Source organism: Rhodoferax sp. (genome assembly GCF_018063565.1).
Lineage (GTDB): Bacteria > Pseudomonadota > Gammaproteobacteria > Burkholderiales > Burkholderiaceae_C > Rhodoferax.
Genome location: NZ_JAGPBB010000020.1, coordinates 1 through 49,818, shown reverse-complemented (window position 1 = coordinate 49,818; position 49,818 = coordinate 1). Strand labels below are relative to the sequence as shown.

39 protein-coding genes and 1 pseudogene are annotated in these 49,818 nt (G+C 58.8%); 22 read left to right on the top strand and 18 right to left on the bottom strand.

Features of this window, described 5'->3' with window-relative positions; translation table 11 throughout:
- Nucleotides 1-61 precede the first annotated feature (61 nt).
- The 5 genes from KBF66_RS06930 (at nt 62) to KBF66_RS06910 (ending at nt 6,582) form a co-directional block, all read left to right on the top strand.
- Nucleotides 62-1,042 carry a M23 family metallopeptidase gene (locus KBF66_RS06930; RefSeq protein WP_296654447.1) on the top strand — a complete coding sequence of 327 codons (981 nt, stop codon included), beginning with the start codon at nt 62-64 and terminating at the stop codon, nt 1,040-1,042.
- A gap of 172 nt (nt 1,043-1,214) precedes the next feature.
- The gene (gene secA, locus KBF66_RS06925) at nt 1,215-3,959 is read left to right on the top strand and encodes a preprotein translocase subunit SecA (protein ID WP_296654445.1); all 2,745 of its coding nucleotides are present in this window, start codon (nt 1,215-1,217) and stop codon (nt 3,957-3,959) included.
- An 11-nt stretch (nt 3,960-3,970) separates the two neighbouring features.
- Nucleotides 3,971-5,203 carry a bifunctional glutamate N-acetyltransferase/amino-acid acetyltransferase ArgJ gene (gene argJ, locus KBF66_RS06920; protein ID WP_296654443.1) on the top strand — a complete coding sequence of 411 codons (1,233 nt, stop codon included), beginning with the start codon at nt 3,971-3,973 and terminating at the stop codon, nt 5,201-5,203.
- On the top strand, nt 5,200-6,090 hold the full coding sequence (locus tag KBF66_RS06915; protein WP_296654440.1) for an ATP-binding protein: 891 nt from the start codon (nt 5,200-5,202) through the stop codon (nt 6,088-6,090). The genes argJ and KBF66_RS06915 overlap by 4 nt, the downstream gene beginning before the upstream one ends.
- Nucleotides 6,091-6,108: 18 nt before the next feature.
- Nucleotides 6,109-6,582: an NUDIX domain-containing protein gene (locus KBF66_RS06910; RefSeq protein WP_296654437.1), complete on the top strand. Its 474-nt coding sequence runs from the start codon at nt 6,109-6,111 to the stop codon at nt 6,580-6,582.
- 74 nt (nt 6,583-6,656) lie between these two features.
- Here KBF66_RS06910 and KBF66_RS06905 read toward each other — a convergent pair whose 3' ends face one another.
- From KBF66_RS06905 to ftsY, 7 genes are read right to left on the bottom strand one after another with little or no spacing between them, the layout of a single operon-like run.
- Nucleotides 6,657-6,857, bottom strand: coding sequence for a DNA gyrase inhibitor YacG (locus KBF66_RS06905; protein ID WP_296654436.1), 201 nt, complete (start codon nt 6,855-6,857; stop codon nt 6,657-6,659).
- Nucleotides 6,854-7,609, bottom strand: a complete 756-nt coding sequence (gene zapD / locus KBF66_RS06900; protein WP_296654433.1) for a cell division protein ZapD — start codon at nt 7,607-7,609, stop codon at nt 6,854-6,856. The genes KBF66_RS06905 and zapD overlap by 4 nt, the downstream gene beginning before the upstream one ends.
- Nucleotides 7,606-8,250, bottom strand: a complete 645-nt coding sequence (gene coaE, locus KBF66_RS06895; protein ID WP_296654431.1) for a dephospho-CoA kinase — start codon at nt 8,248-8,250, stop codon at nt 7,606-7,608. The genes zapD and coaE overlap by 4 nt, the downstream gene beginning before the upstream one ends.
- A 3-nt stretch (nt 8,251-8,253) precedes the next feature.
- Nucleotides 8,254-9,096, bottom strand: coding sequence for an A24 family peptidase (locus KBF66_RS06890; protein WP_296654428.1), 843 nt, complete (start codon nt 9,094-9,096; stop codon nt 8,254-8,256).
- On the bottom strand, nt 9,096-10,313 hold the full coding sequence (locus KBF66_RS06885; RefSeq protein ID WP_296654426.1) for a type II secretion system F family protein: 1,218 nt from the start codon (nt 10,311-10,313) through the stop codon (nt 9,096-9,098). The genes KBF66_RS06890 and KBF66_RS06885 overlap by 1 nt, the downstream gene beginning before the upstream one ends.
- 40 nt (nt 10,314-10,353) lie before the next feature.
- Complete coding sequence (gene pilB / locus KBF66_RS06880; RefSeq protein WP_296654424.1) at nt 10,354-12,084, bottom strand: type IV-A pilus assembly ATPase PilB; 1,731 nt, start codon at nt 12,082-12,084, stop codon at nt 10,354-10,356.
- 57 nt (nt 12,085-12,141) lie between these two features.
- Nucleotides 12,142-13,227, bottom strand: coding sequence for a signal recognition particle-docking protein FtsY (ftsY, locus tag KBF66_RS06875; RefSeq protein ID WP_296654422.1), 1,086 nt, complete (start codon nt 13,225-13,227; stop codon nt 12,142-12,144).
- Between the two features lie 310 nt (nt 13,228-13,537).
- Here ftsY and rsmD point away from each other — a divergent pair, with 310 nt between their 5' ends.
- The 5 genes from rsmD (at nt 13,538) to KBF66_RS06850 (ending at nt 17,438) form a co-directional block, all read left to right on the top strand.
- Nucleotides 13,538-14,149 carry a 16S rRNA (guanine(966)-N(2))-methyltransferase RsmD gene (rsmD, locus tag KBF66_RS06870; protein ID WP_296654419.1) on the top strand — a complete coding sequence of 204 codons (612 nt, stop codon included), beginning with the start codon at nt 13,538-13,540 and terminating at the stop codon, nt 14,147-14,149.
- 65 nt (nt 14,150-14,214) lie between these two features.
- Nucleotides 14,215-15,243, top strand: a complete 1,029-nt coding sequence (locus KBF66_RS06865) for an ABC transporter substrate-binding protein (RefSeq protein WP_296654418.1) — start codon at nt 14,215-14,217, stop codon at nt 15,241-15,243.
- An 88-nt stretch (nt 15,244-15,331) separates the two neighbouring features.
- Nucleotides 15,332-16,156, top strand: a complete 825-nt coding sequence (locus tag KBF66_RS06860) for an ABC transporter ATP-binding protein (protein ID WP_296654415.1) — start codon at nt 15,332-15,334, stop codon at nt 16,154-16,156.
- An 11-nt stretch (nt 16,157-16,167) separates the two neighbouring features.
- Nucleotides 16,168-16,938: an ABC transporter permease gene (locus tag KBF66_RS06855; RefSeq protein ID WP_296654412.1), complete on the top strand. Its 771-nt coding sequence runs from the start codon at nt 16,168-16,170 to the stop codon at nt 16,936-16,938.
- 26 nt (nt 16,939-16,964) lie between these two features.
- Nucleotides 16,965-17,438, top strand: coding sequence for a nucleoside deaminase (locus tag KBF66_RS06850; protein ID WP_296654409.1), 474 nt, complete (start codon nt 16,965-16,967; stop codon nt 17,436-17,438).
- A gap of 36 nt (nt 17,439-17,474) precedes the next feature.
- Here KBF66_RS06850 and KBF66_RS06845 read toward each other — a convergent pair whose 3' ends face one another.
- Nucleotides 17,475-19,802 (bottom strand): ATP-binding protein, encoded by a 2,328-nt coding sequence (locus KBF66_RS06845; protein ID WP_296654407.1) that lies wholly within the window; start codon nt 19,800-19,802, stop codon nt 17,475-17,477.
- Nucleotides 19,803-19,805: 3 nt separating this feature from the next.
- Entirely contained in the window at nt 19,806-20,786 is a 981-nt protein-coding gene (locus tag KBF66_RS06840) for a substrate-binding domain-containing protein (protein WP_296654405.1), read from the bottom strand.
- Nucleotides 20,787-20,858: 72 nt separating this feature from the next.
- Between KBF66_RS06840 and KBF66_RS06835 the strand changes: the two genes are divergently transcribed.
- Nucleotides 20,859-21,158: a VF530 family protein gene (locus KBF66_RS06835; RefSeq protein WP_296654402.1), complete on the top strand. Its 300-nt coding sequence runs from the start codon at nt 20,859-20,861 to the stop codon at nt 21,156-21,158.
- A gap of 11 nt (nt 21,159-21,169) precedes the next feature.
- On the opposite strand, the gene KBF66_RS06830 is transcribed toward KBF66_RS06835, so the two are convergent.
- Together KBF66_RS06830 and KBF66_RS06825 are read right to left on the bottom strand one after the other, a co-directional pair.
- Nucleotides 21,170-22,150, bottom strand: a complete 981-nt coding sequence (locus KBF66_RS06830) for a hypothetical protein (RefSeq protein WP_296654399.1) — start codon at nt 22,148-22,150, stop codon at nt 21,170-21,172.
- Between the two features lie 24 nt (nt 22,151-22,174).
- Nucleotides 22,175-22,645 (bottom strand): L,D-transpeptidase, encoded by a 471-nt coding sequence (locus tag KBF66_RS06825; protein WP_296654397.1) that lies wholly within the window; start codon nt 22,643-22,645, stop codon nt 22,175-22,177.
- A 382-nt stretch (nt 22,646-23,027) separates the two neighbouring features.
- Here KBF66_RS06825 and KBF66_RS06820 point away from each other — a divergent pair, with 382 nt between their 5' ends.
- The 4 genes from KBF66_RS06820 to KBF66_RS06805 all read left to right on the top strand — a co-directional run bounded on the left by KBF66_RS06820 (nt 23,028) and on the right by KBF66_RS06805 (nt 28,145).
- Nucleotides 23,028-23,855, top strand: coding sequence for a GGDEF domain-containing protein (locus tag KBF66_RS06820; protein WP_296654395.1), 828 nt, complete (start codon nt 23,028-23,030; stop codon nt 23,853-23,855).
- Between the two features lie 562 nt (nt 23,856-24,417).
- Nucleotides 24,418-25,758, top strand: coding sequence for an anaerobic C4-dicarboxylate transporter (locus tag KBF66_RS06815; RefSeq protein WP_296654393.1), 1,341 nt, complete (start codon nt 24,418-24,420; stop codon nt 25,756-25,758).
- Between the two features lie 249 nt (nt 25,759-26,007).
- Nucleotides 26,008-26,655, top strand: a complete 648-nt coding sequence (gene msrA, locus KBF66_RS06810) for a peptide-methionine (S)-S-oxide reductase MsrA (protein ID WP_296654390.1) — start codon at nt 26,008-26,010, stop codon at nt 26,653-26,655.
- Nucleotides 26,656-26,723: 68 nt separating this feature from the next.
- Nucleotides 26,724-28,145 carry a coniferyl aldehyde dehydrogenase gene (locus KBF66_RS06805; protein ID WP_296654387.1) on the top strand — a complete coding sequence of 474 codons (1,422 nt, stop codon included), beginning with the start codon at nt 26,724-26,726 and terminating at the stop codon, nt 28,143-28,145.
- A gap of 25 nt (nt 28,146-28,170) precedes the next feature.
- Here KBF66_RS06805 and KBF66_RS06800 read toward each other — a convergent pair whose 3' ends face one another.
- The 4 genes from KBF66_RS06800 to KBF66_RS06785 all read right to left on the bottom strand — a co-directional run bounded on the left by KBF66_RS06800 (nt 28,171) and on the right by KBF66_RS06785 (nt 39,430).
- Nucleotides 28,171-32,082, bottom strand: a complete 3,912-nt coding sequence (locus KBF66_RS06800; protein WP_296654385.1) for an EAL domain-containing protein — start codon at nt 32,080-32,082, stop codon at nt 28,171-28,173.
- Nucleotides 32,079-35,444 (bottom strand): diguanylate cyclase, encoded by a 3,366-nt coding sequence (locus KBF66_RS06795; RefSeq protein ID WP_296654383.1) that lies wholly within the window; start codon nt 35,442-35,444, stop codon nt 32,079-32,081. The genes KBF66_RS06800 and KBF66_RS06795 overlap by 4 nt, the downstream gene beginning before the upstream one ends.
- Before the next feature lie 45 nt (nt 35,445-35,489).
- Nucleotides 35,490-37,379 (bottom strand): ATP-binding protein, encoded by a 1,890-nt coding sequence (locus tag KBF66_RS06790; RefSeq protein ID WP_296654381.1) that lies wholly within the window; start codon nt 37,377-37,379, stop codon nt 35,490-35,492.
- Nucleotides 37,380-37,447: 68 nt separating this feature from the next.
- Nucleotides 37,448-39,430: a PAS domain-containing hybrid sensor histidine kinase/response regulator gene (locus KBF66_RS06785; protein WP_296654379.1), complete on the bottom strand. Its 1,983-nt coding sequence runs from the start codon at nt 39,428-39,430 to the stop codon at nt 37,448-37,450.
- A 176-nt stretch (nt 39,431-39,606) separates the two neighbouring features.
- Here KBF66_RS06785 and urtA point away from each other — a divergent pair, with 176 nt between their 5' ends.
- From urtA to urtE, 5 genes are all read left to right on the top strand, one after another.
- Complete coding sequence (gene urtA / locus KBF66_RS06780) at nt 39,607-40,881, top strand: urea ABC transporter substrate-binding protein (RefSeq protein WP_296654376.1); 1,275 nt, start codon at nt 39,607-39,609, stop codon at nt 40,879-40,881.
- Nucleotides 40,882-41,033: 152 nt separating this feature from the next.
- A complete protein-coding gene (urtB, locus tag KBF66_RS06775; protein WP_296654373.1) occupies nt 41,034-42,605 on the top strand; it encodes an urea ABC transporter permease subunit UrtB in 1,572 nt (523 codons plus the stop codon).
- A 2-nt stretch (nt 42,606-42,607) separates the two neighbouring features.
- Nucleotides 42,608-43,723: an urea ABC transporter permease subunit UrtC gene (gene urtC / locus KBF66_RS06770; protein ID WP_296654371.1), complete on the top strand. Its 1,116-nt coding sequence runs from the start codon at nt 42,608-42,610 to the stop codon at nt 43,721-43,723.
- Nucleotides 43,720-44,601 (top strand): urea ABC transporter ATP-binding protein UrtD, encoded by an 882-nt coding sequence (gene urtD, locus KBF66_RS06765; protein WP_296654370.1) that lies wholly within the window; start codon nt 43,720-43,722, stop codon nt 44,599-44,601. The genes urtC and urtD overlap by 4 nt, the downstream gene beginning before the upstream one ends.
- Nucleotides 44,602-44,603: 2 nt before the next feature.
- On the top strand, nt 44,604-45,296 hold the full coding sequence (gene urtE, locus KBF66_RS06760; protein ID WP_296654367.1) for an urea ABC transporter ATP-binding subunit UrtE: 693 nt from the start codon (nt 44,604-44,606) through the stop codon (nt 45,294-45,296).
- Nucleotides 45,297-45,393: 97 nt separating this feature from the next.
- Here urtE and KBF66_RS06755 read toward each other — a convergent pair whose 3' ends face one another.
- Together KBF66_RS06755 and KBF66_RS06750 are read right to left on the bottom strand one after the other, a co-directional pair.
- On the bottom strand, nt 45,394-47,355 hold the full coding sequence (locus KBF66_RS06755) for a sensor histidine kinase (protein ID WP_296654365.1): 1,962 nt from the start codon (nt 47,353-47,355) through the stop codon (nt 45,394-45,396).
- Complete coding sequence (locus KBF66_RS06750; protein WP_296654363.1) at nt 47,348-48,037, bottom strand: response regulator transcription factor; 690 nt, start codon at nt 48,035-48,037, stop codon at nt 47,348-47,350. Before KBF66_RS06750 ends, KBF66_RS06755 begins: the two co-directional genes overlap by 8 nt.
- A gap of 215 nt (nt 48,038-48,252) precedes the next feature.
- On the opposite strand from KBF66_RS06750, the gene KBF66_RS06745 reads away from it, so the two are divergent.
- Nucleotides 48,253-48,621 carry a hypothetical protein gene (locus KBF66_RS06745; protein WP_296654361.1) on the top strand — a complete coding sequence of 123 codons (369 nt, stop codon included), beginning with the start codon at nt 48,253-48,255 and terminating at the stop codon, nt 48,619-48,621.
- 316 nt (nt 48,622-48,937) lie between these two features.
- Nucleotides 48,938-49,255, top strand: a complete 318-nt coding sequence (locus tag KBF66_RS06740; protein WP_296654359.1) for a hypothetical protein — start codon at nt 48,938-48,940, stop codon at nt 49,253-49,255.
- 237 nt (nt 49,256-49,492) lie between these two features.
- Here KBF66_RS06740 and KBF66_RS06735 read toward each other — a convergent pair.
- Nucleotides 49,493-49,690, bottom strand: a pseudogene (locus tag KBF66_RS06735) (tripartite tricarboxylate transporter substrate binding protein); the annotation flags it as partial.
- Between the last annotated feature and the right edge of the window lie 128 nt (nt 49,691-49,818).

Genomic DNA, 49,818 nt, shown 5'->3' with positions numbered 1-49,818 from the left:
CTCGCTTGCAACAGGGTGAATGAACTGCGGTGGGGATTCATGTGACAGGAGACGACAACAAATGCAATTGATCATCACGGATACATGGCTGGCCAAAACCCGGGCCGTTCATCTGAGTGGCGTCCAGATGGTGCTGGCGTTCCTGTTGGCGGCGCTGGTACTGATGCTGACGGCACTCGGTTTGTATCACTGGGTTTTCCTGAAGGGTGCTCGCGAGGGCTGGCCGATTATCGGGTCGGTCATCAAGCTTGTGACCAAAGACGAATTTGACCAACGCGATCGTTACCTGCGCGAGAACCTTGACCTGATGGCTCGCCAGTTGGGCGAAATGCAGGCCAAACTGACGCAGCTCGAGTCGCTGGGCGAAAGGGTTTCGGGCTTGGCAGGTGTGAGCGTGGCACCGCTCAGATCCACGCCAGGTCAAGGGGGCATACAGATTGGTGCACATAGCTTGTCACTGGACCAGGTCAAAGCCGCGATGGACGATTTGGAAAGCCTGACCCATCAACGGACTGACTTGCTGACGGTGCTGGAATCCCGTTTGTTTGAGCGTCGGATGAAAAGCATGATGGTTCCAACCTCGCGCCCGGTGGCCCAGGGCGAGGTCGGCTCGCCGTTTGGCTGGCGTCTTGACCCCATGACCGGTCAGTCTGCGCTTCACACCGGACTGGACTTCCCGGGCCCGGTCGGCACCCCCATATTGGCGGCTGCGGGCGGCGTTGTTGTGGCTGAGGAATACCATCCCAGCTACGGCAAAATGGTCGAGGTTGATCATGGCAATGAACTGGTCACCCGTTATGCCCATGTGTCTCGGGTGCTGGTCAAGAAGGGCGACCTGGTCAAACGCGGGCAAGCCATTGCTGAATTGGGAAACACCGGGCGCTCGACCGGTGCTCACCTGCATTTTGAGGTGCTGGTTCAAGGCATACCGCAGGACCCGCACAAATTCCTGTCCGCCGGTGAACAGTTGGCTGGCCAGCTGACGGCATCTGTGAATGCCGGAAAATCGCCGCTGAGGCCAGCAACCGGCACAGCCAGGTGAGGCCATTCGGATGGCCGGCAAGGCACAGCTAAAATCGTGCAGAAGCAGTTCACGCCGCGTCGGTGCGCCAGAGCTTGTGTTACCCCGGGTTATCCCCATATCAGTTAGATCGTAAAAAAAGGACTGCGTTGCAGTTTGGCCCGTTGTGGTCAGAACCAATCGCCCCGTATTCATGGCAACCAACTTTCTCACCAAAATATTTGGCAGTCGCAATGACCGCCTGCTCAAAAAATATCGCCACGCCATTGTCAAGATCAATGCCCTGGAAAAGGAATTTGAGCAACTGTCGGATGACGCCTTGAGGGGCAAAACCGACGAGTTCAGGCAGCGTTCGACACAGGGTGCGAGCCTCGATGACCTGCTACCTGAAGCGTTCGCTGTGGTGCGCGAGGGCTCCAAGCGTGTCATGAAGATGCGCCACTTTGATGTGCAGTTGCTCGGCGGCATGTCGCTGCACTATGGCAAGATCTCTGAAATGGGCACCGGCGAAGGCAAGACCCTGACGGCGACGCTGCCGGTCTACCTCAATGCACTGACGGGCAAAGGGGTGCATGTGGTGACCGTGAACGACTACCTTGCAGGTCGCGATGCCCAGTGGATGGGCAAGCTGTATAACTTTCTGGGTTTGTCGGTGGGTATCAACCTGCCGCAGATGTCGCGCGAGGACAAGCAGGCGGCCTATCGGGCCGACATCACCTACGGTACCAACAACGAATACGGCTTTGATTACCTGCGTGACAACATGGTCTACGAGGCGGCTGACCGGGTGCAGCGTGGCCTGAACTTCGCCATCGTCGACGAAGTGGATTCAATTTTGATCGACGAGGCTCGCACGCCACTCATCATCAGCGGCCAGGCTGAAGACCAGACAGACTTGTACCTGTCGATCAAACGGGTCGTGCCCAAGCTGGAAAAGCAGGAGGGGGAAGCGGACCCGCATACGGGGGAGGGCATCACCAAGCCGGGTGACTTCACCATCGATGAGAAGAGTCACCAGGTATTCCTGACCGAGCGTGGTCACGAGAATTCCGAGCGCATCCTGTTTGAGCTGGGGCTGTTGCCCGAAGGGGCCAGCCTGTACGACCCGTCCAACATCACGTTGATGCACCATTTGTATGCGGCGTTGCGGGCACAGCACCTGTATCACCGCGACCAGCACTATGTGGTGCAAGCCGGTGAGATTGTGATTGTGGACGAGTTCACCGGACGCCTGATGACAGGACGGCGCTGGAGTGACGGGTTGCACCAGGCGGTCGAGGCCAAGGAGGGTGTCGCCATCCAGCCGGAAAACCAGACCATGGCGTCGATCACCTTCCAAAACTACTTCCGTCTTTACGGCAAGCTGGCAGGCATGACTGGCACGGCCGACACCGAAGCCTACGAATTTCAGGAGATCTATGGCCTGGAGACGGTGGTGATTCCGCCGAATCAGCCGAGTCGTCGTGACGACCAGTTCGATCGGGTCTACAAAACCACTGCCGAAAAATACAAGGCCGCGATTCAGGATATCCGCGAGTGTTATGAGCGCGGACAGCCCGTGCTGGTGGGAACCACGTCGATTGAAAACTCGGAAATCATTGCGCAATTGCTGGAAAAGGAAAAATTGCCGCACCAGGTGCTCAATGCCAAGCAACATGCGCGCGAAGCCGACATCGTGGCCCAGGCCGGGCGTACCAAGATGATCACCATTGCCACCAATATGGCGGGGCGCGGCACCGACATTGTTCTGGGTGGCAACATCAGCAAATCCATCGAAGCCGTGGAGCTTGACACTTCTCTGGATGCCACGCAGCAGCAGCAGCAGATCGACGCGCTGCGTGCGCAGTGGACCAAAGACCATGAATTGGTGACCAGTCTGGGAGGGTTGCGCATTATTGCCACCGAGCGGCACGAGTCGCGCCGTATCGACAACCAGCTGCGCGGACGCTCCGGGCGCCAGGGTGACCCGGGTTCGTCGCGTTTCTACCTGAGTCTGGACGACTCCCTGATGCGCATCTTTGCCGGTGACCGGGTCAAGGCCATCATGGACCGCCTGAAAATGCCCGAAGGGGAAGCCATCGAAGCCGGAATTGTGACCCGCTCGATCGAAAGCGCCCAGCGCAAAGTGGAAGCGCGCAACTTTGACATGCGCAAACAGCTGCTCGAGTACGATGATGTGGCCAACGATCAGCGTAAGGTGATCTATCAGCAGCGCAACGAAATTCTGGATGCATCAGACTTGTCGGCGCAAATTCAGGGTTTGCGTGAAGGCTGTTTCGAAGACATCGTGCGCCAGCACGTTCCGGTGGAGTCGGTTGAGGAGCAATGGAACCTGCCAGCCCTTGAGAAGGTATTGCAGGACGAGTGGCAAATCACCCTGGCGCTGCAGCATCAGGTGAATGCCGCCACTGCCATTGTGGACCAGGACCTGCTGGACACTGTTTTGCAGCACGCCAACCAGGTATTTGAAGCCAAGGTGGCGCTGGTGGGCAATGAGAACTTCACCCAGTTTGAGCGCATGGTGTTGCTGCAAAGTATCGACACTAATTGGCGTGACCACCTCAGTGCGCTGGACTATTTGCGCCAGGGTATTCACTTGCGGGGTTACGCGCAAAAGCAACCCAAGCAGGAGTACAAGCGCGAGGCGTTCGAGCTGTTTGGCCAGATGCTTGATGCTGTGAAGAACGAAGTCACCAAGGTGCTGATGACGGTGCGCATCCAGTCCAACGACGAAGTCAGCCAGGCCGCGGCAGACATGGAAAGCCGTGCTGAGCGCATCTCCAACGTGACCTATTCAGCCCCCACGGAAACGGGCGAAGTCGAAACCGTGGTTGACGCCAGCACCGTGGCCCAGGCGGTGCCGCGCGTTGGCCGCAACGACGCATGCCCTTGTGGCAGCGGCAAGAAATACAAGCACTGCCACGGCAAACTGGCCTGAAAGAAATCACCATGCCCGTCAATCTCGCTGCACCCAATCCCAACGAGTTGTACCCTATCGCCGGCGTGCGCATCGGCGTCACCGAGGCGGGTATCCGCAAAGTCAACCGCAAGGACCTTACCGTGGTCCTGATCGACGAGGGGGCCACTGTGGCGGGGGTCTTCACGCAGAACCGTTTTTGCGCCGCACCGGTGCAAATTTGCAGCGAGCATCTGGGTGCGCCGGGGTCATCCATTCGGGCAATGGTCATCAATACCGGCAATGCCAATGCCGGCACGGGAGCCGATGGCTTGGCGCGTGCCCGTCAAACCTGTGCGGCGTTGGCGGCGCGTGCGGGTGTCAGTGCGCAGCAGGTATTGCCGTTTTCGACCGGTGTCATCATGGAGACCTTGCCAATTGAGCGCATTGAAGCCGGCCTGGATGCGGCCATTGCCGACGCTCGGGCCGACCACTGGCTACGCGCGGCCGAGGCCATCATGACCACCGATACCGCACCCAAGGCGTTTGGCGCACAGGTGATGCTGGACGGCAAACCCGTGAGCATCACTGGCATCAGCAAGGGCGCGGGCATGATCCGCCCCAACATGGCCACCATGCTGGGCTTCATGGCCACCGATGCCTGCGTGGCGCCGGCGTTGATGAAACAGCTTGCCACAGAACTGGCTGAAGGTTCATTCAACCGTGTGACCGTCGACGGTGACACCTCAACCAATGACTCCTTTGTGGTCATTGCCACCCACCGCGCGGGTCACCCCGCCATCGACTCACTGGACAGCCCAGCCGGTCAGGCATTGCGCATGGCCATGCTCGGTGTTGCACAAAAACTGGCTCAAGCCATTGTCAGAGACGGGGAGGGTGCTACCAAGTTTATTGCTATTCGGGTCGAAGGTGGGCAAAACCAGGCTGAGTGCCGTCAGGTGGCGTACGCGATTGCCCATTCACCTTTGGTCAAGACGGCGTTCTTTGCCAGCGACCCCAACCTCGGGCGCATTCTTGCGGCGGTCGGCTATGCCGGTATTGCGGACCTGGATCAAACACAGATCGACTTGTATCTCGACGAGGTCCTGGTCGCCAAACAGGGTGGCCGCAACCCCGAGTACCTTGAAGCCGAGGGCCAACGTGTCATGAAACAAAGCGAAATCACCGTGCGTGTGGTGCTGGGGCGCGGTACCGCCGCCGACACCGTGTGGACTTGCGACCTGAGCCACGACTACGTCTCGATCAACGCCGACTATCGCTCATGAGCGAGCGGTTTGACCAGTTGCTGGCACGTGCCGAGCAACTGATGGGCAGGATTGAGGCGGTGCTGCCGCAGCCTTTACCTGCCCCCGATTGGGTGGCATCCACCGCGTTTCGCTATCGGCAACGCAGCGCCGGGCGCAGTAGCCTGGAGCCGGTGCGCCACATTGGTGCCATGAAGTTGAGCGACCTCAAGGAGATCGACGCCCAAAAAGAAAAAATCCAGCGCAACACGTTGCAGTTTGTTCGCGGCGACCTGGCCAACAACGTCCTGCTGACCGGGGCGCGGGGCACCGGCAAGTCTTCGCTGGTGCGCGCCTGCCTGAACGAGTACGCACACCTGGGCCTGCGCCTGATCGAGGTCGACAAGCTGGATCTGGTGGATTTACCCGATATTGTCGATCTGGTCTGTGACCGGCCTGAAAAGTTTATCGTCTTCTGTGACGATCTGAGTTTTGAAGACGGCGAGCCTGGTTACAAGGCGCTCAAGTCGATTTTGGATGGTTCGGTGGCGGCGACCACAGCCAATGTGCTGATTTACGCCACCAGCAACCGCCGCCACCTGCTGCCTGAGCACATGAAGGACAACCTCAGCTACACCCACACCCCCGACGGTGAGGTGCATCCGGGTGAGGTGATCGAAGAAAAGATATCGCTGTCGGAGCGATTTGGCCTGTGGGTGAGCTTTTATTCATTCAGCCAGGATGAGTATCTGGCCATCGTGGCGCAGTGGCTGGATTCTTTTGGCGTGGATGCCAAAAGCATTGATGACGCCCGCGCACAAGCCCTGGTGTGGGCGCTGGAGCGTGGTGCCCGAAGCGGCCGTGTCGCCTACCAGTTTGCGCGCGACTTTGCCGGGCAGCAAGCGCCGGTCGGGCCGGCGCTGGCCTGACGGTTTCAACGCCTTCTCATGAACGCGCCTGCAACACCCCTGGTGGCGGATGCCCATGAAGCACGCCAGGGTGGACCGGACCGCCAGGTGGTTGATGTTGCCGTGGGCGTGCTGATTCAGCCCGATGGCGATTTCCTGCTCACCTCGCGCCCGGCGGGCAAGGTCTATGCGGGTTACTGGGAGTTTCCAGGAGGCAAACTGGAGCCAGGCGAAACTGTCGCCATGGCGCTGACGCGTGAACTGCACGAAGAACTGGGCATCGACATCGGCGCGGTGACACCCTGGCGTGAAGAGTTGGTGGATTACCCGCACGCGCTGGTCCGTTTGCATTTTTGCAAGGTCTTGGATTGGCGCGGTGAACTGCAAATGCGCGAGTCGCAAACTTTTTCCTGGCAACGTCTGCCGGTGTCAGTGCGTCCGGTACTGCCAGGCACGGTGCCGGTGTTGCAGTGGCTGGCGCAGGAGCGAGGGTTTTATTTGGCTACACATTAGGTAGCTATAAAAGCAATTACCCATTGGGCTGGAGGCATTTTTACTTACTTTACCCAGGTGCGTTGCCGGTGTTTTCAGTGGGTCGGCGGTTCTTCCGGTGTGTCTGCGGCAGCCAGCGCAAACCGTTCGCTTGCCCAGGCACCCAGATCCATCAGCTTGCATTTCTCACAGCAGAAGGGTCGAAACGGGTTGCTGCTGTAGGCGCTGTCTCCGCCACAGGTAGGGCATTCCACCCAGCGTGTTGCGATGTTTGTGGCGTCCAGCTGACCGGTCATGAGCAAAGCGCCAGTTCAAATGCCACATCGTCATTTACGGGCTGCGCCCGGTAGTCTTCGCCTTGGCGCATCAAGCGCACCGACACCATCAACCGGTTGCCGCTGATTTCAGGAATCAGCTGTTGCGACACCTCCAGCGCCAGACGCACCAGCAGGAAGGTACGACCCTGCGGCAGGTTTTGCTGGAATTGGCCACCGACGGCCATGACCTTTTGCGGCGTGCCTGAATCGCGCAACAACTTCAATAGCAAGTGCACGGCATCCCCTAACGGGCTCAGCGTGCCAATCCACAGGTTCAGGTCTGCCTGGCGGCTCACCCCGGTTTGGTGTTGCCAGGCGTAATACGATGGCAGGTCAAATTCACAGGTGCCGCCCGGAATACAGATACGGCTACGGATACTCATCAGCCACTCGTTTTCCGTCAGCGCCTGCCCGGCTTTGCCAGGGTGGTGGTTCAGGGCTTCAAAACACGCATCCAGTTCGCCAATCACCTGGTCCAGCACCGATTCGGCAATGGCCGGATTGCCGCGATAAGCGTCCAGCAGGTGCCGCTGTTTGTCCAGATCCTTCAGCAGGTCAGACTTCAGGTCGGCACGCGCAGCCACGTCCATGATTTCGAACAATGTGGCCAGGGCAAAGTGGTGGTCAAGGTCATCCATGCGCGCTGCCAGTTGATGCAGGCGCACAAACAGGTGTTCAAGCCGTAAATAGGTACGGATGCGTTCGTGCAGGGGGTATTCGTAAAGGATCACGCTGATGTGCCGGGTGCAGTTGGGTGTGGCAATGATAGCCCGAAGGCGGGTGCCAGCTGCCGCACCTGTTCATCCAGTATCTCCAGCGAGATACCGTCATTCAAAATCACATGGTCGGCGACGGCTAGGCGCTGTGCCCGGCTGGCCTGGGTTGCCATGATGGCCTCAACGGCAACACGGCTCAGCCCGCTGCGTGCCTGTACCCGACTGATTTGCGTCTCGGGGCTGCAGTCAATGACCAGAATTTTGTCAACCCGCTGTTGCCAGCTTTTTGACTCCACCAGCAAGGGCACATCAAACACCAGACACGGTGCACCAGCGGCTTCGGCCGTCCCGGCCTGACGCCAGATGTCTTGTTGCACCAGAGGGTGGATGATGGCTTCCAGGCGTTGTCTGGCAGCCGGTTCGGCGTAGACCCTGGTGCGCATCAGGTCGCGATCAAGCGCACCGCTCGGGCTGATGAACGCATCGCCAAAGCTGTGCCGAATCGGGTCGATGGCAGCACCGCCCGGTGCCGTGAGTGCGCGCGAGATGGCATCTGCATCCAGCACCACGGCACCCAGTTGTGCCAGTAGGGCCGCAACCGTGCTTTTGCCACTGCCAATACCGCCGGTCAACCCGAGCTTGAAGGCCCGCCCCATGACCTATAGCCCCATCGCTTGCAACAGTGCCTGTGGGCCCGTCACCATCACCGTCAAACCTGCGCCGGCGAGAAAGGGGCCAAAAGGCACATAGGAACCTTCGCGCAAACCGCTCGAGAACTTCATGCCGATACCCACCACCGCACCAATCACCGAGGCCATCAGAATGATCGGCACCAGCGCCGGCCAGCCAAACCAGGCACCCAGGGCGGCATACAGCTTGAAGTCGCCAAATCCCATCCCTTCCTTCCCGGTGACCAGTTTGAAACCCCAATAAACCAGCCACAACGACAGGTAACCACCGACGGCACCCCATACCGCATCGGCCAGTGACACACCACTCCAATGTGTCGCTGCAGCGATAAGACCCGCCCACAACAAAGGCAGTGTGATGTCATCAGGCAACAGGGTGGTGTCCCAGTCGATCAGCGCCAGCGTCAGCAGGGTGGCGGCAAAACCGCTCCATAACAAGGCCAGTGGCGTAGCGCCGAAGCGCCAACCACAGTAAAAAAACAGTGCCGCAGTGGCCAGTTCCACTGCCGCATAGCGCGGGCTGATTGGTGCCCGGCAGTAGCGGCACTTGCCACGCAGCAGCAAATAGCTGAGCACAGGAATATTGTCGAACCAGCTGAGCTGGTGCTGGCAGTGCTGGCAGCGCGAGCGGGGTGTCATCAGGTTAAAAACGGGTGAATCTGGCGCGGGCGTACCAGACAAATCTGCACATTCGGCACGCCACTGCGCCTGCATCATCACCGGCAAGCGGTAAATCACCACGTTCAGAAAGCTGCCAATCAACAGACCCAGCAAGCCCAGCAGGCTGGCATTCCACGGTGCAGCAAACTCCATCAGACCACCTGACCCAATTTGAAGATCGGCAGGTACATGGCCACCACGATGCCACCAATGACGCCACCGAGCACCACGATGATGATGGGCTCCATCAGGCTGGAAATACCCGCCACCATGTCGTCCACTTCCGACTCATAAAAGTCTGCCGACTTGCCCAGCATGTGGTCAATCGATCCCGACTCCTCGCCGATGGCACACATCTGCAGCACCATCGACGGAAACAGGTTCGCGTTGGTCATGGCCACGGTCAACGCGGTGCCGGTCGAAACCTCTTGCTGGATCTTGATCGTCGCAGACTCAAACACCCAGTTGCCGGCAGCGCCACCCACCGAGTCCAGTGCCTCGACCAGTGGTACACCGGCTGCAAACATGGTGGAAAGGGTACGCGTCCAGCGTGCGATGCTGGATTTTTCGACCAGTACGCCAAAGATGGGCATCTTGAGCATCAACTTGTCCATGAAAATCTGCACCTTCTGGTTGCGTCGCCAGGCCTGCATGAAAAAATAGAATCCACCGCCCAGGCCACCAAAAATCAGCCACCAGTAAGAGACAAAAAACTCGCTGACAGCAATCACCAGCAAAGTGGGTGCTGGCAGATCGGCACCGAAGCTGGTGAACACCTGTTTGAAGGACGGGACCACAAAAATCATGATCACCGCCGTGACCACAAAAGCCACAATCAGCACCGAGATCGGGTACATCAGGGCGGACTTGATTTTTGACTTCATGGCCTCGGTCTTTTCCATGTAGACCGCCAGCCGGTCCAGCAACTGGTCCAGAATACCGGCCGCCTCGCCAGCCTCCACCAGATTGCAATACAGGTTGTCAAAGTACAGAGGGTACTTGCGGAATGCGGCGCTCAGCGAGGTGCCGGTTTCCACATCGGTGCGGATGTCGTTGAGCAGTCGCGTCACACTTGGATTCGGGTTGCCGCGGCCAACGATGTCAAACGCCTGCAGCAAGGGCACACCGGCTTTCATCATGGTGGCCAGCTGGCGCGTGAAAATGGCCATGTCCTTGGGCTTGATCGCTTTGCCCGAACTCATGCGCCGTTTCTTGACCTTGGACGGTATGACGCCCTGGCGCCGCAACGCGGCCTGCACCTGGTTCTCACCCCCAGCGCGCATTTCACCGCGTACCTGTTTGCCGTTGCGGTCCTTGCCCTCCCACTCGAAAACAAACTCAGTGGGGTTTTTGGTTTTTTCAGTGGCCATAGTGAGTGACTGCTTTGGTTTGAATTGCTCGCCGTACCGATTATTCGTTGGTGACTGCCAGAACTTCTTCAATGGAGGTCAGCCCCATTTTCGCCTTTTGCAGCCCGGCCTCGCGCAGGGTTTTCACCCCTTCACGCCGGGCCTGATCGGCGATCTCCAGGGCGTTCCCGTCACGCAGGATGATGCGCTGAATTTCCTCGGTGATCGGCATCACCTGGTACAGACCGATCCGGCCCTTGTAGCCATTGTTGCACGCACTGCAACCGACCGGACGATACGGCTTCCAGCTGCCGTCCAGATCCTGCTGGCGAAATCCGGCCTCCAGCAGTGCCGGACGTTCGACGTCCGCCTCGCGCTTGCACAGCGGGCAGAGCCGTCGCGCCAGTCGTTGCGCCGTGATCAGTATCACGCTGGCGGCAATATTGAAGGGCGCAATGCCCATGTGGCGCAGACGGGTCAGGGTGGACGGCGCGTCATTGGTATGCAAGGTTGACAGCACCAGGTGGCCGGTTTGTGCCGCCTTGATGGCGATATCGGCCGTTTCCAGGTCCCGGATCTCGCCGACCATGATGATGTCTGGATCCTGGCGCAAAAAAGAGCGCAGGGCGGCGGCAAAGGTCAGACCGGCTTTCTCGTTGACATTGACCTGGTTGACGCCGGGCAGGTTGATCTCCGACGGATCCTCGGCGGTGGCAATGTTCACACCAGGCTGATTGAGCAGGTTCAGGCAGGTATAGAGCGACACCGTCTTGCCTGAACCTGTCGGCCCGGTCACCAGAATCATGCCGTAAGGGCGGCCGATGGCTTTGAGCAAATGCCCTTTCTCGACAGGATCGTAACCCAGCGCATCGATCCCCAGTCTGGCGCTGCTGGGGTCCAGTATGCGAATCACGATCTTCTCGCCAAACAGCGTTGGCAGGGTGCTGACCCGGAAATCAATCACCCGCTCGGGGCCGATTTTCAGCTTCATGCGGCCATCCTGCGGGATGCGCTTCTCGGAGATGTCCATCTTCGAGATCACCTTGATACGTGACGCCAGCTTGTCCTTGATGGCCACCGGTGGTGAGGCAATCTCACGCAGCTCGCCGTCGATGCGAAAACGTACCCGGTAAGTGTGTTCGTAGGGCTCAAAATGCAAATCGGACGCGCGCATACCGACCGCATCCACCAGCATCTTCTGCAGGAACCTGACCACCGGCGCATCGTCGACTTCAGACGCCGCCGCCACGTTTTCGGTGATCGGTTCGGTGCTCAGATCGTCGAATGCGAAGCCGTCACCCACGATACTTTCGATGGTTTCGGTTGCCGTCACCGTATTTTTGGATACCAGCTTTAGCAGTTTGTCGTACTCGGCAACCACCCAGTCCACACTCAGGCCGGTGGCAAACTTGATCTTCTCTGCTGCCTGCTGGTCAGACGGGTCAGCCGTGCCGACAATGATCCGGTTTTGCCGCTTGCCGAGCGCCAGCACGCGGTAGTCCTGACAGATTTTTTTGTCCAGCAGGTCCTTGGGCAGACGATCGGCATCGACCGCATCCAGGTCCAGCAGCGGCAAGGCAAATGCCCGTGCCAGCGTATGGGCCAGATCGCTGGCCGACACCGCGCCCGAGCCGGTCAACTCGGCCACAAAACTGGCGCGATTGGCCAGGGCCTTGCGGTAAATCCCCTGGGCAAAGTGCAGGTCCAGCTGGCCTGCCGCCACCAGTGCCCGCCCGACGCCGGGTAAAGCGTCAGTCGGTTCGTTCACAACAGGCGTGTCGTGGGTGGGCATAAGGTGCGAATGTACTACCTGAGTCGTGCCGTGCTGGATGCCGCCCGCATACCCTCTTCAGTTGAGCAGCGCCTGGGCAAACTCGCGCGCATTGAAGGTTTCCAGGTCTTCGAGCTTTTCGCCAACCCCGATGAAATATACCGGTATGGGCCGTTCGCGCGCGATCGCGGCCAGCACGCCACCCTTGGCGGTGCCGTCCAGTTTGGTCACAATCAGCCCCGTCAGACCCAGCGCATCGTCAAAGGCCTTGACCTGGGTGAGCGCGTTTTGCCCGGTGTTGCCGTCAATCACCAGCAGGATCTCGTGCGGGGGGGTGCCGCTGCCAGCATCGGCCAGCGGCCCGGTCTTCTGGATCACCCGCTTGATCTTCTTCAGCTCCTCCATCAGGTGTAACTGCGTGGGCAGACGCCCTGCGGTGTCCACCAGCACCACATCACGCCCGCGTGCTTTGCCCGCGCTGACCGCGTCAAACGCAACGGCCGCCGGGTCACCACCGTCCTGGCTGATGATGTCGACCGTGTTGCGGTCGGCCCAGACACCGAGCTGTTCGCGTGCAGCCGCCCGAAAGGTGTCCGCCGCCGCCAGCAGTACGCTGGCCCCCGAATCCGCCAGGTGACGGGTGAGTTTGCCAATCGAGGTGGTTTTGCCCGCGCCGTTGACACCCGCCACCATCACCACCGTGGGCGAAAACTGCCCCACTACCAGTGATTTTTGCAGGGGGGTGAGCATGTGGGTCAGGGCATCAATCAGCAAGCCCTTGACGGCGGTCGGCTTGGTGGCGCCACTGTCCTTGACGCGAAACTTCAGGTCAACCAATAGCGCAGTGGTGGCTTTGACGCCCGTATCGGCCTGCAGCAACGCCGCTTCCAGATCTTCGTACAGTGCATCGTCAATTTGTGCGCCGGTGAAGACTGTGGCAATGCTGGTTCCGGTTTTTTTCAATCCGGTCTTGAGCTTGTCCATCCAGGACCCTCGGACCGCTGGCACCACCTCCTGCCCTGACACCTTGTGGCCAGAGAGCGCTGCATGGGCTGGCATCACCGGGACTGGCGCAGACAAAGCGCCAGCCGCGGTATCAGGAACGACGGCCGGATCGGTGGGGGGTACCTCGGAGAGGAACTTTTTCTTGAAGAAACTGAACATTTTGCGTTTCGTGGTGGAGCTGCATTCTATGAAACAGCGCATCGCGCCAGAGCAAACCGGTCTTGCCAGTCAATGGTGGCCTGGTCCAGCGCTGCCGGGCTGGTGTGGGTGACGGGTGCGTGAGCGCCAGGGCAGCGCCACGCCGGCGTGTTAAAACCTGGTGGTGACCGTGCCAAGGCTGGCAAATGTATGCCAAAAATGATATGAAAAATATAGCTAATAACATAATTGGAATATGCGCTAATGGCATATTTATTGGGAATTTTGCAAATCAGACTGTCGCGGTCGAGTCCTACCTTCCATCCGGCACATGACAACTTCCAAGCATCGCTCACCGCTGCCGGTCCAGGCACACAAACCACAAAGCCACGCCGTGCGCATCATTGGCGGTCAGTTCAAGCGCAGCAAGTTGCCCGTGGCAAATAAGCCGGGTTTGCGGCCAACGCCGGACCGCGTGCGTGAAACCCTGTTCAACTGGCTGGGCCAGGACCTGAGCGGCTGGCGTTGTCTGGACGCGTTTGCCGGTACCGGAGCACTGGGTTTTGAAGCCGCTTCGCGGGGGGCTCGCGAGGTGTGTCTGGTAGAACTGGATCGCACTCTGGTTGCCCAGTTGCAGCGCAATCAGGCCCAGCTCAAGGCGCAGGCGGTGAGCATTCAGCATACCGATGGACTTGGCGCACTGCGCCAGCAGGCGCCCCACAGTCTGGACCTGGTGTTGCTGGACCCGCCCTTTGACTCTGACTTGTTTGCACCGGCGCTTGAGGCCGCAGTGCCCGCACTGCAGTCTGCCGGCCTGATCTACCTGGAGGCGCCGTTGCGCTGGAGTGATGAACGGCTGGCAACCCTGGGGCTGCGTTTGCACCGGTATCTGAAGGCGGGTGCGGTCCACGCCCATTTGTTGTGTCGGGAGCCCGCGAAATAGTTTCAGGCATTGTTTTTGCTTTGGGGTAACTTGTGTCCAATTTCCTCATTTGCAAAGCCATTACCATGAACAAACGTCATCTGCTCAAGACATCGGTCGCTGCCATCGCCCTTACGCTGATGGGAGCCGTCCAGGCACAAACCACACCCATCAAGTTCCAGCTTGACTGGCGTTTTGAGGGACCCAGTGCGCTGTTCTTGACCCCTGTGGCCAAAGGCTATTTCAAGGATGCCAAACTCGATGTGACGGTGGACGCCGGCAATGGTTCGGGTGGCACGGTGACGCGCGTGGCCTCGGGGGCTTACGACATGGGTTTTGCCGATCTGGCCGCGCTGATGGAGTTTCACGCCAATAACCCCGATGCACCCAACAAGCCGGTGGCGGTGATGATGGTCTACAACGACACACCGGCCTCGGTGATGGCGCTGAAGAAGTCCGGCATCAAGACGCCGGCCGATCTGAATGGCAAGAAACTCGGTGCGCCGGTGTTTGATGCTGGTCGTCGGGCGTTTCCGATCTTCTCCAAAGCCAACAACATCAGCGGTGTGAACTGGACCGCGATGGACCCGCCGCTGCGCGAGACCATGCTGGTGCGCGGTGATGTCGACGCGATCACCGGCTTTACCTTCACCTCACTGCTCAATCTCGAGGCGCGGGGTATCAAAGCGGCCGATGTGGTGGTGTTGCCGTACCCCAGTTATGGCGTCAAGCTCTACGGCAATGTGATCATCGCCAGCCCGAAGATGATCAAGGACAACCCGGCGGCCGTGAAGGCCTTTCTGGCGGCTTTCGCCAAAGGCGCCAAACTGGTGATTGCCGATCCGGCAGCGGCCATTGCGGATGTCAAAGCACGCGACGGCATTGTCAATGTTGAGCTTGAAACCCGTCGCCTGAAACTGGCCATCGACACCGTCATCAACAGTGCCAATGCCCGCAGCGAGGGTTTTGGTCAGGTGAATGGTCCACGCCTGTCGCTGATGGCCAGCCAGGTGTCTGACGCTTTCAACACCAAGAACCGGGTCGACGCCGACGCCGTGTGGAATGGCGCTTTCCTGCCCTCCAAGGCCGAGCTGGACGTATTGCCCAAGAAATGAGCGCAACAGGAAGTCGGCAAAAGCTCAATCTTTGATAGCTGATAAAGCTCTATTCATATGCGCTGGAGCCTGTTTTTATGGACAAATGATGCACGACGACACGCCCTGGTTTGTTGATTTTCGCGACGTATGGCTGGCCTATAACGAAGAGTTGCTGGTTGCCAATCAGTTTGCCGTGGAGGCCATCGACCTGAAGGTGCGCCAGGGCGAGTTCATTGCCATCGTCGGGCCGTCGGGCTGCGGCAAGTCCACCTTCATGAAGCTCACCACCGGGCTGAAGATGCCCTCCATGGGCAAGATTCTGATCGACCAGCAGCCGGTCACCGGTCCCCTCAAAATATCCGGCATGGCGTTTCAGGCACCGAGCCTGCTGCCGTGGCGCACCACCGTCGACAACGTGTTGTTACCGCTGGAAATTGTGGAGCCCTACCGCAGCAACTTCAAAACCCATCGCCGTCAGTACGAAGAGCGTGCCCGCAAGCTGCTGCAAAAGGTGGGGCTGGGTGGTTACGAGGACAAGTTCCCCTGGCAACTGTCGGGTGGCATGCAGCAGCGCGCGAGTATTTGCCGCGCCCTGATCCACGAACCCAAGATGCTGTTGTTGGACGAACCCTTTGGCGCACTCGACGCCTTCACCCGCGAAGAGCTGTGGTGCATTCTGCGTGACCTGTGGACCGAGCAGAAATTCAACGTCATTCTGGTCACACACGACCTGCGTGAAAGCGTTTTCCTGGCCGACACGGTGTACGTGATGAGCAAGAGCCCCGGTCGTTTTGTGGTGCGCCGTGAGATTGACCTGCCACGCCCGCGGGACCTGGAGATCACTTACACGCCCGCATTCACCAATATCGTGCACGAACTGCGCGGCCACATTGGCGCCATGCGCCAGGCCGGTGCAGTGATCAACCAGTAAGGGTTTGCGTCATGCTGAAACGAAATCAGGTCATCCTGTGGTCACCGTGGTTGCTGCTGATCGCCATCATTGCCATCTGGCAGATCCTGTGTTCGGCGTTTGAGGTGTCAGAGTTCATTTTCCCCAGCCCGTGGCGCATCTGGACGCAGTTCTGGGAGTTTCGTGACAACATTGCCGGCCACGCGTGGCGCACCTTCTGGGTGACGATGGTGGGTTTTGCGCTGGCGATTGTGGTCGGCGTGCTGCTGGGTTTTGTCATCGGCAGCTCGCGCCTGGCCTACGCGGCGGTGTACCCGGTGATGACGGCGTTTAACGCCTTGCCCAAGGCGGCGTTTGTGCCTATTCTGGTGGTGTGGTTTGGCATTGGCGTGGGTCCGGCCATTCTGACGGCGTTTCTCATCAGTTTTTTCCCAATCATGGTGAACATTGCCACGGGATTGGCAACCTTGGAGCCTGAGCTGGAAGACGTATTGCGGGTGCTGGGTGCCAAGCGCTGGGACGTTTTGGTCAAGGTGGGTCTGCCACGCTCCATGCCGTATTTTTACGGCTCGCTCAAAGTCGCCATCACGCTGGCGTTTGTCGGCACCACGGTCAGCGAAATGACAGCGGCCAACGAGGGCATCGGCTACCTGTTGATTTCCGCCGGCTCATCGATGCAAATGGGGTTGGCGTTTGCCGGCCTGGTGGTGGTGGGCGCGATGGCGATGGGTATGTATGAGCTGTTTTCTGCCATCGAGAAACACACCACGGCCTGGGCGCACCGTGGTTCGAACAACCATTGACCTCCCTGTCAAAGGACACTCATGCCATGAATACCGAGCAATGCCTGCGCCACCTGCGTCGTGCCAATGACGTTGCCCTGCGTGCAGCGAGCCTTGGAAGGCACCCGTTTGGTGCATTGTTGGTCGCCCCCGACGGTGAAACCGTACTGGCCGAGCAGGGCAACATTGATACCGTGCACCATGCCGAGGCCACTCTCGCACGCACGGTGTCGCTCAATTACAGCCGCGACTATCTCTGGGAATGCACCTTGGTGACCAGCTTCGAGCCCTGTGCCATGTGTGCGGGTACCCTGTATTGGGCCAACATCGGCCACCTGGTCTATGGCGCGGCAGAAGAGCAGTTGCTGGCCCTTACCGGAAATGCAGCCGATAACCCGACCCTCAATCTTCCGTGCCGGGAGCTGTTTGCCAGGGGTCAGAAAGCCATCAGGGTCAGCGGGCCGTTTGCCGAGTTGGGCGAAGAGCTGATGGCACCGCACCTGAACTTCTGGCAACGCTGAAGTTCGGCAAGGGCGTTGATCTGCCGTGGGGCTGGTTCAGGCCGGGGTGACCCACGGGCTCAACGCTGCGCGCAATGCTTCCATCGCCACCGGTTTGGTCAGAAAGGCGTCCATCCCAACGGCAAAACAATGTTGCCGGTCTTCCTCGAATGCATCCGCAGTGAGTGCAATGATGGGTGTACGTGGCCGGTCATGTCGCTCTTCCCATTGGCGGATATGCTCGGTCGCCGCGTAGCCATCCAACACCGGCATCTGGATGTCCATCAGGATGACATCCGGAATCTCCCCGCTGGTGAGCACATCAACGGCCTGTTGGCCGTCAGTCACCAGCTGCACATCGAGACCCAGCTGTTTCAGCAGTGCTTCGATCACCATACCATTGACCAGGTTGTCCTCGGCCACCAGCACCCGTCCACCAACGGGTCGGTCGACCGGCGACGCGGTCGCCACCCGATGGGCGGCAGGTGGTGTTTGCGCCAGGCACTCGGAAGAGCAGGTGACCCGGATGCGAAACCAGAAGCGCGAGCCTTGCCCTGAAGCGCTGCTGACACCCACGTCACCGTGCATCAGATGTGCAAGGCTTCGCACAATGGACAGGCCCAGGCCCGAGCCACCAAAGCGTCGCGTTGTGGAACTGTCGGCTTGGGAAAAGGGCTGAAACAGCAGCGCCTGCTGGTCGGGGGCAATGCCGAGCCCTGTGTCGGTCACGGAAAACTCAAGATCTGCCTGCTCGGCGTCGCGGCGTAGTTCTCGGCCCTCGATGCGTACCGAACCGGTCTCGGTGAACTTGATGCCATTCCCGGTCAGGTTGGAGAGCATCTGGCGCAGCCGGTGGGCATCGAGCAGGTAGTGTTGCCCCACCGGCCCGTGCCATTGTTGTTCCAGCCGCAACTGTTTGGCATTGGCTTGATTGGCGAACAGAGCCTGAACATCGCTCAACAGTTGCACCGGATCGGTCAGTACCGCCTCAAGATGGATTTTGTCCGCTTCGATCTTGGAGATGTCCAGGATGTCGTTCAACAGGGTCAACAGCGTCTGACCCGACGACAGGATGGTGTTGACATAGTGCTCCCGTTCTTTGGTCGTCAGGTTTGGCGCGAGCAGCATTTGCGCCATACCCAGAATGCCGTTCATCGGGGTGCGAATTTCGTGTGACATGGTGGCCAGAAAGCGGCTTTTTGCCACGTTGGCCGACTCTGCGGCGGTTTTGGCCAGGCGCAGTTCCTCGGCAGCGGCTGCCTGTGTTTGCAGCGCACTGAGGTGGTTGTTGTAGCCGTGAATCAGACGGGCGATCTCGTCGGGTGCCGCGCCAGTGGGCAATGGCAGATGTTGTGCCTGTGGGGCGAAGGCGATTTGCCGGAAGCCCTGTGATACGGCGCCGATCGGGCGTACGACTGTGCGGGCAAAGTACCATGCCAGCGCCAATGTGCATATCAGCGCCAGTGCCACCAGTCCGGTGGTGAGCAGCGCCAGCTGGTTGACCTTTTCAGTGAGTGTGCGTCTTGGAGACAGCACCACCAGCTGGCTTTGTCGCTGGTTGATGGAGGAGACCCGCATGAGCATGTCTTCGCCACCAAGCACCAACTGGCGAACCGGAGGCTGTGCGCCAATCAATTGCAGCATGGCAGGCAACATCGGCCGACCCACCCGTTGATCTTCCGAATGCAGCGCAATGCGACCATGGTGGTCGAGCTCGAGCAGCTGTGTGCCATCGGGCAGCGGTGCCGCATCCAGAAAACCGCGCATGATGTCGTTGTTGAGGCTGATGACCAGTACCCCCACGACATCAGATTGCCCGGTTTCAGGCGAAAAATGCAGGATGGTGCGCAGGACGTTGACGACTTTGGCGTGTTTGGAACGCGTATTGAGATTGTCACCCACCCCACGCCACAGCACCGGCGCGCGTGTCTGACTGGCTTCATGTAGTAACTGCGCGACCAGCGCCGGGTCAACATCGCTGACATCCAGCGATTCACCCACCTGAAAGCGGGCACCGCTGCGCGCAAAGACGTTGATCGACACCAGGCCCTTGACGCGCACATAGTTGTTCAGGGCATATCCCATCTGTGCCTTGGTTTCAAGAGAATCAAAGCTATTGGCGGTCTGCGTACTCGCATGATGCAAGGTCGCACCAATGCTGGTGTTGCCCGCGATGTTGGCCGCCAGGTCTTCGATCTGTTCCTGGTATAGCTTCAGGTACGACGCCAGACTTGCCAGCAAGCGGGCGTTTTCCAACTCGGCCTGCTCAATGATGACGCGCTTGGAATACTCAAAGGCCGAGACTCCCAACAGGATCAGGGGCAGTACCCCAGCCACCAGCAAGAATGCCAGCAGCTTTGCCGTGATGTCAGAACGCCACTTCACGACTCAGGGGGCATTGGCCGCCGTAATCAGTTGTGTCTCAATCGTTGTCACCGCAGGGACCGCCTCGCCCCGCGTCAAACGCAAGGCCAGAGCCACGCCCTGGTAACCTTGTTCTGCCGCTTGCTGGTCAACCGTGGCCGCCATACGACCGGCCTTGATCTCAGTGATCGCCTCGCTCAGCGCGTCATACCCGGCCACCTTGACATCGCGACGCCGGGCTTCAGCGAGGTACTTGATGGCACCAATGGCCATCACATCGTTTGACGCAAAAAGCAGTTTGACCTCAGGGTTCCTGGCAAAAATCTGCTTGGTGACCGTGTAGGCCTCGTCGATTTTCCAGTTGGCCGTTTCGGAGGCGACCACCTTGATGACCTTGTTCTCCTGCAAACCGCGCAGCGCACCCTGGGCACGCTGCCGGGCATTGTCAGCGCTGCGAATGCCCTCCAGTATGGCTGCCTGCGTGGGCTTGGTGATTTCTCTGGCCAAAAACTGCCCGGCTTTAAAGGCACCCGCATCATTGTCAACGCTGATAAAAGGCACCGGTGCCAAACCTGCCTGCGCGACCGTCTTGGCATCGAGTCGGTTGTCAATGTTGATGATCCTGATGCCGGCATCAGCCGCTTTCTTTAGCGCTGGGACCAGACGCTGCGAGTCACCCGGGGCGATCACAATGGCGTTGACCCGGGCCGAAATCAGGTCTTCAACCAGCTGGATTTGCTGCTCGATCGAGGTTTCCTGTGCTGCCGTCTTGACGGTCAGGGTGATGCCCAGCTCTTTTTCAGCACGGCGGGCACCCTTTTCCATTTCGACAAAGAACGGATTGGTGAGCGTTTTCATCACCAGACCGATCGCAGTCTGTGGCAATGGCGCGGATGCCGCCGCTGCAGGCACCGTCGCGGTCTTGACGCTGGGTCCGCTGGCTTCGCCACAAGCCATCAAACCCAAACCCATCAACAGGGTGGGAATCCAACGAAAGAGTCGCATGATGATGTCCTCTGCTACTTCTATGATCAACTATAGCCCAAACGTTGCCCATTCTGACTTGAGTCTGACCCAATGCCCGATTTGCCTTCTGCGTCGATGCCCTCCGCAACCCAAGCGCGCAACCCTCTGCACGGGGTGACCCTGGAGCGCCTTGTCACGTGTCTGTACGAACATTACGGCTGGCCAGGCTTGGCGCAGCGCATTCCAATACGCTGTTTTGCCTTGGACCCCAGCGTCAAGTCGAGTCTGAAGTTCTTGCGCAAGACACCCTGGGCGCGAGAAAAGGTGGAAAGTCTATACCTCTATATGCTGCGGGAGAAGCGTCGCAACCAAAATCCGGGTGAACCCACAAACGCTGTACCAGAGTCGTAACTGCCCTGCGACTATGGCAGTATCGGTGCTGCACAGGGTCCGTAGGCTTGGGTGGTGGATGTGCGACGACCGCGTTCGGAACAGACTTGCCGCTGTGCATTCGCGTGGCGTTTATCAATGGGCAAGTCGGCAGCCTGGCTGGCAATCGCAATGTCCACTTCTTCGCTGAAATTCTGATGCCCGTCGAAACATGCCAGGGACTGAGCGCCCGGCAACCAACGTGGGGGCGTGTCATCGTCAAAAAGGCAAAGCGTCAGCTGTGCGCGCTCCATGTCAGAACGCTTCACTGCATCCCGGCTTTGGCTGAAAAGAATGGCCATGTCGCCTCCAAGACCCAGACCAGAACGATGCCGTTGTTGTGCCCAAATGGTCGCTTTCGGCTGAAATTCAGGGGCTTTGATGTCTTGCCCTGTATAGACCATCCACTGTTCATCACCTCGCGCCAGACCCGGACGAACTGCACCCGGAAGAAACGCGTCTGCCGCTGGTGCCATTTGCCAGGCCAACACCAACACCCCCAACCCCGGGCAAAGCCACAACAGCCAGCGAACCGGGTCACGCCCCCCGGGCGCATCCACCGTACGCCCAACACTCATCAGCAATGCCAATCCCGCGTCGGTCAACACAAACAAGGCCAAGGGGTTTTCCTGCCACAGCGTGCCAGACCATGCACCACCACTGCGGACCGCAATTAATGCTTCATCAAGCCTGAGCAAGCCCAGACCGCTGGCGAGTGCCAGACCCCAGGCTGCCGCGCGCAGGCGCCCCGACGTTTTTGCAGACACGGTTGGCAGTTGCCAAAGGCCGATCGTGCAGAGCACAAACGAGGGCACATGCAACACACCGGCAGCAACCGGTATCGGCAACAGGTAGTCCAGTGCAACCGACCCACTGCCCCAGATCGCGTGCCAGCCCATTGCATGTGCCAGCACAGCCGGGATTGGCCAGCCCAGTAACATCCAGAGCAACAGGTGCCATGTCGGCAACTTCATGGTGGATACCGCGACGGCTGTTCTCTAATACGAGCGAATCTGCTGTCTGCCCGCCACAAACTCGATCCAGCTCACCAGCAACCACGCGTGATGCCCTTTGCCGAGTGCATTTGCCACAGCCGTTGTGACCCGCAGCAAATCCTGATTTTGAACGCGGATACATCCGAGTGTGCTCTCCCAACCCTGTCGTGGTGCGAGCGGTTGTGGCAAGTCGGACCCACCGCCGTGAATCCCGATGTCTTTGCGGCCAAACTTCACGCAATCGTGCGAGATAAACGGCTTGAGTGGTACGAACCACAGACCCAGTGCGGGGGCTTTTTCGTCGCGTGGCGAAATCGGCTGGGGTTGCTCAAGTTCGTAGAGCCCTGGCGGCGTGTTGCCGTTGACCCCGAAGTCCATGCGTGAGCCGATGCCCTTGGCAGTGACCCACCACTGCATCATGCCGTTACCGTGGAAACATTTGAGTTTCTGCTGGTCTGCATGAAAGTGGAACATCGTGTCTTCCGGCCTGATCGGATCTGTTCGTGCATCTTCTTTCCTGATCGCCATGCCTGCTCCTGGTTGGTGAATGGATCTCCACTGGCCGATGTCGCCCTGCGCCAGTCAACATTTCAGTGAGATGGTAGCCACTTTCGTTCACTGCTGTCCCACTCTGCGCCTGCCAGAAGGTGCCCCTGGTCACGTTGCGGGCCACCAACTCCCCCCAATTGTGTTTGGCACATGACTTGACTTGCCGCCTGACACTGGCCGAATCGATCTGCGTTGTCTGGCAGGCAAACGGTTCAATATTCCAGTCGTTTGGATGAAAAAGACCGCTGGCAAGGATTGACACGGCACGGTTACAGTTTGGCATTGCCACATATCCCTGTCCTGCGCCATGAATCTCCTGCTGCTGGTCACCATTGTCTGTTCGATCGCCGCGCAGTTGGCTGCTGCGGCCATCGCGCTTTCGCGGCTGCGCGAAACCGGGCGCTTCTGGCTGGCGTGGATCAGCGTGTCGCTGGCACTGCTGCTGATGATTCTGCGCCGCGCCACCGAGATCTGGCAATGGCTGCATCACGGCAACGTGAATGCCATCAACTCGCTGATGGGCTTGTTGATCTCGCTGCTGATGCTGTATGGCATGGTGGGATTGCGCCGCTTGTTCGACCACTTGCGCGCACAAGAGGCCGAGATGGCGCGTCAGGCTCACACCGACTTTCTGACCGGATTGCACAACCGGCGCGATTTCTTCGAGATCGGCGAGCGCGAGCTGGTGCGCACACGGCGTCACGGCAGCGAATTGGCGGTGTTGATGCTTGACATTGACTTTTTCAAGGCCGTGAACGACCGCCACGGGCATCAGGCCGGTGACCAGGTGCTGCAGGGCTTGTGCCGCATCTGCCAGCAAAACATTCGCTCGATCGACCTCGCCGGGCGTCTGGGCGGCGAGGAATTCGCCATTCTGCTGCCCGACACCGGTTCGGTGCGTGCCTTGGAGGTGGCGGAGCGGCTGCGTGCGGCAGTCGCCGTGCAGACCTTGCCAGTGGCCGCAGGCGTGCCCATTGCCATCACCGTCTCGATCGGGGTGGCGGCGCTGGGTGCGCACCACGATGACCTGACGTCGCTGTTGCACAGCGCTGACACCGCGCTATATGCAGCCAAGAGTGCCGGGCGCAACCGGGTCCACCTGGCTGACAATGCTGCGCCGCTACCAAAAAGCTAATTGTTTTGTAGCGCTTATCGCATACCGGATAAGCGCTATTGGCCAAAACTTCCTACAACCTGGCTGCCCGAAACGGCCTCTTTTCGTTGCTTCATCCCCAGCAGTAGTTGTGCAGTGCGCGCCATGGAGTGCTGGCGCGGGAGTCTGGGTGGATGCAATTGGGACTTGCAGTTGCACCTCGGTAAAGGCGCCTGACATGGACTGGGTGTGGCGCAGTTCCATCCAACCGTCGCGGCACGCGAATCTAGTGCCGTGCATCAGGGTGCTCAGTGCATGGTTGCTGACGTCGGCCAACCCGGCCACAGACCAGCCTTTTTCGCAGGCCATTGTGAATCAAGACGTACAGAGGGTTGAGTTTCATCGACGCTCAATGATGTGGGTCAGAGGCGCAGATTCGGCGACGCCGGGTCACCGCAACGCGGTGCACCACAGCCGCGAACTGCTTTGTATATCACCAAGGACCAATGTAAAGGGACATTGACTCAGATCAGATGTTGCTCGAATAGATTAGGGTTAACCCTAGGTATCAAAAATACAATGGCCGCCTCGAAAGGAACTCGGTATGGATATCTTCCTGCAGTTGGCAATTATTCTGGTCTGCCTGTTTTACGGCGCTCGCAAGGGCGGAGTCGCCCTAGGTTTACTGGGCGGTGCCGGTCTGGTGCTGATGGTGTTCACGTTTGGCCTCAAACCCGGCAAACCACCGGTTGACGTGATGTTGACCATCATCGCAGTGGTGGCAGCATCGGCCACCTTGCAGGCGTCTGGCGGCCTGGAAGTGATGCTCAAGGGGGCTGAAAAGTTGTTGCGGCGCAACCCGCGTTACGTGTCGATCCTGGCGCCGTTTGTCACTTGTACCCTGACCATCTTGTGTGGCACCGGGCATGTGGTGTACACCATGTTGCCCATCATCTACGATATCGCCATCAAGAACAACATCCGGCCAGAGCGACCCATGGCGGCTGCCTCGATTTCAGCGCAAATGGGCATTCTTGCCAGCCCGGTGTCGGTGGCCGTGGTCTCATTGGTGGCATTTTTGGCCAAGGTTCCTGAGGGCACACCGGTGATCGACTTCGTGCAGGTGCTGTCGGTCACGGTGCCATCCACCTTGGCCGGTGTGTTGATGATCGGAATTTTTAGCTGGTTCCGGGGCAAAGACCTGGATAAGGACCCCGAGTTCCAACGGCGTATTGCCGACCCCGAGCAGCGCAGGCTGATTTATGGTGACAGCACGTCGTTGATGGGCAAAACGCTCACGGCTGGTCAATGGACTGCCATGTGGATTTTCCTGGGCGCAATTGCACTGGTTTCCATGTTGGGTGCCTTCCCTGGAATGCGCCCGGTGTTTGATGGCAAGCCGATGTCGATGGTGCTGGCCATCCAGATGTTTATGCTGTTGGCGGGCACCTTGATCATTCTGTTTACCCCCACCGACGCTTCGCAGATTGGCAAGACCGAGGTGTTTCGCGCCGGCATGATTGCCGTGGTGGCGGTGTTTGGTGTGGCCTGGATGGCCGACACCGTATTCGAATCACATCTTCCAACCCTCAAGGCGGCATTGACGGACCTGGTCAAGTCGCAGCCGTGGACCTATGCACTGGTTTTGTTGCTGGTCTCCAAGCTGGTGAATTCACAGGCCGCCGCCATCAGCGCCATGGTGCCGGTGGGTTTGGCCATCGGCGTGCCACCGGGGTATGTGGTGGCGTATGCAGCAGCGGCATACGGTTATTACATTCTGCCCACTTACCCCAGTGACCTGGCCGCCATCCAGTTCGACCGCTCCGGCACCACCCGTATTGGCAAGTATGTGATCAACCACAGTTTCATCCTGCCGGGTTTGATCGGCGTTGGCACTTCGTGTGTGGCAGGTTACTTGCTGGCTGCAGCTTTCGGATTGATCTGACATCGGCGCACACCTCTGCCGGCGCGCGCGGCTTGTTTTGACTTGCGGCGTTGTGCCGGCAAGAATCCCGGCAGCGCTCGCCAAGCCAGCCCCGCCAGCATCAGCGGCGTGGTAGTGACAGAGTGTGTGAAACGACGGCTCAGCGGCCTCGGTCGCCAAAATGCCCCCGTGGGCAACGGTCTTTGCCGGTGCTTTTTATGATGCGGCATGACGCCAAAAAATCTTCCTGTCCGGACCAGAAAATCTCGCTTGACGCTTTGGCTCGCTTTGGCGTTTGTGCTGCTGCTCATTGGCTGGTGGGAACTGGCCGCGCAACGGGCACCGCATCCACTGCCGATACCCCAGGCCGAGGCGGCCGCCGCAGACGGCCATGAAATAGCAATTCTGGCAGGCGGTTGCTTTTGGTGTGTTGAGGCCGATTTCGACAAGTTGCCGGGCGTGATTTCGACCACTTCCGGTTACACCGGCGGCAAGACGGCCAACCCCACCTATGAAGAGGTGTCAAGCCACGTCACGGGCCATGCCGAAGCGGTCAAAATAGTGTTCGATCCGGCCAGGCTGAGTTACCGCCAACTGGTGGACCACTTTTGGCGCACCATCGACCCGACCATGCGTGATCGACAGTTTTGCGACCACGGCACACCGTACCGCACGGCCATCTTTGCCATCAACGCGACGCAGATGGCCCAAGCGCTGGCGTCACGCACCGCGGTTGAGCAATCGAAACCTTTCAAAGAGCCTATCCTCACCCCGGTCGAAACCGCCGGAGATTTTTACGCGGCTGAGGCTTATCACCAGGATTACCACCTGAAGAACCCGGTGCGTTACAGCTATTACCGTAGCAGTTGCGGCCGTGATGCCCGTCTGCTGCAGCTGTGGGGCGCGCAGCCCCGTTAGAGCGTCACGTTCAATCACCTGCGTACCGGTCGCAGCAAGGATGTTTCAGGTCTACACTGAAAAACGCCATGAATACCATCACGCTCTCCTCCAATCCTGCCCTGTCAGAGGCATTGACCTTGCAACGCCAGACCTATCTGGCCGATCCGGTGCCCGACTATGCCCAGCGGCGAGCCGACTTGTTGAAGCTCAAGCGGTTTATCCTTGACCACCAGGAGGCGCTGTGCGACGCCATCAGTGCCGACTACGGCCACCGCTCGCGCCACGAGACGCTGCTGGCCGAGGTGTACCCGGCCGTGAGCGGCATTGACCACATCCTGAGTCATTTGCGCCGCTGGATGCGTCCGCAGCGCCGCTCGGTTGACTGGCGCAGTTTTTTTGGCGCCAGCAACCGCGTCGTGGCGCAACCGCTGGGTGTGGTCGGCGTTATCGTGCCGTGGAACTTTCCGCTCAACCTGAGCCTGGTGCCCTTGAGCTACATCTTTGCCGCTGGTAACCGCGCCATGGTCAAGATGAGTGAGAACTCGCGGCATCTGGCAGCGTACCTGATAACCCACATGCCGGCTTACTTCCCACCCGAGAAGCTACGGTTTTTTGACGAGACCGGTGGTGTGGGGGTGGAGTTTTCAAAACTCAAATTTGACCACCTGTTGTTCACCGGATCGGGCCAGACGGGCAAAGCGGTTATGGCAGCCGCAGCGCAAAATCTGTGTCCGGTCACGCTGGAGTTGGGCGGCAAAGCGCCGGCCATCGTCTGCGACGACTTTCCGCTCAAGACGGCGGTGGAGCGAATTCTCTTCGTCAAACTGCTCAACGCCGGGCAGATTTGCACCACCGTTGACCATGCCTGGCTGCCCGTGGGCAAGGTGGACACCTTTGTTGACATGGCACGCAGCCTGGCGGTAACGCGCTACCCCAGCCTGAGCTCCCTGGACTACACCTCGATCATTGATCAGCGCTCTTTTGAACGCTTGCTGGCCGCCCTGGAAGATGCCCGCAGCCGCGGTGCACGCGTGTTGAGCCTGCTGGACGGCCCTGCCTTTGACGCCGCAACGCGCAAGATCGCCCCGCATATCGTGCTCGACGCACCACCCGACAGTGTGATGATGCAGCGCGAGATTTTTGGTCCGATCCTGCCGCTGCGCACCTACAGTGAACTGGATGAGGTCATTTCATGTATCAATTCAGGGCCACGCCCTTTGGCGGTGTACCCTTTCAGCTATCAAAACGATAAAGTTCAGTACATCATTGACCATGTGATGAGCGGTGGTGTGTCGGTCAATGATGCGCTGTTCCATGTCGGGCAGCACGACTTGCCATTTGGTGGGGTGGGCGACTCGGGCATGGGTCACTACCATGGGCATGAGGGTTTTGAGACCTTTTCCAAGATGCGTCCGGTGTTCTACCAGACGCGCCTGAGCTCCATGCGATTTTTATGGCCACCCTACGGCAAGTTTGCCGAGGGCGTCCTGAAGTTCCTGATTCGATAGTGTTGGCACGGGTTGTGGCAAGGCGTCAAGCAATCAACAGTTTCTCAAACTCGGCGAGCGGCACCGGGCGGCTGAACAAATAGCCCTGGAAGGTCTTGCAGCCGTGTTTCTGCAGAAAATCCAGCTGTACCTGGGTTTCCACACCCTCCGCAATCACGTTCAAGCCCAGCGTGTTGCCCATGGTGATGATGGTTTGCACGATGGCGGCGTCACTGGGGTCGTGACTGATGTCTCGTACAAACGACTGGTCGATCTTGAGCTGATCCAGCGGCAGACGTTTCAGGTAGGCCAGTGATGAGTAACCGGTGCCAAAGTCGTCCATCGAAAAAGTCAATCCCAGCACTTTGAGTTGATGCATCTTTTCGATCGTGTCCGCCACGTTGTTGATGACGATACTTTCCGTCAGCTCCAGTTTCAGGCGAGTGGGATCAATGCCGCTTTGATCAACGACATGTTTGGTTATCGATACAAAATCGTCTTGCCGGAATTGGCGCGCACTGACGTTAACCGCCAGCTTCAGATCACGGGCAAGTGGGTGGTTTTCCCATGCCTTGAGTTGTGCGCAGGCGGTTTCCAGTACCCAGGCCCCAATCGGCAAAATCAAGCCGGACTCTTCGGCCAACGGAATGAACTGTACGGGTGACACCAGCCCGCGTTGTGGATGTTGCCAGCGGATCAGGACCTCGGCGCTGAGCACCTTGCCGTCGCCATCGACTTGCGCCTGGTAATAGAGCTGGAGTTCATTGCCCGGTAGGGCGTGACGCAATTCAGTTTCAAGTTTGATGCGTTGCTGCAGCGCAGCCTGCATGGCCGGGTCAAAAAAACGCACGGTATTGCGACCTTCGGCTTTGGCGCGGTACATGGCCGTATCGGCGCGTTTGAGTATTTCTTCGGCGTTGTCGGTCGGATCCTGGAAGGTGGCCACACCGATGCTGGCCTGACTGTGGTGTTCAAGCAAGCCAAGTTGGTAACTCTCGCGCAGCGACTGCATGATCTTTTCAGCCACCAGTTCAGCGCGACTCGCCGCCTCGTGGAGTTCGTGCCCCAGGTCGTCCAGGATGATGATGAATTCATCTCCACCCTGGTGCGCCAGACTATCCTGCTCGCGCACACAGCTCTTAAGGCGGCGTGCCACCTCCACCAGCAACATGTCGCCGACTTCATGGCCTTCGGTGTCGTTGATCAGCTTGAAATTATCCAAATCAATCAGAAGCACAGCGCCACAACTCTTGCGTCTGGCGCATAGCGCTACCGAGCGGTGCAGGCGGTCCAGCATCAGCCGGCGATTGGGCAACTGGGTCAGCGGATCGAAGAAAGCCAGGTTGTGAATCTTGGCCTGGGCATCCTTAAGCTGCGAGATGTCAGTGAAGGTTGACACGTAGTGGCTAACTTCGCCTGCCGAGTCCAGAATCGATGAAATCGTCATCCACTGCGAAAAATCCGTGCCGTCTTTGCGGCGATTGATGATTTCACCCTTCCATTGGCCGCTTCGCGCCAGGGACTTTCGCATCATGACAAATAGCGATGCATCCTGTTGCGGTGAGTTCAGAATCGACGGCGTTTTGCCAATGGCGTCTTCGGCACTGAACCCAGTCAGAATGGTGAAGGCCGGGTTGATCCGCACGATGATGTCCTGTGTGTCGGTCACCATCATGCCTTCCTGGGTGTTCTCAAACACGGCAGCCGCTTGTTGCAACTGGCCTTCGGCCTGTTTTCGTGCGCTGATGTCACGGATAAAGATGAAGAGCCGGTCTTGCTCGGCCCAGTAGTTGGTGCTGACCTCTGCATCCCACAGTTCGCCGCCTTTGCGCCGATGCCGGGTCTCAAACAGGTCGCTGCCGATCAGCTTGATGCGTTCAAGACGGCGACGGGCAACATCGGGTGGGTCCTGTATATCCAGATCGGAAACATGTTTCTGTAGCAATTCTTCGCGCGAAAAGCCTGACATCGCAATATAGGCGTCATTTACCTCGTGCAACTGGCCCTGCAGGTCGGCTATCCAGAAGCCATCAAGTGCCGTGGCAAGAATGGCCTGGTAAGTCTGGTTGCTGGCTTTGATCTCGATCTGCGCCAGATGCTGCGCTGTGATGTCGCGGCTAATGCCCAGGATGCCGATTGACTCGCCCTGCATGATGCTGAACGGTGTCTTGATGGTTTGCAGCAGCACCTGCCGGCTGTCGGGGTAAGTCACCCACTCTTCGTTCTGACGCGCCTCACCACTCTGCAGCATTTTCTGGTCTTGCTCGCGAAAAAAGCTGGCGGTCTTGGCGTCAAAAAAATCGAAGTCGGTTCTGCCCACCTGCGCCTGCTCGTCACGCCCGGCAAACGCTTCAAATGCCTTGTTGCAGCCGAGATAATGTCCGTTGATGTCCTTGAAGAAAATCAGGTCCGGAATACTGTCCATCACCCGGCGTAACAGGGCACGTTCACGGGCCAGCGCATTCTCCGCCAAGCGGCGATCGGTGATGTCAAGTGTCATCACGGCAAATTGTCCGGGGCGAATGCGAAAAGCGCGCACGTCAAAATACTTTTTCAATTCGGCGCTGTAGTCCTCAAACGCCGCTGGCTCGCCGGTCAATGTGACACGGCCATAGCGCTCAATCCAGATGGGCTCCAGCGTGGTCAGCACCTCGAGCACCCGTTTGCCAATCAAGGTACTGGCGCGCAGACCGGTCATGGCCTCAAACGCCGGGTTGACCGCGAGAAAGCGGTAGTCAACGGCTACCCCTGCAGTGTCAAAAATCAGCTCATGCACGGCAAAACCACTGCGCATTTCAGTGAACAGGGTGCGAAAATCTGCCTCGCTTTGTGTCAGTCGGACCCGTTCATCGACCAGGGTGTCGAGCATGGCATTGAAGCCGATGGCGATGCTTTTCAATTCACTGAGATGACCGACGGATTCCAGTGGAATGCGGCGCTGCAGGTCACCCTCCTTGACCGCCTGTGTCACAGCTGCACCAATCTGTATTGGGCGCACCGTATAGCGTCGTACCAGCCAAAGCATCAGTCCGGTGAAGAGCACAGGGCCGCCAAACAGCGCGAAATTCTGCTGCCGGGCCAGCGCCAGTTCTGCATCCATGGCAGTGGTGGGGATGCCCATCGACACGATCCAGCGGGTGCCCTCCACCGGCACCACAGCGTAGAGACGATGGATGCCGTCGGTTTGTGAAGTGGTCTGGAAGAAGCCCTGACGTTGTTGGAGCGCCTGCGTGGCCTGGGGGAAGCCGCTGCGATTTTCTCCAACCATTTTGTTGGCATCGCGCGAGCGGGCCAGAATGACACCATCGTCGTCAAATACCGTGCTGACGGTGTCCTTGGGCATGCGGTTCAGGGCACTTTCATTGAGCGGGCTCAGCCGTGTCAGATCAATCCAGGCGGCAATGGCACCGCGTGGGGCGCCGCTGTCGTCCAACAGCGGCAGGCTGATGGGCATGACCCAGCGTCCGGAGATTGTCCCCTTTTGTGCGTGTCCCAGTTGAAACTGCGGTGCCCCGCTGGCGGGGCCGGAGGTCAGCGGTGCTGACAGTCGAGGGCGATCGGCGGCAGCACCGACCACACCGCAAATGAGTTGACCGTCCAGCGTCGATGTGGTCAACACGGTGAAGCCGGGGTGCGACTTCTGAAAATCACCAAAAACCGGGTCGCAGCGGGCGCTGTCGAGCGCGCGAACACTGGCGCGGGCCGACATCGTGGCCAAGAAGTGCTGGGTGTCACTGAGCTTGCGCTCCAGCGTATGGGCTGAAATCTGCGCCAGACTCATGGCCACGGATTCGGTGCGGCTCTGGATGCGCTTGGCTTCGTCCCTGACGCTCCACAGCAAGAAAACCAGCAACGGCAGCAGCAACAACAGCGACAAAGTGGTCAGCACAGCGCCAATGCCCCAGCTCAAGGTTGGTGCAGTCTGGATGGATGGAGACGCAGCGTCGGGTCGGCTCATGCTGCGGGTGTACCTTCCGGGGCGTGGAACCGTACGCGGTTGCGACCAGCATCTTTGGCCGCGTACATGGCGGCATCAGCCCATTTCAATATGTCCGCCTGACTGTTCTCGTGGTTGACAAAGAGTGCGACACCCAGGCTGGCAGAGCAATGGTGTTGCACCGTGATCTCTGGCAAACCCTCGCGGCGTACGGTGAGCGTGTAGGCCTGGGCGAGTGCCATGCGAATTTTCTCGGCAATCACGCCCGCCTGTGTATGTGATTCATGGCGTTCAGTCTTGAGCTCACCGAGCATGACGACGAACTCGTCACCGCCCATGCGGACCACCGTGTCCATCTCCCGCACGCAGGCAGTGAGTCGCCGCGCCACCTCGATCAGCAGCAGGTCACCGGCATCGTGACCGTGGCTGTCGTTGAGTGGTTTGAAATTATCGAGATCAAGAAAGATCAAGGCGCCGTAGCGGCCGGTACGACTGCTGCTGGCCATGGTCAGTTTGAGCCGGTCATCCAGCACCCGACGGTTTGGCAGCTTGGTCAGGGGGTCAAAAAAGGCCAGCTGTCGCACCTGGTCTTCCATCTCTTTTCGCTCTGTCAGGTCAATGTCGAGGCAGAACATTTCGACAGCACCCATTGCGGGCTTGACCAGCACATGGTTGGAAAAAACCTGAACCCGACCGCCACCGCGAGTTTGGAGCGTCAATTCACCGGCTGGAATGGCCACGCCAGTTGTGGCCATCTCAGCCATCGCGGCGGCAACTCCCTCGCGCATTTCGACAGGAATGATCAAGTCAAGCAAGTTGCTGCCGATGGCATCCTGGGCGCTGAAGCCGTACAGCCGTTCAGAGGCACGGTTCCAGAAGGTGATGGTGCCGTCCATCGCGTAGCCTTGTACCGCCACGCCGGCGACGTCTTCCATCATGCTGCGAAACCGTACTTCGCTGTCGCGGAGCAATTGCAACCATCTGCTTTTCTCGATGGCAATGCTGGCCAGTCGCGCCGACTGTTCGATTCGTGCGATGTCGGACACTTCGGGTGAATGGGGTGTAGGGTGGTAGATGGCGAACGTGCCCAGCACCTGGCCGCTGGCAGCCAAAATCGGTTGCGACCAGCATGAGCCCAATCCGGCGTTGCGGGCCAGGTCCAGATACGGCGCCCAGTACGGATGAGTGGAGATGTCTTCAACCACTACTCTCTCACCTGTGAACGCTGCTGTGCCGCACGACCCGACGCCCATGCCGATTTCTATGCCTTCCAGCGCGGCGTTGTAGGTTGCAGGCAGGCTTGGACCGATTCCGTGTTCGAGGTAACGCCCATCATCGCTGAGCAACAGGATGCTGCAATAGGCACTGGATTGCAGTTTCTCAACACCCAGAACCAATTGTTCAAGAATCGTCAAAAGGGTTTGATCGCTTGCCAGCAGCTCAAGAATGTGATTGCGAAGATGTTCATCTTGTGTGGCCTGCTTCAATTTGGTGATGTCGGTGTGTGAAATGACCGCACCGTCGCGAACATTCTGGCCAAGGGGCACCACCGTCATGGCAAACCAGCGCTTTTGCTTCGGCGAGTCGCACGGGTATTCCAGGTTGAAGTGAGGAAGACGACCACCAAGCACCGCCTGAATGCCCGTGCTGGCCTCCAGGCTACTGCTGGCATGCGCCTTGTTTTGGGAACGGCAGGCCGTCAGGTAATTGGCGCCAACACCGATCAGCGGCATCGCGGACCCTGGGCCAGCTGAGTTGTCAAGCAAGAAGCGTTGCCAGCTTTCGTTAACGGCTTGAATGATGCCCTGGCTGTCTACCACGGCGATTTCGGCGGTGAGTGAATCCAGGATGGTGTTCTTGAAAGCCTCGCTCTTGGCCAGGGCGGCTTCAGCCTGCTTGCGCTTGCTGATGTCGCTGAAGGTGACCACCACTTGATGCAGGCTGCCATCGGGGTGGAACTGTGGCTTGGCCGTGACCAGCAGCCAGACTCTGTTTTGTTTGGTGGGTCTGAATACCCCCATCACCACATTTTCAATGGCCTTTAGGGTCGAGATGGCTTGAGATACCGGGTGGGTCGGGCCGGGGAAGGGCGAGCCGTCCTCATGAATCACGTCCCAGCCGGGGTCCATCGAGGTTCTTCCCAACAGCTGGTCTTCACTCAGACCGAGTAGCTCCAGCGCCAGCTGGTTGCTCATTACGATCTCCGAGCTGGGCGATTGAATCACCACACCAACCTGAAGATCCGTAACCAGCTGACGATAGTGTCTGGAGCTTTCTTTCAGAGCAGATTCGCGCAGCGCGAGTGTTTGCAGCAAGCGGTTGAAGCCGTCCACCAAGTGACCCAGTTCGTCCGGGCGTCGCACCGGAAGCGCTTGCGGCGTTTCATTGCTGTCGGCCAGGCTCAGCAGCATCTGCACTGTATCGAGCATCGGCGCGAGTTGGCGACGCAGCATCCACCAAGTCAGGGTACCGGCCAAAACGGTCAACAGCAAAGTGGCCAGCAGCAGGCGCTGTTGCATGGCGCGAATGGGTGCAAAGGCCTCACTGGTGGGCAATACGGCAGCCACGATCCAACCGACATCGGGCATATGTTTGTCGGAGACCATCACCTCCACCTGGCGCGGATTGACAAAAATGGCTGACCCGTCTTGACCCTCGATAAAACGGTCAAGCGTTGCATTGAAGCCTTTCGGTGGCAGTTGCTCCATGATGCGTGACTTGTCTGTGGCCGCGACAATCAGACGTTGTCTGGGTGCAACCAGCAAATATCCACCAGCCTCGCCGTATCGATTGGTAAAAACATTGTCCAGAAAACTGGGCTTGCCCAAGTCAATGACGCCCGACAAGGCGCCAATGACCTGTCCATGGGTGTCGCGAATCGGCACGGTCATCCCAAACACCGGCGCACGCAAGACTTTACCAAGGTGGACCTCACTGAGCGTTGATTTCCCTTCCCTCAATGCGGCAATCACGGTCGGGTTGTCCAGGTAGTTCACGCCAATCCGCCCGGTGTTACGGGGCACATCGGCAATGGCGGTGCCGTCGGCGCCGTAGGCCAATACGCCAAAGTTGAATAAGTCCGCCAGTGTGACGTTCTGCTCCAGCAGAGTCTGCATCGCAGCAGAGCCGGCTTGAAGGGCAGCAGCAGATGTTGCTGCCATTTTCTCAAGGGCCTTGCTGCGAATCTCAAAGTCGTGGTTGACCTGCGCGGCCACCAAAGACACGGTTGCGAACTGCTGCTGTCCGAAGACTTGTTCCAAGTCTGCGCGCAACATTCGGGAGGCCAAATACGCCAGCGACCACAGACTTGCCAGAAAGATCACCAGCGTGAACAGGGTGACCCGGGTCTTGATGGACAAACGCTGGAGATGGCTGGGTGACATGGCGGAAGGCTCTGGAAATAACTCTAACACCATGATCGCGCCATGTCACCCATTGTCCTTCGAATCGGTTGGTCTCTGGCCTGCTTGGTGGAACTGGCTTTGCAAGACAGCGACCAGATGGCACAAATCAAAGGGTTTGCCGACATGATCATTCATCCCGGCGGCGAGGCAAGCGGCCCGGTCGTTCGCCATGGCATTGGCTGTCATCGCAATAATCGGCAATTCGAGCAGACCAAGATCATGCCGTATGGCGCGCGTGGCCATGTAGCCATCCATCACTGGCATTTGCAGGTCCATCAAAACGGCGTCAAATGCCCTGGGGTCGCGCTCAAGCAGCGAGACACACGACTGACCGTTGTCGGCAAGTTCAACCCTGGCACCCTCGGAAGTCAGCAGTTCCCGGGCCACTTGCTGGTTGACCATGTTGTCCTCAACGACCAGAAGTCGCATGCCGTGCAGTCCGCTTGCCGTGGGTGCTGGATCTCTGGATGGCCCAGGCGGGCTGTCACGCTGGGCGGACTCGGCGGGTGCCACGGTCTGCGTCGCTTGCGTCGCCAGCGGCAGCTCCAGCGCAAAAGAGAACGTGCTACCACGTCCCATAGTGCTTTCCAGCTCCAGCCTGCCGCCCATCAGGTTCACCATTTCCCTGGAGATTGCCAGCCCCAGCCCGCTGCCGCCAAAACGCCGGGTGGTGGAGGCCTCAGCCTGCGAAAAACCCTCAAAAATGCGCTGCTGATTCTCTGGTGAAATACCGATTCCGCTGTCCTGCACCGAAAAACCCAGACGCACCTGTTCCCCCGTCTGGGCTAGCACCCCGATGCCCAGGCGTACGTGGCCCTGATGGGTGAACTTGATGGCATTGCCCATCAGATTGATCAGCACCTGGCGCAAACGCAAAGCATCGCCGATCACGCTGTTTGGCGCTCTCGGGTCAAGGTCAAACTGCAGCTGTATCGGTTTTTCGGCGAGGTTGGCCGTCAGCACGGCCTCCAGATCGCGGATCAGCTGGTCCAGCCGGAACGGACTTGGATCAAGCACCATTTTGTTGGCTTCAATTTTGGAAAAATCGAGCACGTCGTTGATCAGTCCAAGCAAGGACTTGGCCGCAGCCTCCGCCTTGGTGGTGTAGTCCAGTTGTTGTGACGACAGGTTAGTCTTCAGCGTCAAGGTCAGCATTCCCAGGATGGCGTTCATGGGCGTACGGATCTCGTGGCTCATGTTGGCCAGAAACTGGCCCTTCGCCACTGACGCGGCCTCGGCATGCTGGCGTGCCTCTTGCGCCAGTGCCACCGTCGCGAGAAGGTCTGATTGAGTCACTTGCAAGGTTCTGATGGTGTGGTGGGTGTTGAGGCCAACGACGATCAGTGACACCATGCTGCCAAACAGGGCCAGCGCCAGCAATTGTTCAGGCCTGCCACCCATTTGGAATGCTGCTATGCTGGGGGCCAGCAATGCTGCCACCAGGAACGCCACCATGCCGGCACGCTGTTCGGTCAGGGTGATCATGGCTACCCCGCAGACCGCCAGCACAATGCAAATCAGCAGAGCCAGGTCCGCGCCAGTGGCATACGGCATCAGCAGGCATGGCCCCAGTGCCCAGGCCGCGCCTGCGCTGAAGGACTGAATGATGTACCAGTTTTGCCAGGTTTGGAACACGAAGGCAGATCGTGCGGCACGCGTAAACGCTGCCCACAGCCCGTAACACAGCAAAACGTTCAGCAAAATTGTGCCGACCCAAAAGCCAACCAACCGCTGTGGATAGAACTGCCAAGTCAACACGCCAAAAATCACGGCCGTGGATGCGGTCATGGTCATGTTCAATGGCATCCTGGCATACGCGTCTGCAAGCAACTTGGCCTCCACGGCCGGCTGGTTGGTTTGGGTCAAAATGACTCTGGCGGCGCGGATCAGGTTTTCAACAAGCGTGAGTGCCATGGCGCTGGGCTGGTGGATCTGTCCGGGCGCGATCAAGTGGCGTGGCAAACGGGCCGCAAGCGTGCCACCTAAACGGCAAGCCAGTTGGACAACAACGAGACCAGGCTTGCCAGCTCGATCGGTTTGGCCAGAAAGTCGTCCATGCCTGCTTCTGCGCAGCGCTGTTTGTCATCTTCAAACGCTCCGGCGGTCAGCGCGACGATGGCGCACCGCTGCAAACCGTTCGCCGCTTCCCAGTTGCGGATGCAGCGCGTCGCCTGCAGGCCATCCATCACGGGCATCAGGATATCCATCAGGATCAGATCGTAATTGGTCCCGCCAGTCACGGCGTCGACAGCGGCCTGTCCGTCTTCCACAAAGTCTGCGGTCAGGTTTTGGCTTTCCAGCAACGCTTTGGCCACCATCCGGTTGACCGGGTTGTCTTCGGCGACCAGAATCCGCCCCGTCAACGCTGTGGCGTCGATCGGCCTGGCCGCTGTGGCCGGCAGCCTTTGCGGGCTCGCCTGCGGTTCGGTGGCCACCCGGAACCAGAAGCGTGAGCCAATGCCAACACCGCTTTCCAGTCCGACCTGGCCGCCCATCAGTTCGGCGAGTCGTGCCACGATTGACAGGCCCAACCCGGTGCCACCAAACTGTCGCGTGGTCGAGCTGTCGGCCTGGGTGAACGGCTTGAACAGGAGCGCCTGCTTGTCCGGCGCGATGCCAATGCCGCTGTCGCTCACAGAAAATTCAAGCTGAGGTGTTTTGCCGTCAAGGCTGACTTCGCCGACCTCAAGCTCGACTTTGCCCTGAGGGGTGAATTTGATGGCGTTGCCAAGATAGTTGGAGATCATCTGGCGCAGTCGCAGCGGGTCGCCCTTGTAGTGGCTGCTGCGCAAATGACAAAAGCGGGTCTCCAGCGTCAAGCCCTTGCTTTGCGCCAGTTCTTCAAAGGCCAAGGTGGTGTCGGCCACCAGTTGCTTGAGGTCAAACACGCTTTGGTCCAGCTCCAGTCGGCCGGCTTCGACCTTGCTGAGGTCCAGAATGTCGTTGAGCAGTCGCAGCAGGCTTTGCCCCGAATTCAAGATGGTGCGGGCGTAGTCATGGCGGGTTGCTTCGTCGACTTGCGGCAATTGCAGCATTTGCGCCATGCCCAGGATGCCGTTGAGCGGCGTGCGCAGCTCATGGCTCATGGTGGCCAAAAAGTCGCTCTTGGCGCGGGTGGCGTCCTGCGCCGAACTCAGCGCCTGTTCCAGGTCGGCTTGTTGCTTCTTGCGGTCGGTGATATTGGCGTAGGCCCCCACCACGCGCGCGGGCTGGCCCTGCGCGTCGCGCTCGGCAATGCGACCCCGATCTTGCACCCAGATCACCGTGCCATCTTTTTGCACCATGCGGTGCTCTGAGTGGTAGGTGTCGGTCGCGCCACTCATCAGGGCCTGGATGCGCTGCCACACCATTTGCCGGTCGTCAGCGTGCACATGCGCGGAAAACGCCGCGACGTTGTCGGCAATTTCACCCTCAGAAAAACCCAACAGCCGGTACCACTGGTCGTTGTGCCTGACGATGCCGGTGTCGACCTGCCAGTCCCAGATGCCTTCTTGTGTCGCGGCCATGACATCGCGCAGGCGCTTTTCGCTTTCGGTCACCTTTTGCTGGGCTTTGACGACATCGGTGATGTCATGCGCGATGACCAGGATCTGGTTGTTGCCATTGGCATCCTTGAACGGACGTTTGATCGATTTGTAGTGCCGCCACTCTCCGGTGGCTGCATCCAGACTGTTCTCGAACACCACTTCCGTCTGACCGCGTGCCATGATGCCCAGCACGTTTTCCCTAAAGCCATCGGCTACTTCCTTGGGTACACCAAAATCGTCGTCGTGTTTGCCCACCATGGCCTCCGGCGTCGTGCCATATAGCCGTGCCACGGTCTGGTTGCACAAAAGGAAATCACCGCGTGCATCTTTCAGGACGATGACGTCGGGGATCTCGTCGAAAACCGCCTGGAACAGCGCCAAATTGTGCTCGGCGCTGGACGCCGCGCAAGCCTTAGGTGAGGATCTCGGATCTGGCATGGATGTCTCCGCTTCTGGCAGTACATGATACTGAACAAGCCACCTGCATACGCCACTCGGCGTATTTCACAAATGGCTGAGGATACCTAAAGTTGACCCATCGCTGCATTTCTCCTGTCACCCATCAGTGCCAGACCACCAGCGACATCGGTTTCATCAACTCTGGAGTCGTACCCATGTCAACTTTGAACTCACGTCGTTTCACGCTCAAGGCGCTCACCGCTGCTGTGGCGCTTTCCACCCTCTCGGCGCTGCCCGCGCTGGCGGCCGACACCATCAAGGTCGGCATTTTGCACAGCCTGTCGGGCACCATGGCCATTTCTGAAACCGTGTTGAAAGACACCGTGCTCATGGCCATTGACGAAATCAACGCCAAGGGCGGCGTGCTGGGCAAAAAGCTCGAACCCGTGGTGGTCGACCCGGCGTCCAACTGGCCGCTGTTTGCCGAAAAGACCAAACAACTGCTGGGACAAGACAAGGTTGACGTGATTTTTGGCTGCTGGACTTCGGTGAGCCGCAAGTCCGTGCTGCCGGTCGTGGAAGAAATGAACGGCCTGCTGTTTTACCCAGTGCAGTACGAAGGTGAAGAACTCTCGAAAAACGTGTTTTACACCGGCGCTGCGCCCAACCAGCAAGCCATTCCCGCGGTGGACTATTTGATGAGCAAAGACGGCGGCGCGGCCAAGCGCTGGGTGTTGCTGGGCACCGACTACGTGTACCCGCGCACCACCAACAAAATCTTGCGCGCCTACCTTAAATCCAAGGGCGTGAAAGAAACCGATATCGACGAAAAATACACCCCGTTTGGCCACTCGGATTACCAGACCATTGTGGCTGACATCAAGAAGTTCAGCGCTGGTGGCAAGACCGCTGTGGTGTCGACCATCAATGGCGACTCCAACGTGCCGTTCTACAAGGAACTTGGCAACGCTGGCCTGAAAGCCAAGGACGTGCCGGTGGTGGCCTTCAGCGTGGGTGAAGAAGAACTGCGCGGCGTCGATACCAAGCCGCTGGTGGGCCACCTGGCTGCCTGGAACTACTTCCAGTCCATCAAGAACCCGACCAACACCGAGTTCATCAAAAAATGGTCTGACTACGCCAAAGCCAAGGGCATTGCCGGCCATAAAGACAAACCGCTCACCAACGACCCCATGGAAGCCACTTACATCGGCATCAACATGTGGAAGCAGGCCGTTGAAAAAGCCAAGTCGACGGATGTGGACAAGGTGATTGCCGCCATGGCCGGCCAGACCTTCAAGGCACCGAGCGGCATCGTGAGCAAGATGGATGAGAAAAATCACCACCTGCACAAGAGCGTGTTTATTGGCGAAATCAAGGCCGATGGCCAGTTCAACGTGGTCTGGAAAACCCCCGGCCCGGTGAAAGCCAAGCCGTGGAGCCCGTTCATCGAAGGCAACGACAAGAAGCCTGACGAGCCCGCGAAGAAGTAAGCGCAACGTAGCAAGAGTTGGGGGTCGGATCCGCGCAGCCCAGCGGAGTCGGCTCTGCCCCCCATTCTTGCGGTTTAGAAGACCATGGACCATGACCGTCAGGAAATTGCAGCGTAGGCATGGATGCCGTGCCTACGCTACAGGTTCTTACTATGCTCTATAAATTTCTCGTCACTGCTTTGCTATTTGTAGCTGGTCACGCTTATGCCATAAGCGCTGATGAGGTAAAAGGCATCACAATCGGCGAGACGGATGCGCGCGTTGAGGCGCTGGGCAAAGCGATGCTGACGGCTGATGAAAAGTCCGCCGCATTTCTTCAGGCGCTCGCCGACGATGCCGTCAAGGTCGCTGGCGACAAAGTATTGGTGGTTAAGGACGACAAGGCCTTTGATGCGGTCACGGGCACCGAGCTGCCATTGCCTGCAGAGGCCGAAGATGTGATCAACAACAACCGCATGCGTGGTGAGATCGACTCGGCGCTGGCAGCGCTCAAGCTGTTTTCCAAAGACGACACGGTGCGCGCCGCCGCAGTCAAGCAACTGCAAAGTGATGCTGATGAAACCAAGCTGCCCTTGATCGAAAAAGCCTTGGCCACCGAGCAAAACGCCAGCATCAAAGACCAGCTGGGTATGGTGCGTGCGGCAGCCCTGCTGGGCAGCGCCGATCGGGGCAAGCGCCTTGCGGCCGCCAAGCAGTTGGCGGGCAGTGGCCAGGCCAACACCAAAACCATGCTGCTGGCGCGCCTGGAGCAAGAAACAGACCCCGAGGTGAAGGCGGCGCTGGGCGCTGCGCTGCGCCAGGTCGAGTCTGCCCTGGCCTGGGGCGACCGGCTGGGGGCAATCTTCAGCGGCATCAGCTTGGGCTCGATCTTGTTGCTGGTGGCGCTTGGCCTGGCCATTACCTACGGGCTGATGGGTGTGATCAACATGGCGCATGGCGAGCTGATGATGATTGGCGCCTACGCCACCTATGTGGTGCAGGGTCTGTTTCAAAAGTACCTGCCCGGCGCGTTTGACTGGTATTTGCTGGCCGCCGTGCCGGTGTCGTTTGCCGCTGCCGCGTTGATGGGGGCGGCGCTGGAGCGCTCGGTCATCCGCTTTCTGTATGGCCGCCCGCTCGAGACGCTGCTGGCCACCTGGGGCATCAGCCTGATGCTGATGCAACTGGTGCGCAGCGTGTTTGGTGCGCAAAACGTCGGGGTGGAAAATCCGGTGTGGATGAGCGGTGGCGTGCAGGTGCTGGGCAACCTGTCGCTGCCGTTTAACCGTCTGGTGATCATCGGCTTTGCGTTGTTTGTATTGGGCGCGGTGGCGTGGATGATTGGCAAAACCCGCCTGGGCCTGTTTGTGCGAGGCGTGACGCAAAACCGGCCGATTGCTGCCTGCATGGGGGTGAACACCGCGCGCATTGACACCTACGCCTTTGCGCTGGGCTCGGGCATTGCCGGGCTGGCGGGCTGTGCGTTGAGCCAGGTGGGCAATGTGGGGCCAGACCTGGGTCAGGGCTATATCGTCGATGCGTTCATGGTGGTGGTGCTGGGCGGCGTGGGGCAATTGGCTGGCACGGTCTACGCCGCGCTGGGGCTGGGCGTCCTGAACAAGTTTCTGGAGGGCTGGGCCGGCGCTGTGCTGGCCAAGATTGCGGTGCTGGTGTTCATCATCATCTTTATTCAAAAGCGACCCCAGGGCATTTTTGCCATGAAGGGCCGTTCGGCGGAGGCGTGAACATGACAACCCCAACAAACGCCTTTGCCCTGCCAACACCGGCACCCTTGCTAGGTCGTACCGGCTGGGCTGCCTTTTTGCTCGCGCTGATCGGAGTCTGTGCGCTGGCGCCAGTCCTGAACCTGGTGGTGCCCGCCGACAGTGTGTTTCACCTGAGCGACTATGGCGTCGGCCTGGTGGGGCGCATCATGTGCTACGCCATTTGCGCGCTGGCCATGGACCTGATCTGGGGCTTTACCGGTATTCTGAGTTTGGGGCACGGGTTGTTTTTTGCGCTGGGTGGCTACGCCATGGGCATGTATTTGATGCGCCAGATTGGGCGTGACGGCAACTACAAGAGCGACCTGCCGGACTTCATGGTGTTCCTGGACTGGAAAGAGTTGCCCTGGCATTGGACGTTCAGCGACAACTTTGTCGCCACGCTGTTTCTGATTGTGGCGGTGCCTGGCCTGGTGGCCTTTGTGTTTGGCTACTTTGCCTTTCGCTCGCGCATCAAGGGGGTGTATTTCTCCATCATCACCCAGGCCATGACCTTTGCCGCGATGCTGCTCTTTTTCAGGAACGAAACCGGCTTTGGTGGCAACAACGGGTTCACCGATTTCAAGCGGATTCTGGACATTCCGGTGGCCACACCGTCGATGCGTATGACGCTGTTTGTGCTGACCGGGTTGACGCTGCTGGGTTTCTTTCTGATGGCGCGCTGGTTGGTCACCAGCAAGTTTGGCCGGGTGCTGCAGGCCGTGCGCGATGCCGAGACGCGGGTGATGTTTTGCGGCTACTCGCCCGTGGGCTACAAGCTCACCATCTGGACGATCTCGGCCATGATGTGTGGGGTGGCGGGGGCCTTGTATGTACCGCAAGTGGGCATCATCAATCCGAGCGAGATGAGCCCGGCCAACTCGATCGAAATTGCCATCTGGGCGGCGGTGGGTGGGCGTGCCACGCTGATCGGTCCAATCGTCGGTGCGTTCATTGTCAGCGGTGCCAAAAGTTGGTTGACCGTGGCCTACCCGGAGTTCTGGCTGTATTTTCTGGGCGCGCTGTTTATTGGGGTGACGTTGTTTTTGCCCGATGGCGTGGTGGGCTTGATCAAAAAGATCAAAGGCGGTGCGAAATGACGCCTGATTTGATGGAGCAGGGCGCCCAGCGCATTCAGGCCTACCAGGCGGCGCATCCGGTCAAAGGTGCTGCGACCGAGTCGGGCGGGCGCACTGCGGGTTTCTCGCGACTGGCAATTCCCGGTGAGGTGGACGTCACCCATGGCCGCATCTTGTACCTGGAAGATGTGAGCGTGAGTTTTGACGGCTTCAAAGCCATCAACAAGCTGAGCCTGGACATTGCGCCGGGCGAGTTGCGCTGCATCATCGGCCCCAACGGGGCCGGCAAGACGACGATGATGGACATCATTACGGGCAAGACGCGCCCGGACGAGGGGCGTGTGTTTTTTGGCAGCACCATCGACCTGCTGCGCTACAAGGAGGCCGAGATTGCGCAGATGGGCATCGGCCGCAAGTTCCAAAAGCCCACGGTGTTTGAGCAGTTGACGGTGTTTGAAAACCTGGAGCTGGCGCTCAAGACCAACAAGGCGGTGGGCGCGGCCATGCGCTTCAAGCTGGACTCTGCCCAGAGCGACCGACTTGCCTCGGTATTGCACACCATCCATTTGGCCGAGAGCGTGGCGCGCCAAGCCGGGTACCTGAGCCACGGGCAAAAGCAATGGCTGGAGATCGGCATGCTGCTGATGCAGGATCCCAAACTGCTGCTGCTCGATGAGCCGGTGGCGGGTATGACCGACGAAGAGACGCACCGGACGGCCGAGCTGTTTTTGACGCTGAAGGGGCAGCATTCGCTGATGGTGGTGGAGCATGACATGAGCTTCATCAACACCATTTCGGACATCGTCACGGTGTTGTGCGACGGTTCGGTGCTGGCGCAGGGGACGCTGGCGCAGGTTCAAGCAGATGAGCGGGTGATTGAGGTTTACTTGGGAAGATGAGCATGCTGAACGTCACCAACATCAATCAATACTACGGCGGCTCGCACATTCTGCGTGACGTCAACTTGCAGGCTGAGCTGGGCAAGATCACCGTGATACTTGGTCGCAACGGGGTGGGCAAAACCACCTTGCTCAAAAGTCTGATGGGGCTTGTCCCAATTCGGACTGGCGCAATTGAGTTCGATGGCAAACCCATTCATGCCGCGACGCCCTACGAGCGTGCACGAGCCGGCATTGGTTTCGTGCCGCAGGGCCGCGAGATTTTTGCAAGACTCACGGTCGAAGAAAACCTGCGCATGGGCCTGGCCTACAAACCTGCCGGCACGCCGATTCCGTCCGAACTGTTTGAGCTTTTCCCGGTCCTGAAGCAAATGCTGGTCCGTCGTGGCGGCGATTTGTCGGGTGGGCAGCAGCAGCAGTTGGCCATTGCCCGGGCTTTGGCTGCCGGGCCCAAGCTATTGGTACTGGATGAACCCACTGAGGGCATTCAGCCCAGCATCATCAAAGACATTGGACGCGTCATCCGCATGCTGGCAGACCGTGGCACGATGGCGATTGTGCTGGTTGAGCAGTATTACGACTTTGCCCAAGAACTGGCCGACCAGTATGTGGTGATGGAGCGTGGTGCGGTCAAGGCACGGGGTGAAGGTGCCAACATGGAATCTGATGGCGTGCGGCAGATGGTGGCAATCTGACTTGGCTGTACGGTGCGGACGATCGGTAATGCACCATCGCCTGTAGCAATGAACCACCAGGCGGTGCCGCTCCGCCTGGGCGGGTTCCGTTTTTGATTCAGACCGCTGCAAGGTCTGTGCTTACAGTGTCTGCGGGTTCAGCACTGGTCAAAGGGCTTGTCGGACGCCGGATCGGCAGGCGCACGGTCATGCAAGTCCCTTGCGGCGTGGACTGCCAGTCGATCTGAGCGCCGATGGAATCGGCTCGACGTTGTTGGTTGCTCATTCCTTTGCCGCAGCCACCGAGTCCTTGCGCGGTGTCAAATCCATGTCCGTTGTCAATCACAGAGATGACGACATTCGCCCCGTCAACCCGGGTTGCGACCCGAATGACGCTGGCCTGCGTATGTTTGATGATGTTGGTCAAGGCCTCTTGCACAATCCGCAGGATATGCAGCGCATTGCGGGGATCAAGCCAATCAAGTTCTGGCACACTTTGAACCTCCCAGCGCAGCGCAATGCCGGCGGCTTCCAGGCGCGGCCCCAGCCGATAGCGAAGTGTTGCCAACAGCAAGAGCAGATCGGCCTGCAAAGGTTCCATGGTATCGATGGCGAGCTTGAGGTCGTCGAGGCAGCCCCGAATGACGTCGGCCACATCATTGGCATCCAGTTGACCTTTTTCAATCGCCAGCAAGGCCGTTCGCAGCGATGAGCCCATGCCATCGTGCATGTCCTGCATCATGCGTTGCCGTTCATCGGCCAGCGTTTGGCGATGGGCAATGTCACGCTGGATGCGGTGGCTCTCCCGCAGCTCGGCTTCACGTGCACGCAAACGCTCGGCCAAGCTGGCATTGACTTGCTTGATGCCGTCCAGCGCGCCGACGTAGCGGCGAAACATGATGCTCAAGAACAGCAAGAAAGCCACCAGATTGGTATAAGGACCGAGATAAATGCCTTCAATGTCGATGCGATTGGTTTGCAGCATCCAGTCATACAGCCAGAACACCATACCGATCAAGCACCAGCCGCTAAGTAGTTGCCCATCTTGTGACCCGGCGCGGCGAGACTGAATCAAACCAACCACCCCCACCGTGGTTCCCATGAACATCAGGAAAACATAGGCCAGCGGTGACAGCAAATACACACTGGGCAGGGAAGTCGTCAGGGGCAGAGTGACCACGCTGGTACCCACTGTCATGGCGAGCACCGCCCGATTGAGCCAAGGTAAGGGTCGACGATGCAGGGAGTTCAGAAACAGATGCACCACCGCGATCAGCCAGAACAGCGAGTTGACAGTGAGCCAGCTAAACCACTCATCAGGTACCAGCAGTCGGTTTTTTCCAACATGGTAGTGCAGCGTACGCAAGAATGACGTCAGTGAGACGCAAAAAAACAGCCAGTACAAGGTGTCACCCCGCTGTCTGAACCACACTAGCAAGGAAAACAGACCGGCCCCCAAAAACGCTGCGCTGCTGATGTAGGGCAGCTGAACCTGCAACAGGTAACGCAGGTGGTAGCGCCAGCTGATACTGTCTTCGTCGCCCACCCACACCGTCGAAATGCCGCCACCTGCGTCTTGCGGGCGTTCGATTCGCAGCAGGATAACTCGCGGCGTCACCGCATCGGCCGTTTCATCCAATGGGATCAACAAAGGAATATTCCAGCCGTTCCAAAAAATACTGGCGTGCGATTGGTACAGAAGTCGACCATCGCCGTACACGGCCAACTGACCGTCTGTTTTCCACCGCGCCAGGTAGAGGTAGCGTGGATCGGCCGAGACGCCCAGGTCGGGCAGTTGCAGCCGGTACCAACTGGTCACGGTGCGTGGGAGTGGATGGTTGTCTGGCGGTGTTGCAGGCAGGATATGACGGATGGGCGCATGCGGCAGGACCACTTCGGTCCAGGCAGCCGTGAGCTCGCTGTCGTGGGCTTCGTAAGGGGGTGGGGTATAGCCATGGCTTGGCGTTTCGAGCAACTCGGCCCGCACAAAGTGGAGGGGTGCCAGAGCCCACCCCGGCAGAGGCATCAGCGCCCAGCACAGCAGCGCATAACCCAACCAGCGCCGACAGGTTTCACGCATCCAGCAGTCCTTGATAACGTGCCTCAAAAATCGCCTCGGCTTTGGAGTTCACCTCAAGCTTGCTGTAGATACGCCGCACAAAAGTCAGCACCGTGTGTTTTGACACCGACATCAGCACCGCGATTTCATCTGAAGTAAAGCCCTTGGTAATGAACTCCAGCACCTCTTGCTCCCGTGCCGACAGCGCTGCCCGCGGTTTGCCAGGTGCGGCCAGCATCGTGACCGACGTTGGTTTGTCCTGGGCGCGAAAGCGATTCAGGATCTGGCGCGCAATCAGTGGGCTGATGGGGCTGCCACCAGCATGCAGACTGCGAATTTCGGCCAGCATGTTTTGTGGGGCGCTGTCTTTGAGCAGGTAACCTGCGGCACCCGCCTCCAGCGATTGCATGACGTGCAGTTCATCCCCAAAAGCCGTACTGACCATGATGCCACACTGCGGCCAGCGAGCGTGGGCGGCTCGGATGACGTCTATACCAGAGCCGTCCGGCAAGCCCAAATCCACCAGCAGAACGTCGACAGGTGCCAGCTCAAGCACCTGTAGGCCCTTGGCCCGGCAATTAGCCACCGACTGCAACACCATGTCAGGCGCGCCCTGAATCGTCTCGATCAACGCCTGCTGAAAACTGACATCATCTTCCACGAGGACCACTCGGATCGTGGGGGGGGTGGCATTGGCGGACATGGAAAGAGGCAGGCGCAGATCGGGAGGGTATTCGTGGAATTATCGGCAAGTCTCGGCAGGTCGATTGTGGCGATGATGTTGGCATCCTTCAGCGTTTGGGGATGTCACCAGTTCTAGTGACAGACATACCGGTTCGCGTCAACTAGAGTTGGTGCTGCTGCAAACTCTGGTGCAGCTTGGAATTTGGACCCAAACCACTCTAGAAGGAATACCTGATGAAACTGATGAATCGCGCTGTCTTGCTGTCCGCCATGGCATTGACCAGCTTCTCTGGCGTTGTGTTGGCTGGCGCCGCCGATTTCACCCTGGTCAACAGGACTGGCTACACCTTGCGAGAAGTCTATCTTTCACCCTCTCACAAGGACTCGTGGGGCAATGATCGCATGGGTCAGGGCTATCTGGAAAACGGCAAGTCCCGGCTGTTCAAATTTTCGCCCAAGAGTGCCTGTCAGCAGGACCTGAAGGTGGTGTTTGATGACGACGAGTCGGAAGTGGTGTGGGAGGAATTTGACTTGTGCGAAATCAACAAGATTACCCTTAAATACAGCAGGAAAAACCGCACTGTGTCAGCCGACGTCGAATAAACCCGGACGAGCCCTGCTTGGCAGCGGGGCACAGCTTGACTACAACGCCCACGCCACATAATCATGAAGTGCAACGCAGTGTGCTGGCCGCCCTGTTGCTCAGCTTGGTGCTCGTGACTGGATTGACGTCCTTGTTGATCAATCACCTGTTTGTCAAAACCACCGAACTCACTGAGAACAGGCCTGGCCATTTTTTGAAGGAGACGTGCAACACCTATCCATCTTCCTGGTGATCCGCTGGACTGTGCCCTGGGCGCCGGACGCCACATGCCTTCATCGATTCACTCTCCATACAGCCCATTTTTCCTTTCTGATCATGAATAAATTTCTGGCTCCCCTCCTTTCGACCCTCCTTTTAACGAGCGCTGTGACGGCGTTTGCGGCTGACGACTACAACAAGGTGCCCGCCGGAGACAAGCAATATGCCGCTTGTCTGGCATATTCCAAAAAGAACTACGAGGGTGGCGACGAGAAGAGCCCTGTGGCCGGACAGACCAAGGCACAGGCTTTTTGCACCTGTATGTGGAATGAAACACCAGAGGACTTCAAAGGTGATCTGGCTAAGTTCTCCGAAAGTCCGAAAGGCAAGGCCACCAACAAAATTTGTGAAAAGCACTCCGACTGGCGCGATTGATCTTTTTCCAATCAGCTCCGGCGACCGACTTGGCTTTACCCAAAATACCCCGCTGACCTGGGTTGGGGGATATTGTGGGCACCGACACATCGGCTGACACAGTACGGCTGGCAAAGAGCGTTGACATGGGGAGACATGCTGGAAACAGTCTTGGCCACTGATGAATGGTGGCCGAATCCGTTTTCAGGTGCAGCGGCAGATGAGCAGGAGATGCGGCAACGTGGCCGCTACCTGAAGCTACTGCGTTGAGATGGCCAGTGCTCGGATCAGGCTGCCAAACAGCACAGTATCTGACTTGATGCGATTGGTCAGGCCTTCCGGGGAGGAGCCCACCACTTGCCAGCCCTGGGAAAACAGTTTTTGCCGCACCTCGGCCGAGCGAGCCACCTCGCTGGCAAGACGGGACAGTCTGGCGACGATCGGCGTTGGCATCGACCTATTCACCCGGCAACAAAGTAATGAACGTCAAGCGGCATACTTGACTCGCGGATCTTGGAAGTAGGACACCACTCTGGCCGGATTGGCGGCGAGGGTGGTCATGTGGTTTTGCGTGACAGCCTTGA

Excerpts from the sequence above, each read along its gene's own strand:
- KBF66_RS06930 (WP_296654447.1), top strand. The coding sequence starts at position 62 with ATGCAATTGATCATCACGGATACATGGCTGGCCAAAACCCGGGCCGTT.
- secA (WP_296654445.1), top strand. The coding sequence starts at position 1,215 with ATGGCAACCAACTTTCTCACCAAAATATTTGGCAGTCGCAATGACCGC.
- argJ (WP_296654443.1), top strand. The coding sequence starts at position 3,971 with ATGCCCGTCAATCTCGCTGCACCCAATCCCAACGAGTTGTACCCTATC.
- KBF66_RS06915 (WP_296654440.1), top strand. The coding sequence starts at position 5,200 with ATGAGCGAGCGGTTTGACCAGTTGCTGGCACGTGCCGAGCAACTGATG.
- KBF66_RS06910 (WP_296654437.1), top strand. The coding sequence starts at position 6,109 with ATGAACGCGCCTGCAACACCCCTGGTGGCGGATGCCCATGAAGCACGC.
- KBF66_RS06905 (WP_296654436.1), bottom strand. The coding sequence starts at position 6,857 with ATGACCGGTCAGCTGGACGCCACAAACATCGCAACACGCTGGGTGGAA.
- coaE (WP_296654431.1), bottom strand. The coding sequence starts at position 8,250 with ATGGGGCGGGCCTTCAAGCTCGGGTTGACCGGCGGTATTGGCAGTGGC.
- KBF66_RS06890 (WP_296654428.1), bottom strand. The coding sequence starts at position 9,096 with ATGGAGTTTGCTGCACCGTGGAATGCCAGCCTGCTGGGCTTGCTGGGT.
- KBF66_RS06885 (WP_296654426.1), bottom strand. The coding sequence starts at position 10,313 with ATGGCCACTGAAAAAACCAAAAACCCCACTGAGTTTGTTTTCGAGTGG.
- pilB (WP_296654424.1), bottom strand. The coding sequence starts at position 12,084 with ATGCCCACCCACGACACGCCTGTTGTGAACGAACCGACTGACGCTTTA.
- ftsY (WP_296654422.1), bottom strand. The coding sequence starts at position 13,227 with ATGTTCAGTTTCTTCAAGAAAAAGTTCCTCTCCGAGGTACCCCCCACC.
- rsmD (WP_296654419.1), top strand. The coding sequence starts at position 13,538 with ATGACAACTTCCAAGCATCGCTCACCGCTGCCGGTCCAGGCACACAAA.
- KBF66_RS06865 (WP_296654418.1), top strand. The coding sequence starts at position 14,215 with ATGAACAAACGTCATCTGCTCAAGACATCGGTCGCTGCCATCGCCCTT.
- KBF66_RS06860 (WP_296654415.1), top strand. The coding sequence starts at position 15,332 with ATGCACGACGACACGCCCTGGTTTGTTGATTTTCGCGACGTATGGCTG.
- KBF66_RS06855 (WP_296654412.1), top strand. The coding sequence starts at position 16,168 with ATGCTGAAACGAAATCAGGTCATCCTGTGGTCACCGTGGTTGCTGCTG.
- KBF66_RS06850 (WP_296654409.1), top strand. The coding sequence starts at position 16,965 with ATGAATACCGAGCAATGCCTGCGCCACCTGCGTCGTGCCAATGACGTT.
- KBF66_RS06840 (WP_296654405.1), bottom strand. The coding sequence starts at position 20,786 with ATGCGACTCTTTCGTTGGATTCCCACCCTGTTGATGGGTTTGGGTTTG.
- KBF66_RS06835 (WP_296654402.1), top strand. The coding sequence starts at position 20,859 with ATGCCCGATTTGCCTTCTGCGTCGATGCCCTCCGCAACCCAAGCGCGC.
- KBF66_RS06830 (WP_296654399.1), bottom strand. The coding sequence starts at position 22,150 with ATGAAGTTGCCGACATGGCACCTGTTGCTCTGGATGTTACTGGGCTGG.
- KBF66_RS06825 (WP_296654397.1), bottom strand. The coding sequence starts at position 22,645 with ATGTTCCACTTTCATGCAGACCAGCAGAAACTCAAATGTTTCCACGGT.
- KBF66_RS06820 (WP_296654395.1), top strand. The coding sequence starts at position 23,028 with ATGAATCTCCTGCTGCTGGTCACCATTGTCTGTTCGATCGCCGCGCAG.
- KBF66_RS06815 (WP_296654393.1), top strand. The coding sequence starts at position 24,418 with ATGGATATCTTCCTGCAGTTGGCAATTATTCTGGTCTGCCTGTTTTAC.
- KBF66_RS06805 (WP_296654387.1), top strand. The coding sequence starts at position 26,724 with ATGAATACCATCACGCTCTCCTCCAATCCTGCCCTGTCAGAGGCATTG.
- KBF66_RS06800 (WP_296654385.1), bottom strand. The coding sequence starts at position 32,082 with ATGAGCCGACCCGACGCTGCGTCTCCATCCATCCAGACTGCACCAACC.
- KBF66_RS06795 (WP_296654383.1), bottom strand. The coding sequence starts at position 35,444 with ATGTCACCCAGCCATCTCCAGCGTTTGTCCATCAAGACCCGGGTCACC.
- KBF66_RS06790 (WP_296654381.1), bottom strand. The coding sequence starts at position 37,379 with ATGGCACTCACGCTTGTTGAAAACCTGATCCGCGCCGCCAGAGTCATT.
- KBF66_RS06785 (WP_296654379.1), bottom strand. The coding sequence starts at position 39,430 with ATGCCAGATCCGAGATCCTCACCTAAGGCTTGCGCGGCGTCCAGCGCC.
- urtA (WP_296654376.1), top strand. The coding sequence starts at position 39,607 with ATGTCAACTTTGAACTCACGTCGTTTCACGCTCAAGGCGCTCACCGCT.
- urtB (WP_296654373.1), top strand. The coding sequence starts at position 41,034 with ATGCTCTATAAATTTCTCGTCACTGCTTTGCTATTTGTAGCTGGTCAC.
- urtC (WP_296654371.1), top strand. The coding sequence starts at position 42,608 with ATGACAACCCCAACAAACGCCTTTGCCCTGCCAACACCGGCACCCTTG.
- urtD (WP_296654370.1), top strand. The coding sequence starts at position 43,720 with ATGACGCCTGATTTGATGGAGCAGGGCGCCCAGCGCATTCAGGCCTAC.
- urtE (WP_296654367.1), top strand. The coding sequence starts at position 44,604 with ATGCTGAACGTCACCAACATCAATCAATACTACGGCGGCTCGCACATT.
- KBF66_RS06755 (WP_296654365.1), bottom strand. The coding sequence starts at position 47,355 with ATGCGTGAAACCTGTCGGCGCTGGTTGGGTTATGCGCTGCTGTGCTGG.
- KBF66_RS06750 (WP_296654363.1), bottom strand. The coding sequence starts at position 48,037 with ATGTCCGCCAATGCCACCCCCCCCACGATCCGAGTGGTCCTCGTGGAA.
- KBF66_RS06745 (WP_296654361.1), top strand. The coding sequence starts at position 48,253 with ATGAAACTGATGAATCGCGCTGTCTTGCTGTCCGCCATGGCATTGACC.
- KBF66_RS06740 (WP_296654359.1), top strand. The coding sequence starts at position 48,938 with ATGAATAAATTTCTGGCTCCCCTCCTTTCGACCCTCCTTTTAACGAGC.